General features: G+C 30.9%; 34 protein-coding genes. 4 read left to right on the forward strand and 30 right to left on the reverse strand.

What is annotated here, in order from left to right; genetic code table 11:
- The first annotated feature begins 42 nt into the window (after positions 1-42).
- From ltaE to B3J31_RS09895, 3 genes are all read left to right on the forward strand, one after another.
- Positions 43-1,071 (forward strand): low-specificity L-threonine aldolase, encoded by a 1,029-nt coding sequence (ltaE, locus tag B3J31_RS09885; protein WP_346873963.1) that lies wholly within the window; start codon positions 43-45, stop codon positions 1,069-1,071.
- A 210-nt stretch (positions 1,072-1,281) separates the two neighbouring features.
- On the forward strand, positions 1,282-2,412 hold the full coding sequence (locus B3J31_RS09890; protein WP_346868314.1) for a sodium ion-translocating decarboxylase subunit beta: 1,131 nt from the start codon (positions 1,282-1,284) through the stop codon (positions 2,410-2,412).
- Positions 2,412-2,546, forward strand: coding sequence for an OadG-related small transporter subunit (locus tag B3J31_RS09895; RefSeq protein ID WP_346868315.1), 135 nt, complete (start codon positions 2,412-2,414; stop codon positions 2,544-2,546). The genes B3J31_RS09890 and B3J31_RS09895 overlap by 1 nt, the downstream gene beginning before the upstream one ends.
- A gap of 57 nt (positions 2,547-2,603) precedes the next feature.
- On the opposite strand, the gene B3J31_RS09900 is transcribed toward B3J31_RS09895, so the two are convergent.
- The 29 genes from B3J31_RS09900 to B3J31_RS10040 all read right to left on the reverse strand — a co-directional run bounded on the left by B3J31_RS09900 (position 2,604) and on the right by B3J31_RS10040 (position 37,851).
- Positions 2,604-3,359 (reverse strand): nucleoside phosphorylase, encoded by a 756-nt coding sequence (locus tag B3J31_RS09900; protein WP_346868316.1) that lies wholly within the window; start codon positions 3,357-3,359, stop codon positions 2,604-2,606.
- 27 nt (positions 3,360-3,386) lie between these two features.
- Positions 3,387-3,896 (reverse strand): DNA topology modulation protein, encoded by a 510-nt coding sequence (locus tag B3J31_RS09905; RefSeq protein WP_346868317.1) that lies wholly within the window; start codon positions 3,894-3,896, stop codon positions 3,387-3,389.
- 56 nt (positions 3,897-3,952) lie between these two features.
- On the reverse strand, positions 3,953-4,474 hold the full coding sequence (locus tag B3J31_RS09910) for a GNAT family protein (protein WP_346868318.1): 522 nt from the start codon (positions 4,472-4,474) through the stop codon (positions 3,953-3,955).
- Between the two features lie 60 nt (positions 4,475-4,534).
- On the reverse strand, positions 4,535-5,908 hold the full coding sequence (locus tag B3J31_RS09915) for a GNAT family N-acetyltransferase (RefSeq protein WP_346868319.1): 1,374 nt from the start codon (positions 5,906-5,908) through the stop codon (positions 4,535-4,537).
- A gap of 79 nt (positions 5,909-5,987) precedes the next feature.
- The gene (locus B3J31_RS09920; RefSeq protein ID WP_346868320.1) at positions 5,988-7,565 is read right to left on the reverse strand and encodes a GNAT family N-acetyltransferase; all 1,578 of its coding nucleotides are present in this window, start codon (positions 7,563-7,565) and stop codon (positions 5,988-5,990) included.
- Between the two features lie 16 nt (positions 7,566-7,581).
- Complete coding sequence (locus tag B3J31_RS09925) at positions 7,582-8,079, reverse strand: GNAT family N-acetyltransferase (RefSeq protein ID WP_346868321.1); 498 nt, start codon at positions 8,077-8,079, stop codon at positions 7,582-7,584.
- Complete coding sequence (locus tag B3J31_RS09930) at positions 8,076-9,143, reverse strand: hypothetical protein (RefSeq protein WP_346868322.1); 1,068 nt, start codon at positions 9,141-9,143, stop codon at positions 8,076-8,078. Before B3J31_RS09930 ends, B3J31_RS09925 begins: the two co-directional genes overlap by 4 nt.
- Before the next feature lie 65 nt (positions 9,144-9,208).
- Positions 9,209-9,478 (reverse strand): hypothetical protein, encoded by a 270-nt coding sequence (locus B3J31_RS09935; RefSeq protein WP_346868323.1) that lies wholly within the window; start codon positions 9,476-9,478, stop codon positions 9,209-9,211.
- A 135-nt stretch (positions 9,479-9,613) separates the two neighbouring features.
- Positions 9,614-10,132 (reverse strand): GNAT family N-acetyltransferase, encoded by a 519-nt coding sequence (locus tag B3J31_RS09940; protein WP_346868324.1) that lies wholly within the window; start codon positions 10,130-10,132, stop codon positions 9,614-9,616.
- Positions 10,133-10,165: 33 nt separating this feature from the next.
- Positions 10,166-10,963, reverse strand: a complete 798-nt coding sequence (locus B3J31_RS09945; RefSeq protein WP_346868325.1) for a class I SAM-dependent methyltransferase — start codon at positions 10,961-10,963, stop codon at positions 10,166-10,168.
- A gap of 70 nt (positions 10,964-11,033) precedes the next feature.
- Positions 11,034-11,915, reverse strand: coding sequence for an aminoglycoside 6-adenylyltransferase (locus tag B3J31_RS09950; RefSeq protein ID WP_346868326.1), 882 nt, complete (start codon positions 11,913-11,915; stop codon positions 11,034-11,036).
- Positions 11,916-11,949: 34 nt separating this feature from the next.
- Positions 11,950-12,543 carry a GNAT family protein gene (locus tag B3J31_RS09955; RefSeq protein ID WP_346868327.1) on the reverse strand — a complete coding sequence of 198 codons (594 nt, stop codon included), beginning with the start codon at positions 12,541-12,543 and terminating at the stop codon, positions 11,950-11,952.
- An 82-nt stretch (positions 12,544-12,625) separates the two neighbouring features.
- Positions 12,626-13,099: a GNAT family N-acetyltransferase gene (locus B3J31_RS09960; RefSeq protein WP_346868328.1), complete on the reverse strand. Its 474-nt coding sequence runs from the start codon at positions 13,097-13,099 to the stop codon at positions 12,626-12,628.
- 11 nt (positions 13,100-13,110) lie between these two features.
- On the reverse strand, positions 13,111-13,938 hold the full coding sequence (locus tag B3J31_RS09965; RefSeq protein WP_346868329.1) for a DUF2785 domain-containing protein: 828 nt from the start codon (positions 13,936-13,938) through the stop codon (positions 13,111-13,113).
- A 48-nt stretch (positions 13,939-13,986) separates the two neighbouring features.
- Complete coding sequence (locus B3J31_RS09970; RefSeq protein WP_414632870.1) at positions 13,987-14,556, reverse strand: GNAT family N-acetyltransferase; 570 nt, start codon at positions 14,554-14,556, stop codon at positions 13,987-13,989.
- Between the two features lie 6 nt (positions 14,557-14,562).
- The gene (locus tag B3J31_RS09975) at positions 14,563-15,432 is read right to left on the reverse strand and encodes a hypothetical protein (RefSeq protein ID WP_346868330.1); all 870 of its coding nucleotides are present in this window, start codon (positions 15,430-15,432) and stop codon (positions 14,563-14,565) included.
- Between the two features lie 94 nt (positions 15,433-15,526).
- Complete coding sequence (locus B3J31_RS09980) at positions 15,527-16,369, reverse strand: MBL fold metallo-hydrolase (protein WP_346868331.1); 843 nt, start codon at positions 16,367-16,369, stop codon at positions 15,527-15,529.
- Positions 16,370-16,578: 209 nt separating this feature from the next.
- The gene (locus B3J31_RS09985; protein WP_150845728.1) at positions 16,579-17,166 is read right to left on the reverse strand and encodes a GNAT family N-acetyltransferase; all 588 of its coding nucleotides are present in this window, start codon (positions 17,164-17,166) and stop codon (positions 16,579-16,581) included.
- Positions 17,167-17,201: 35 nt separating this feature from the next.
- On the reverse strand, positions 17,202-17,738 hold the full coding sequence (locus tag B3J31_RS09990; RefSeq protein ID WP_346868332.1) for a GNAT family N-acetyltransferase: 537 nt from the start codon (positions 17,736-17,738) through the stop codon (positions 17,202-17,204).
- A gap of 20 nt (positions 17,739-17,758) precedes the next feature.
- A complete protein-coding gene (locus tag B3J31_RS09995) occupies positions 17,759-18,532 on the reverse strand; it encodes a GNAT family N-acetyltransferase (RefSeq protein ID WP_346868333.1) in 774 nt (257 codons plus the stop codon).
- Positions 18,533-18,578: 46 nt separating this feature from the next.
- Positions 18,579-19,010, reverse strand: a complete 432-nt coding sequence (locus B3J31_RS10000; protein ID WP_346868334.1) for a GNAT family N-acetyltransferase — start codon at positions 19,008-19,010, stop codon at positions 18,579-18,581.
- 377 nt (positions 19,011-19,387) lie between these two features.
- Positions 19,388-21,175 (reverse strand): ABC transporter ATP-binding protein, encoded by a 1,788-nt coding sequence (locus B3J31_RS10005; RefSeq protein WP_346868335.1) that lies wholly within the window; start codon positions 21,173-21,175, stop codon positions 19,388-19,390.
- A gap of 20 nt (positions 21,176-21,195) precedes the next feature.
- Positions 21,196-22,941, reverse strand: coding sequence for an ABC transporter ATP-binding protein (locus B3J31_RS10010; protein WP_346868336.1), 1,746 nt, complete (start codon positions 22,939-22,941; stop codon positions 21,196-21,198).
- A 404-nt stretch (positions 22,942-23,345) separates the two neighbouring features.
- Positions 23,346-23,504 (reverse strand): hypothetical protein, encoded by a 159-nt coding sequence (locus B3J31_RS10015; protein WP_346868337.1) that lies wholly within the window; start codon positions 23,502-23,504, stop codon positions 23,346-23,348.
- 339 nt (positions 23,505-23,843) lie between these two features.
- The gene (locus B3J31_RS10020; protein WP_346867350.1) at positions 23,844-25,439 is read right to left on the reverse strand and encodes an IS1182 family transposase; all 1,596 of its coding nucleotides are present in this window, start codon (positions 25,437-25,439) and stop codon (positions 23,844-23,846) included.
- 167 nt (positions 25,440-25,606) lie between these two features.
- Positions 25,607-26,113: a GNAT family N-acetyltransferase gene (locus B3J31_RS10025; RefSeq protein ID WP_207656786.1), complete on the reverse strand. Its 507-nt coding sequence runs from the start codon at positions 26,111-26,113 to the stop codon at positions 25,607-25,609.
- A gap of 97 nt (positions 26,114-26,210) precedes the next feature.
- The gene (locus tag B3J31_RS10030) at positions 26,211-26,624 is read right to left on the reverse strand and encodes a hypothetical protein (RefSeq protein WP_150845722.1); all 414 of its coding nucleotides are present in this window, start codon (positions 26,622-26,624) and stop codon (positions 26,211-26,213) included.
- A gap of 153 nt (positions 26,625-26,777) precedes the next feature.
- Entirely contained in the window at positions 26,778-32,924 is a 6,147-nt protein-coding gene (locus B3J31_RS10035) for a S8 family serine peptidase (protein ID WP_346867349.1), read from the reverse strand.
- A 274-nt stretch (positions 32,925-33,198) separates the two neighbouring features.
- The gene (locus tag B3J31_RS10040; protein ID WP_346867348.1) at positions 33,199-37,851 is read right to left on the reverse strand and encodes a cell wall-binding repeat-containing protein; all 4,653 of its coding nucleotides are present in this window, start codon (positions 37,849-37,851) and stop codon (positions 33,199-33,201) included.
- Between the two features lie 515 nt (positions 37,852-38,366).
- Between B3J31_RS10040 and arsM the strand changes: the two genes are divergently transcribed.
- A complete protein-coding gene (gene arsM / locus B3J31_RS10045; protein ID WP_346867347.1) occupies positions 38,367-39,158 on the forward strand; it encodes an arsenite methyltransferase in 792 nt (263 codons plus the stop codon).
- A 95-nt stretch (positions 39,159-39,253) separates the two neighbouring features.
- Here arsM and hisS read toward each other — a convergent pair whose 3' ends face one another.
- On the reverse strand, positions 39,254-40,570 hold the full coding sequence (hisS, locus tag B3J31_RS10050) for a histidine--tRNA ligase (protein WP_346867346.1): 1,317 nt from the start codon (positions 40,568-40,570) through the stop codon (positions 39,254-39,256).
- Positions 40,571-40,915: the final 345 nt, after the last annotated feature.

Genomic DNA, 40,915 nt, shown 5'->3' on the forward strand with positions numbered 1-40,915 from the left:
AAAAAATTTTACACTACCTTATGACGTAGGGGGGATATATGTATGAAATTTATCGATTTAAGAAGTGACACTGTAACAGAACCAACGGAAGCTATGAGAAAGGCTATGTACGAAGCTACTGTAGGTGATGACGTATATGGAGATGATGAGACTACTGTAGAACTTGAAAAATATGCTGCAGAACTTGTAGGCAAAGAAGCTGCACTATTTGTTCCTAGTGGAACCTTTGGGAACCAACTTTCATTACTTACTCACTGTAGACAAGGGAATGAGGTTATTCTAGGAAATGACTGTCATATAGTTTGTCATGAAGTTGGAGCAGCATCAATTATTGCTGGAGTTCAACTTAGAACCTTAAATAGCAATAAGGGTGAACTTTCACCTAGTGAAATAGAAGCAACCATAAGAAAAGAAGAAGATATCCATTATCCTGATACAGCCTTAATATGTCTTGAAAATTCTCATTCAAATGGAAGAGTTATTTCTCTAGAAAATATGGCTGAAATAAGAAAAGTTGCTAATAAACATAACTTACCTATTCATCTAGATGGTGCAAGATTATTTAATGCAGCTGCTTATCTTGATGTAGATGTAAAGGAAATCACTAAAAATGTAGATACAGTAATGTTCTGCTTATCAAAAGGACTTTGTTCTCCTGTAGGATCTATTTTAGCAGGTAGCAAAGAATTTATTGATAGAGCTAGAAAATATAGAAAACTAATGGGTGGTGGCTTAAGACAATGTGGTGTAATAACTGCTGCTGGGCTTGTGGCATTAAAAGATATGAGAGAAAACCTAAAAGTAGATCATGAGAAAGCTGTATACTTATCTAAAGAACTAGCAAAACTTCCTGGATTTAAAGTAATGGAAGATAACCTACACATAAATATGGTATTCTTTGAACTACCTACTTCTATAAATTCTCAAGACTTAGTTCAATACCTTTTAGAAAGAGGTATAAAGGTTTGTGATATAGAAGATGGCTTAATGAGATTTGTTACTCACTACTGGATTAGTTATGAAAACATAGATTTTATTATAAAAACATTAAAAGATTACTTAACTACTTAATGATTATATTTTAACCTAAGGTTGTAGGTTAAGTGCTTATTCTATTCACTTTTAACTATAACCTAGGTTATTTTTATGTTATATAAATACAATTATAGAAATTATGTATACGTTGTAGTAAAATTATGTTGTTGTAATAAATATATTGGGGAATACTATTTTATTATAACTACACTGGCAAAATATTTAACTTATATGGGAGGATTAATCATGGAATTTCTACTGAAGGGCATAATGTCCGTCACCTGGCAACAACTAATAATGTGGTGTATAGGTGCAGGGCTAATATGGCTTGCTATTAAAAAAGGTTTTGAACCGGCACTTTTACTACCAATGGGGTTTGGTGCAATTCTTGTAAACTTACCGCTCTCTGGAGCTGTAACTCAACTTATTAATGGTCATGAAGAAATCGGAATAATAGACAATTTATTTAATATGGGTATAGCTAATGAGCTATTTCCACTTATTTTATTCATAGGTATTGGAGCTATGATCGACTTTGGTCCATTGCTTACAAATCCGAAAATGCTTTTATTTGGCGCTGCAGCTCAGTTTGGTATATTCTTTACCATTTCTTTAGCGGCACTAATAGGATTTTCATTAAAAGATGCAGCTTCCATCGGAATTATAGGAGCTGCTGATGGACCTACTTCTATCTTTGTTGCAAACTATTTTAAAAGCAACTACATAGGACCCATAACCGTGGCCGCCTATTCTTATATGTCTTTAGTACCAATTATTCAACCAGCTGCTATCAAGCTAGTAACTACTAAAAAAGAGAGACAGATAAAAATGAAGTACAATCCTAAATCTGTTTCTAAAACTACAAAGATATTATTTCCAATAATAGTTACTGTTATAGCTGGTCTTATTGCACCAACCTCTGTAGCTTTAATAGGTTTCTTAATGTTTGGTAACCTAATTAGAGAATGTGGTGTTTTAGAAAGGTTATCCAGCACTGCACAAAATGAATTAGCTAACTTAGTAACCTTACTTTTAGGAATTACTATAGCTTCTAAGATGAAAGCTGAATTCTTTGTAACCTCTCAAACCTTTATGATTATAGGTCTTGGTCTAATTGCCTTCATATTTGACACTATTGGTGGAGTTTTATTTGCTAAATTTATAAATCTATTTGCAAAGGATAAAATTAATCCAATGGTTGGAGCAGCTGGAATATCAGCATTTCCTATGTCCGCTAGAGTAATCCAAAAAATGGGTCAAAAAGAAGATCCGCAAAACTTCTTATTAATGCATGCAGTTGCAGCTAACGTATCTGGACAAATAGGATCTGTTATAGCTGGTGGATTAGTTCTCTTCTTAATCGGAGGTGGCATGTAATGAATATAAATATAGAGTTATTCATGAAAAGTTTAATTGTAATGGGTAAAGGTATGGGCGGAATATTTGTAGTAATGCTTATAATATATTTATCTATTAAAGGATTAGGCTCCATATTTAAAGGTGAAGAATAAAAGAGAGTTCTAAGTTTTAGGGGGAGTAAAGACTCCCTCTAATGCAAAGAACTCACTTTATATATTACTCGCAATTTCAAAGGCTATCATCATATATCTTTCTCTTTCACTTAAGTCTAAATTACCAAGAATTCTTTTTTCCCACTTTTCACTATCTAAGTTATCTGCTGAGTATAGAAATTGAAAAAACTCTACTCCTCTAAACTTGCACATAGCTGCTAGTGATGCACATTCCATATCCACAGCAATACAACCTTCAGCCTTTCTTTTTTGCATATTTCCTATGGTTTCCCTATAAATTGCATCAGTTGTCCAAATTTTCCCTTTAACATAGGGAATTTGTAAATTATCTAATATACTTGCCAATTTATCAGCCTTTTCAATAGTTACATAATCACTTGGCTTCATATAGTGATAACTTACCCCTTCATCTCTATATGCATCAGTTGGAACAATTAAATGTCCAGCTGTAATATTTTTATCTAATGAACCACAAGAGCCATATACTATAACCTTCTCTGCTCCCATAGCTATAATTTCTTCAAGGGTACCTGTTGCAAAGGAGCCTCCTACTGGAGTCATATAAAATCCTATATCCTTGCCCTTGTAATTCATCTTATAAATAATTATGTCACCATTTACTGACCTTGTAACTCCTACTTGAACTACACCTTCTAACTTTGAAAAAACATCCATTACTTTATGAGAAAAAGTGGCTATTACTACTTTAGGAAAACCTTCAATTTTCTCTATTACTTCTTTTGGATTTATTATGGACTCCATGCACTCATCAAAACTATGAATTATACTCATTCTTTCATCTCCTTTACATCTTTCATACTAACTTTCTTTTAAATTCTTAAGAAGTTCATCTACTTCTCTTAGATTATTAAGTACTATTATCTTTTTGTCTTCATAGTTTTTAAGCTTTTCTAAAATCTTAGGTCTTTCATTTTTATTGAACTTCAATACCCATTTAACAAACTCTAAATCTAGCTTTTCTTCACATCCCTCTGTCATATCTGGCCTTTTCTTTCCTTTGAACATAAATCTTCTCTTTATAATTCTATAGGTGCAAAGTAGAGTTGACATATTAAGAAATATTATTGTATCTGCTGAGTTTAACCTTATATCCATAGTTGATCTATAGTTTCCATCTATAATCCATTGATCATTATCAGCTAATTCTCTTACTACACTCTCCCATTTACCCTTTGGCGTCTCTATCCAACCCGGGTTCCAATACATAGTATCTAGATGATATACAGGAAGATTTAATATGTTTCCTAACTTACGTGAAAATGTAGATTTACCTGAACCACCACTACCTATTACAGCAATCTTATTCATATTTATCGATATTCTCCTTATCCTTAATAATTTATTCCATGATAAGCACTATACTATTAAATGCCCTTATCTAAGGATAAGTAAACCAATTCTTCATCATCTCTAACCTTAGTCATTCCGACCTTATTTAATAAATTAATAGAGGGCATATTATCTCTTAAGCATTCTGCCGTAATTACCTTCACAGATTCCTGAGAAAATGCCCATTCTATCAAAGCATTAACTGCTTCATAGCCATACCCAAGCATTCTTTTGCTTTCAACTATGTTATAACCAATTTCAATTTCTCCAATCTCATTTGGACAGCCTTTAAATCCACCATCACCAATTATGGTATTGTCAGCCTTATCAATAAAAATCCAAGGTCCATATCCATCAGGAAGTTTCTTTTCTAGCTGAGCCTTAAATATTGGTAACGCAGGCATTATATCGGAGCTTGGCCATTCTTCATTAAAATTTACACCTATATGATCATATGCATTTATATCATTTTTTAAGACTTCTGTTATAAGTCTAAGTGACATTGTTCTAATAATTAATCTCTCCGTTTCAATTCCTATAACTTGGTTTAAAATCATAATTATCTCCTTTAATACTTTATAAAATCAAAACCACATTCCTTATATAATTTAATGACACTAGCATTCCTTGGAATTACTTCTTGAATAAAGTTCCGCCCATGCTGGGAAAAACCCTGAATTTATAGCAATATTCTGTGAGTGAAAATGAGATTCCACCGTTCCATAAAAAGGAACCTTTCCTCTTTTTAAAATCTCATTTTTTAAAAGTTTAACTAAGGTTGTTCCTATCCCCTTACCTCGATTACCTGGCAAAACATCAATACCTATTTGCCACATGGTTTTACTATCTGCACTGGCACCAGCCATACCAATTATTTCATCACCATCCCAAGCAGAAACTGCAAGCATATCAGGATGATTTTTATCAAAGGCAAAAGCTTCTCCAAATCTTTCATCACCATCAAACTGCAAAATATCCTCTTGTTCATACCACTTTATATTATAGCTAGGTTTATCTATTTCTTTGACATCTGGATTGGGTAGATAATAATGGTGAACATCTGCTATTTCATGATCAATCTCTTGCAACTTTTTATCCATAACTCTCAATTTGGGATATTCAAAAAGCCATGCTGCATCTTCATTAATAAGTTTTTCCTGAAACCATGACATCAATGTATCAGTTGTACTGATAATTGCTTTGTTTCCAAAACATAGTATTTTAAGAGCACATCCATCATTATCATAAATTCTTCTACCTTCAACAAGTTTATTCTCAACTATTGTATTTACTTCTTTTTCAAAATCAGCTACCTTACAGCTATAATCTAAGGCTAACTGAGTCTTAGCAATTTCTATAATTTCATTTTTTGTATACATATCAATATTCTCCTTTATATTCATAGAACTTTCTCTATTATAACTTCTACTTTCACTATTCCATTCATCTTTTAATATGGCATATATCGCTAAATCATAAAAGCCTCTTTTCTCACTGAAACTAGCTTGTCTTAATGTTCCTTCATACTTCATTCCACTTTTAGCCATTACCTTTCCTGATGCACCATTTTTAGTATCATGAAGTGCTACTATTCTATTAAATCCAACTTCAGAAAATAAATAATCAATCACAGCCTTCAATGCTTCAGTCATTATGCCCATATTCCAATATTTTCTTGACATACAATAGCCTACTTCACAGGAATAGTGCTTTTCATCCATCCTCACTAAAGAAATTTCACCTATAACTTCTCCAACATCTTTTAACACAATAGCCCAATTATAGTTATCATCATTTTCATATTCCAAAGTCCACTGTTTTATAATTTCTTTAGTTTCTTCTACATTATCATGGGGCTTCCAAGATAAAAATTTTGTTACTTCACTATCTGTTGCCCAGTTTTTAAACATATCATTGGCATCTGCAACTTCAAGCTTTCTTAGTAAAAGCCTATCTGTATTTATTGTTTGTGTTCCCCTATGCGTCACCATATAAATTTCCCCTTTTGATTTAAATTCCTTTATTTTCTTCTACTATTGTTTTACTACCATAATATATAAAATATAATTATTATGAATGACTATTATATAATTTATAATAATCAAACTTACACATTTCACCATCATATAGTACTACTCTGTCGTCAACATAATTAAATCCAAGTTTATTAATCACAGTTTTAGATGAAGTGTTCTCTGGCTTTACGATTGCAGTTAAAGACTTTAATTCAGTATTTTCAAAAACCCACTGAATTAGCGCTTTAGCTGCTTCTGTTGCATATCCATTCCCTTGGTAGCTATCAGAAATACCATATAAAATCTCAACTTCATTATCTATTTCAGCTTTTGCATGAACTCCCACAACACCAATACATTTATGCTCCACCTTATATTCAATTGCCAATATTATAAAAGGCTCATTTACATTAAACTTTTCATTTAGCCAATTTATCCAAGAAAGTGCTTCTAACTCATTATGCAAGACCATATCAGACAGCCAGTAAGACACATTGGGTTGTTGACTATAATATACTGCATCCTTTACATCGGATGGTAAAAATGGTCTTATAATTAGATTTTCTGTTTCTATACTAATATTTTCATTTATAAAATTAATCCATTCTTTTTTAGTAAAGTTAGAACATATACCATAAGTTTGAAGTGTAGTAATATAACTTTTAATTTTTATATAGTCTATAGTAATTTTCTTATGCTTCATAATTGTCATGATATCAATTGTTTTTTTAACATCATTAGATTTTATATAACAGTAAAGACAATCCCATATCAAACATTCTTCAATTTTATATGCATCTTCTAAATATTCACCCCATTCATGCCACTCTACTTCAGATAAATCCTTTAAATTTTCAATTGGAGGATATGAAGAAAATGAATAATAATAATTACTGCATGTAAATCCTAAATTTTCAGCTAATGCTATAGAACCTTTATTTGAATCTACACAAAGCCACTCAATTTTTTCGTATCCTTTAGCAAAGCACCCACTAATAGTTGCAGATGCAACTATTTTCCCAAAACCATTTTTTCTATATCTTTTATCTGTATGGATTCCAATTGCAATTTTCTTATCAAAACTACAATCACTCAATGACCAGCTTACAATTGTCTTATCATTACGTACAAAATACCCCACACCACACTCCTCAAAATTTTCATCATTACCCCAATTTTCAATCCATTCTAGCAATTTTTCTGAGTTTTCAAAGGAATTTTGTCTTAATAAAGATATATCTACTTTTTCTATTACATACCCTTTTCTCAAAGTTGTATCACATTCCACAAACTCATCACGAGAAAGAACATAGCGTCTTCTTTTATATTTTCTAATGAACTGATTCCTATGAATTATTGGTATTTTATCCATCCATTCCCCTGAATCTGGAGTTAATTGATCCCAAAAATCCAATTTTGAAGACACCTCAGAATTAAATACTTCATCATTGGAACTACCTGTAATTAAATTACACTCACTAGTTTTTATCAATGCTGCTGATGGATTATCAATGTTGTTTACATATATCTCTCCAGGCATATCTCCATTGATAACAGTAAATACAGACAACTCATTCTGAGATTTAACTAAAGGTATTATTTTCTTAAATTCTTTACTATTCAATTTAATCATATAGTCTCTCCTTTGGTTATTCTTCATTTATTTTTGCATATAGCAAATTATCATAATAGTTATTCTCAAACTTCATAACCTTTTTTAATAATCCCTCTTTTTTAAAGTTATTCTTTATTGCCACTCTTTCACTTGCTCTATTTTGTGGATCCATACGAATTTCCAGTCTTATTAACTCCAAATTATTAAAAGCAATATTTTCTAACCTCTTTACAACTTCAGTTGCAATGCCCCTGTTAAAAAATTTTTTATCTATAAAATAACCTATTTCTCCAACGTGAGGACTATCTTGAAATATTTTTATATTACATCCACCAATCACAGCATCTTCATGAATAATTGAATAATTATACTCAAGATTATTTTCTCTTTTATACTCTCGTCTCTCAATCCATTCTCTCTCTAACTCAATACTTTCAGGTATTGTTGCATAATAAAATTCAAACTTTCCTTCTGTAAGTATTCTAAAGAATTCCTCAGTATCTTCTATTATTGGATACCTCAAATTAATCATAAAATTCCTCCTAAATACATTTTTTCAAATTCATCTAAATTTTTGTAACATTTAGTCTCCATGCCAAGTGTTTCATAGTTCTTTTTATATTCTTCCATTGAATTATCAAATTCTTCTGCTGATAAAGCTAAGTTATCTGGAGTGATATTTTTCATTAGGTCTGTTCTAGCAATATCGTATTTACTGTACATTTCGTCATAGAATTGTTGGCAACTGGCAGCTGTCATCAATGATAAATAGGTATCACCCTTTTCAGCAGCATGATACATTTTATTCTTCCAATTAGAATAAATTTCTTCATATGTGCCAATAATATCAGCTTGGGAGATTACCTTTTTTGAAATAACTTTATCCTTCATTTCCTTTGCAAAATCTTTTAGTGCTTTCATTAACATTGTTGATGATTCTTTAATCTCTTGAATACTTGCCGCTTTGATTAAATTCCAATATAATTCATTAAAACCTATGGGAAGATATTTCATTGTAGAAATTTCTTCTGGGACTCTTTTAACACCTCTTTTTACATATGACTTATTATACATATAAATAGCAAACTCAATATAATATAAAATACTTGCTGCCTCATATCTACATTCGCCGTATTTATTACTCAGCATTATATTTCCATATCCTTTCACTGCTTCATTGACAAAATTTTCAGCCTTCTCAATATCTTCTATTGAATATTCTTCATTTAGTTTATTTATAACAACTGATCTTAATTTCATATATTTCTGCATGTACTTCTCATCATTACAGTAAACAATATCTAACTCTATTAGTTTTGTAATATAGGGATCATTATATTTTGACATTTCCTCGAGTCTATTCCACGGAGTACAATATATATCAAAAGCTACATCCTCAATGATAAAGCACGATGCAACTTTCCAACCACTATCATCATTAATAACGATACATAAGTCTAAGTCGGATTTTTCATAGATATCACCAGAATGGAACGAACCGGCAATTCCTATTAATGCAATGGAGCCTGGACATACATTTTCTGCCTTTTTGATAATAGCTTCAATTATTCTATGGTTTCTTTCCTGCAATTTCATTTTTATATATGCTTCCATAAATTCTCCCTCCAGTAATTAGTAAACATTGTTAAATTCGCAATACCCTATAATCCCCATTCCTCAATAATACTTACTTTCTTGTTTGTAGCATCAAGTTCAATCTCACACCCTATTGGTAGGGTAAACATAGGATGTGTATGGCAACAATCAAAGTCTGCGATAAATGGTAGTCTTTTATCTCCCAACACTTCTAATAATATTTCATATGGTTTTCTACCTGTCTTTAAGTCGTCAAACAACTCATGTTTTCCAAGGATTATTCCCGAAATTCTATCAAATTCATGTAAATTCCTCCTGTCAGATAATAACTTCATTCCTTTAATTCTTGTAGACTGTATCTTTCATATTATTTATATCACTATAGTTCATATATCATATACCAATTAAATAGATATCTTAAATAATATACTTTTCCATAGCTATCTGTGGTAAAAAGAAGTCCTCTCCTCTTAAAGTTCTATCCAATATCTTAATACTTCCTTACCTGATTCCTTTGAAATTACAGTGTTTTCTAACCTTCCACCATTGTACTCAATTATCTTTTTAGAACCAATATTATCAAAGTCACATGTTACTAAAACTGTTCTATGTCCTAGCACCCTTGCTTTTTCCAATATTAAATTTAATATTAACTTTCCATATCCCTTTTTTCTATACCTTGGTGATATATCATAACCAATATGTCCACCTTCTTCATAGTTTGTCTCATTAAGCTCATATCTTAATCTAACAGTTCCTAAAATATCCTTGTTTTCATTTAAAAGCCACCATTCTGATGATGCAACGTGTCCCACTTCTAGATTAACTCCTTTTTCCCTCTTCTTAAGATAATCTAAATAGCTTTTAAAATCATAATTTGCTCTAGAATACCTTCTATCAATCACATCTTCCTCATTTTTATTATAGTCATTAAACATTTCAATAAATTTTTCTTCAAGACAAAGGTCTGGCTGTATCAATTCAATCATCATTTACACCTCAATTCACAATGAATTTAATATTTACTTCTCTGCTACAAATAAAAGGTGATTACTTGTACCTAAAAACTCAGGCTTTTCACAGCAATAATAATGATAGTTAAGCCACTTACTATAACTTTCCTCATCCATATTATTTATTTTATCTTCCAAAAGTTCACTTAATCCATCTGCAGCAATCTCTGACGTAACTTTTAAGTCAGATTCTCTTAATAGCTTTCTACACTGGTCTACTGTATGGAAAACAAAAGGAAAGTCTACAACTTTAAAGGTGTCATGATTATAGTTATTTCCCTTTAAAAAATCTTCTTCATAGAGCATAGTTTCCGTAGTAATAACCATGTCATTTGATATAAATGCAAAGAACATCTTTCCATCCTTCTTACAAACTCTTTTTACTTCTGCTATGCACTTCATCCTATGTTGAATTTTTGACAAATGATATAAGGGACCAAAACATAATACAATATCATAAGTTTTATCTTTAATCATAGATATATCCATTGCATTACCTTGAAATACTTCCATGGACATTTGAGAATCAACTTTTCCCTTTATTTGCATAACATGTTTTTCAACTAGCTCAATGGCAGTTACATCAAATCCCTTTTTTGCAAAGTACAAGCTATATTCTCCTGTTCCAGCTCCTAAATCAAGTATTTTCATACCTGGTATAAGATTTTTTTCAATCTGCCTTACTGTTGTTAAAAACTCCACTTGCCTTGCCTTTGTAGATAATCTTGAACCTTCATCAAAAATATCATAAAGAGCTGAAACTCTATCATCTTCCTGTTCTATCTTTGAAATATCCTCTATCTTCATCTAAATACCACCTTACCTAAAATTGTGAGTCTGCCCCTTTGTGATTTTAAAAATTAAGGCTAACTTATAATTAATATATTTCTGTAGCATCCCTCGGTAATTCTTTGATATGCTTTATAAACTCAAAGCTTCTTTTAGCTTCTTCATAATTATATTCATATCCAAATATTTTACCTACTTCAGGTGCAATCTCTTCAAATAACTGGCATGTTGTAATTAATGCATTCCAAGAGGAATCATAATCACTCATATTAAAGGTACTCATTAACCTTGTCCATACATCTAAATCCAAATATTCTTTTAAATATTTATTTGCTTTCCCTATACTTACTTTAAATTCTGTTTGAATACCAACCTTCCAAGATAACATAGTTAATAATTCTTGTCGTACATAACTATTCATTACTTCTATTATAAATAGAATTTCTTCCCTCCAAAGTCCCTTTGCACAGTATGGTGCTACCCACCAAAAATTATTACATCGACTAAAATATTGTCCATAGGTAGGTCTTTTAACCCAATAATCTTCATCAGTTGTTGATGGTATTTGTGGTAAACAGCTGTCTTTATCAAGTAAAGGAACAGTTAACTTATCTTTTCCATATTCCTTTATTAGCATCTCCATAGGCTGAATATGCAAGTCAATTCTATTTCCATCTGTAAACTGCATTAAATAAGTATAACCATTTTTAAAATCAACATCTATTCCTTGCATTTTATCAAGCTTATCAGGTTCTTGGAAAATAATTGGCTCACCAAAAACACTTGTCCATCCTTCATCTCTCAGAAAAGATTCTGTTTCAGTAACTACATAAACAATGTCATAGTCCTGAAAAATATCTTTTTTCACATTAGGGTTTGCCCGAGAACCATTCATATAAACAGCTCTAATTCGGCTATCTCTATTTGCAACACCTAATATTAAATCAAACATTTCCTTTTCATTTCTCATAAAATTTTCTCCTATATTTATTTAATATAATTGCTTATGATTTATAATCCTTCTTTAATATAGCTAATACAATATCATCCACAAACTCACCTTTCATAATGGTTCTTTCTCTAAAAATACCCTCTTGAACAAAGTTTGCTTTTTTTAGAGCTTTTACAGAAGCTTCATTACCAAGGGTTACAGTAGCTTCTATTCTATTAAAGTTCATTACTTCAAACCCGAATTTCACCAAAACCTTTATAACTTCAGTTGCATATCCTTTATTCCATTCATCACGATTAAAGCCATATCCAATCTCGCTTCTTATTGAATCATCATCAAAGCTCCCTAAATTACAATATCCAATGATTTTATTATCATTCTTTCTTGCTACACCCCATGTAATCTCTTCTTTATTTTTAAATTCATTTTTGTAATGATTTATTATGGATAGTGCATCATCTTTAGTATTAATGGGTGTAAACCAATCATATTTAGCAACTTCAGGATCACTATAAATCTTAAATATCTCTTCTACATCTTCTGGATTTACCTCTCTAAATATTAATCTATCAGATTCTAATTCTGGAAATACCTCAAAGCACGACTTGTCAATTTTCATTTCATTCATAATATTATGACTTGTCACTTAGTATCACTCCTCTTTTTTTTAATTAGGCAAGTTCGAACTATCTTATAATTTTCAAATTACTTCTAGTAAATAATCAATCTTATATTTTACATATCTTTTCATAACTAACAAGTGTCATTCTTTCATTTATCGGTATTAGATCACCAACTTTTTTATATCCTAATTTTTCGTATAGATGACAGTTGCCCTTTTCCTGAAGTATTGTATCTAAAATCCACTTCTGTGCTTTAGGATAATAACTTTCTATTTGTTTCAATGCTTCTTGTGCAATTCCCCTATTTTGGTATTCTGGAAGAACACATAAAGCTGATATCTTATAAGTCATTTTCGCTAATTCTGTTACTCTAACCCAGCCAACATTAACGTCGTTCAGTTTAAAAATATAAGCTGTAGTATTGGCTCTATCCATCTTTTTTTTAACCATATCAATACTTTCCATTGCAGGATTTACATCATAATCATGATATTTGTCAAGCAATTGTTTAAATGACCTTTTTTGTATAGCATGGACAACATCTGCAATATCACTTGAAATCTGCATCACCTTTAGCATTTCTACTCCTCCTATTTAAATCTACTTATTTCATTCAATACTTCTCTAGCTGTATTTGCAATATTCTCATATTTAGGTATATCAATTAGTCTAAAGTACAGGCTTTTCAAAAATATATTTACATTAAAATCAATGACCAAATCTTCTGGATATCTTCCCACTTTTTCTATTTTGTTGAACCCCTTAACCCAAGCTTCTATTTCTTCTATTGGTATTATTTCTCTTTCCAATATAGATTTAACAGCTGTAATTATACGTTCATCCTCAAAATGAATGTAACCATAATAATTTATATTTATCTTTTTATAAAATGCATCTAGTATATTTTTTAATCTCTCATATCCAATTTCTTCACATCTAGCAAATTCATCAAGAGCATCAGCACCATGGGCAGCTCCATGAGCCCATCCTTTAACTTCTATATATCCTCTAACATCCTTATCTTCATTATAAAATTTCAAAAGAGTATCGAAGGCCTTTTCCATATCACTTTTAGATAAGAACTTATCCCTTCTATGTCTATAGATGCATGCTGCAACTATTTCACTTGAAAAGGTTCTACAGAAAACCGAATCATCAATGTTACCTAAACCCTTAAGAATATGATTTTCATCTAAAGCTATCCACAATAGCTCATTAACCTGCTTCCCTGATAGCTGATTTTCATATATCCAAGTAAATAAATTGGAAAGTATAAGATCATCACGCAATTCACTATCAATATCACCTATATTATCCATCATTTTTAGGGATAACTCATATGGATCTACACCTTCTGGAACTTTATATTCACTTTCCTGTATACTCTTTAACAATTGTTTTAATTCTTGTTTTTCCAACTTATATTTCTCCCCTTTGACCTTTTATTAAATCCCCGTAATACCTATTTAATCTATATATAAATCCATAAGAATTTCATCATCATAAATTCCATCTATGTTAAAGAAGTTTCTATGAACTCCCACTTTTTCAAATCCAAGCTTCTCATAAAGATGTTGAGCTTTTATATTGCTAGCTTTAACACCTAAACTTATAGTTTTTATAGTCTCATGCTTCTTAGCAAAGTCTATTAATACTTTCATAACTGTAGTGCCAATTCCCATGCTCCAGTATTCTTTTTTTACTGAAATAGCTAATTCACTATTATGGGCTATTCTTTTTCTATTGGGAGCACTAACTTGAGAAACACTAACTATTTGATTATCTATAATACCTAGGAGCATAAGATCATTATTATTTTCATTTATATTTTTAATATACTCCCTCTCCTGTTCTACAGTAAGTCTAAACTCATTCTTACCAAATAGAAGGTTATCACTTTCTCCACCAACTATATTTAGATACTCAATCATAGCCTCTGCATCCTCTTCTGTTGGTTTTCTTAATATGAGCACCTTGTCATTTTCTAATTTTACTAGCTTTAATATGTCATCCTTCATACTCATCACTTCTTTCATTTACCCTTATGCTTCTAAAAATCTTAAAACTTCTTTTTCTATATTCACAAAATCCATAGCTGCTATATCTTCCACGGTATATCTCTTACTTAACTCACCTATCAGCTTAGCTCCTAAGAAATACCCCACATCACTGATACCTAAAACTTTGAACCAATCACCATAAAAGTCTCTAGTTCCTTTTTCTTTGTCCTTTAAAGCTTCTACATATTTTAATTTAAGTTCTTTTTCTAACTCTTCACAGTCAATGCTCCACTGCTCTCCCCTAGAATCAACGATACTCTCTCCTAATACTTGTTGAAAATATTGGGCAAAGCCTTCCTCATATATATTCCAGATTCCTTCATTATACTTACTCTGATCTACCTGCTTTGGTAATTTTGATTCACCTCTTATTTGAAAGTGAACTACATGACAAAGTTCGTGACAAACTAAAGCATCTATTTTCTCCTCCTGTTGCCATCCAAGCTTTGCAATCTTATCAACACCAAAGAGCATAGCTCTTTTCCCCTCATATTCATCTACCCATCCAGCAGAATTTAATAATCCCCTATATAGCACTATATTTATATCCATTTCAATATGAAATATAGCCTTAACTTTTTCTTCTATACCATTAAAAGTCTTTAAAAGATTCTTATAGCCTTCTATCATATTAGGAAAGTCCTCCTCAGACCTATTAAATACCATAGTTAGCCCCATTTTCTTCCAGTTATACCCTTCTGATTCATAGTCTTCTTTACATTTTCTCCCCATCTCTGGAAAATTACTATTGTAAAACTTCTCCCATAACTCCATCTTTTCCTTAGGCTCTTTATTTAAGTTTTCTTCCATAAATCCCTTATAATCCTTAAAAGTATCTATAATGTTTATCATCATAAGTCACCTAGCTTTCTAAAAATTCTAAAAATTACTCTCTCTCTTTAATCCCTACTGAACAATTCTATAATCAAAATTATCTTCAACAATCTTATAACTCTATTACCATTCCATCGTAAGCAAAGCTAATATCTTCATAATGATTTTCTAGCTCTAAATAATCATCATAGGATTTTCCCCAATCTTCCTCAAGATGTGTCATTATAACCTTTTTTATATTATATTTATTCTTTAACTCCACTATCTCATCCATTACAAATAATTCTTCTCTTAAAGGATTGTCCTCTTCTAACTTAAAGTCACCCTTTAAGACATCACCAATAACTGTATTACCTATAATCATTACATAAGCATCCTTAAAGATTCCATTCACTGGGAAAGGTTTTACATCACAAGGAGCATATATAAGCTTCTTTTCTCCTTCTTCAAAAACAAATACTGTAGCAGATTCAGCCTTAATTAGAGTTATTTTTATTTCTCCTATTTGTATTGAATCATTAACCACATGTCTTTTTATTAAATTTCTTATTTTTTCATAGTAGTCAAAATATGATCCATGCTTTGAGCGTATGGAATTTAAATCTTCCATTACGTGTTTCATAGCTATAACTTCTATGGGACTATCACATTCTATTCCTTGGGAAATATTTAGCCAATTTAGTCGAAGCTGTTCAAAAACTCTCATACCAAGGGTATGATCTGGATCCATATGACTATATAAAACTCTATCTATTTCCTTAATTTCTCCATAATTTAAGCTTTGAGCAATATCCTCTGGAGTGTCTATAAGTAGCTTAGCTTCTTCTAAATATAAGCTACATCCAAATCTTGCATAAGGATTTCCCTTCTTTCTTGCCTCCATACATACTCTACAGCAGCAAAGTGGCTTTGGTAGAGCAACACATCCTCCACTACCTATTATTTTAAAAATCATAGTTATCCCTCCTATCTTCTCTCTAGCTATAATTAGATTTTTTATTATATATGTTTTAATAAAATTTCTACATTAAATTTACTTGCAATCTTAGATTCCATTAGGGAAGATTAATGAGTTTTATTTATTGAAACTTATATATCACGTATTTTTAGACTATTTTCTGTGTATAACTTTGTTAATAATTCATGATATTAGAAGATTCCGAACTAATCTATCAATATTAACTCATATAAATTACACTCGTGTACTCTTTTGAATGCTTTTTTAATAGTATCTTTATCTTTACCTATGTAGTGAGCAAAACTACTGCATATAAATAATTTATTAATTTTAGATTGTGTAATTATATCGCATTCATCACCTTCAGCATAAACATGGAGGTAAGACTCTTTCCAATTAAATCCTCTATTTTTATACCAATCATTTACCCATTTATCATCTCTTGTCCATGCTTCAATTTTCTTTATACTTTTGCTTTTCAGCCTATTTATTGCTTCATTTAACAACAAGGTTGCAACACCTAACTTTCTAAATTCGGGTAAAACTGCTATATGCCATATAACACCACCTAATTCATTAGAATTATAACAAACCGTTCCTTTATCAGTCTCATACTCTATGTCTATTAAGCCTATAATTTTATCATCAACCTCTGCCACTAACTCAACGGAAGGATTTTTATAGTGTTCTTTTTCACGCAGTACATTATCAAAATATGCACTATCTAAAAAGGATAGAACTCTACACCTTACCCATTGAGAATTATCAGTATCTATATATTCTCTTACTTTCATTTATATCCCCCCAAATAGTTTGCTTCGCCCTATTCTTACGATTGCGACTTTCTCATCCATAATACTTTGACTTTCTCTCCTGCAATCTCGCCATCATATTCACTAAATACTTTAAAGCCTGATTTCTCATAAGTTTTTATTGCTCTTTTATTAAATTCAGCTACTCCTAACCTTACATAATCGCCTTTATATTGATGATATTCTACTGCAAAATTAACACAAGCAGAAACAAATTCCTTTCCTAAACCTATTCCTGTTAAATTAGGTTTCAACCCAAAACCAATCCACATTTCATAAATTATATCAAGATTATCTTTCACTGTATCCATATCAACATAACCATCATCATCTGAATCTTCTTCAACTTCTCTAAAAAAATTTATAGCTAATTCCCCTACTAAAATTTCTTTTTCATTTAAAACTGCAAATTTACTGAAACCCCAATCTTTCTTTTCCAGTAAATCTTCTGCCTCATTACAATAATCATATATGGAATATTCATTTTCATATTTCCATTCATTAATCATTGTTTTTGCATAATTATCATTCATAGGTACAAACCTAAACTTCATATTAAAACCCCTTAATAAATCTATCTTATATAATTAACATAATAAGTATCATATGGTTCTTTTAATACATATCCAAGCTTCTGAGCTAACTTAACAGACTCAAGATTAGCAGCATCCCAACTAGGATACTTCCCCTTGCTAATACAGTCTAAAATTAATGCAGCAGCTGCTATAGTTGCTAACCCTTTCCTTCTGTATTCTGGAAGTGTATCAACTTCAATTTCGATTCCTTCATCGTAAACACTATAAGATGACGCTGCCGATACAATCTTTTCATTATGCAAAATACAGAATCCAATGCCTATATTGATATAATCATCTATGGATTTAAACTGACTTGTAAAATCTTCTGATAACTCTTGTAGTGATGGATTTTTTGCTAAAGATTTATCTATTTTTTTTAACTCATATCCTTCAGGTAATGTTGATAGAAATGTATTTAAATGATCAACATCTAAATTCTTAATAGCCCTTTTAAATCTATAACGTTGAAACTTTTCCATACGTCCCTTATGAATAATTTCTATACGTTTTTTCCACTCTTCAGTATCCACGATAACTAAAATATTCTCAGGCAAATTATATAATAGTTCTTCTGCTTCCCTACTGTTAGGATCTCCTGCATAAAATGCAAAAACCCCTACTATAACCTGTACAACTGTTGGTTTTTCAATGTCATCAACCCAGACTTTTCCCATATGTCCTTGAAGGCATGAAAGAATAAGTGTACAATCTATATTTTTAAAAACAGAATATAAATCTTTTCTTAAATTACTATCTACTTCATAGATCATTATATTTTTCTCCTCATTTCAATTCAAAGATTTCTTTTAACCTCATTTATAGCTTCTTAGTTAAAAAATACTCCTTATGTCCTTTAGGGCTATCCTCTAAAATTCCAAAAACCTTATATCCATTCTTCATATAAAAGTCTGGACCTTGAAAATCGAAGGTATCTAGATGTGCTATATGACATCCTTGACTCCTTGCTGCATCCTCTGCCTCTTTCAAAAGTATTGAACCATATCCTCTATTGCGATAATCGTCTTTAATCCACAATGTATCAATATAGAAAATGCGCCAAAACACAGAGTAAGCTAATATTCCTCCTATGACCTCACCCTTTTCACTTTTAATACAACGATTTATCTTAATGTATGGCTCCTCTTGTTCAAAGGGTTTAGACAGTTTGTTATGTTCCGTAAGCATTTCATCAATATAATCTATTTCTTCCTCATTAGGTATTTCTATTTTAATACTTTCTTCATTCATATTTATTTCCCCTTAATATATAAAGTTGGAAATAAGATTAATTAATAATTACTCAATCTTATTTCCTAATTAAAGAATTTAATCCTTCTATTTTAATACCATTTACCATATAGAAAAATGCTGAAACCCGCATGAGCAGAACAACTAGTTAACTAGTTATATATTTAAATAGTTATATATGAAAATATTTAAATATACAAATAGTTTCCTATGAAGCTATATAACTATTTACATAGCTCATAGGTAAAATTTAATTTAAAATCATGCATTGAATCAGCAATAAATTTTATTTTCTTATATTATTTTCAAGGAAACTCCTTTCCACTTTGTTCAAATGAGTAAGTTCCCAGATCTAAATCGCAGATTTAGATGGTCACTTATGCTCCTTCATTTAAGAAGCTGTACTGAGCCATGTATAAGTTATAGTAGAATCCTTTAAGTTTTAATAATTCTTCATGGGTTCCACTCTCTACAATTTCACCATCATCTACTACCATAATTTTGTCACAGTCTCTTATAGTTGAAAGTCTGTGGGCAATTACAAAGGAAGTTCTTCCATGAAGTAATTTATTTATACCTTTTTGAACTAATATTTCTGTTGCCGTATCTATATTAGATGTTGCTTCATCAAGGATAAGAATTCTTGGATTTGCAAGTAATGCTCTTGCAAAGGATATAAGTTGTCTTTGTCCTACTGAAAGCCTTGAACCTCTTTCGTTAACTTCTGTGTCATATCCTTTTTCTAATTTCATAATAAAATCATGGGCATTAACTGCCTTTGCTGCTGCTATGATCTCTTCATCAGTAGCATCTAATTTTCCATATCTAATATTTTCCTTAATAGAAGTTGAGAATAAGAATGTATCTTGAAGCATTATTCCCATTTGGCTTCTTAATGAATAAAGATTGACCTTAGAAACATCCTTACCATCAATTAAAACTTCCCCTTCAGTAGTATCGTAAAATCTACTGATTAAGCTAGTTATAGTAGTCTTTCCTGCCCCTGTTGGTCCAACTAAGGCGATATTTTCACCTGGTCTTATTTTAAAGTTTACATTGTGAAGTACCTGAACATCTTTCTCATATTCAAAGGAAACATTTTTAAACTCTACTGCTCCCTTAATAGTTGGCATATCTTCACTTCCCTCCATCTCATCAATGGTTGGTACTACATCCATAATTTCAAATATTCTCTCTGCTGCTGCAAAGTTAGTAACTAATGTATTGTAGTAAGAAGCTATATTTATGATTGGTCTCCAGAACATACTTGTATATGATATAAAAGCTATTATGGTTCCTATGGAAATTTCTCCACGTCTAGTTAAGGTTGCTCCATACCAAAATACTATGATGGAACTTATTCCAAAGGACATATCTATAAAAGACCAAAGCCAGTCGTTATATTTAACTGCTGATAAAAATCCATCTCTAACCTCACCTACAGCTTTTTCAAATTTCTTAGTAGTTTCTCCTTCAAAGGTGAAGTTTTGAATAATCTTTATTCCTGAAAAAGATTCATGGGTAAAGCCATTTAAATTAGAACGTTTTTGCCTAAATACCTGCCATTTAGCTCTAGCTTTTACCATCATTGTAGATACTACAACTACAAGTACCGGTAAAATTATTATAGAAACTATAGCCAATTTTGCATTCATTACAAAAAGTATTACTCCTATAGCTATAAGATTTAGTGCCTGTGGTATAACTGTAGTAACAGATTTTGAAAACAGCTCTGAAAGAGAGTTTACGTCTCCAACAACTCTCGCTAAAATTTTTCCTACTGGTCTATCGTCAAAAAAGGAAAAGGAGAGTTTTTGTATATGAATATAAAGCTCTTGCCTTATGGTATGCAGTATACTGTGAGTGGTTTTATTCATTTGATAGGTAGATAATTTACTAGCATACATACCTATAACATTTATTCCTACTAACCCTAGACTTATAACTATAAGTCCTACTACATCTTTTACTTCAATATAATTATCTATAGCAATTTTTAAAAGCATAGGGCTTAAAAGCCCTGTACCCATTACTATAAGCATAAGAAAAAGTACTAAAGATACTTTTAACTTATAGGGTTTTACATATTTCACTAATCTTAATAGTATATCCCGACCCTTTAAACTATTAATTTTTTCGTCTTGATTAACTGAATTTTTAGCCATTCTAGCACCTTCTTTCTCTCTTAAAAGTTAGCCACATCTTCATCTGACAACTCTAAGAAATCTTTAAATTGAGTTTGATATATCTCAAAATACTTACCTTTTTTATTTAAGAGTTCTTGATGATTTCCTCTCTCTACTATCTTTCCATCCTCCATATATAAAATCATATCTGCATTTTTTACAGCTGATATTCTATGGGCAATGATAAATGTAGTCTTCTTCGTGTCTCCATGATATAGATTTTTAAGCAATTGATACTCTGTTTCCATATCTAAAGCAGAAGTTGAATCATCTAAAATTAAAATTTTGCTATCTCTTATCAAAGCTCTAGCTATACATAATCTTTGCTTTTGACCTCCTGAGAGTCCAAGACCTCTCTCACCGATTAATGTGTCATATCCATCCTTGAGTCCGTCTACAAATTCCTTTGCACATGCAAGCTCTACAGCCTTTTCTAGTTCTTCCTTAGTAGCATTGTTCTTACCATATTTAAGGTTATTCTCAATTGTATCAGAGAATAGAAAAGAATCCTGTGGAACTATAGAAATACTATCTCTTAAAGTTTTTAAGTTTAAATCCTTAAGATTTATACCATCTAAAGTTATTTCTCCTTCAGTAGCATCATAGTTTCTTCCTAAGAGTGCCATTAATGTTGACTTTCCTGAACCTGTAGTACCCATAATAGCTACTGTAGATCCAGCTTTGATATTTAGATTTATATTATCTAATACATTCTTTTCTCCATAGGTAAAAGATACATTTTTAAGGGATAATTCACCTTCTATATTCTGTGGAACAATTCCATCTTTAGAATTTTCAATAGTAGTGCTTACCTCTAAAATGTTGTTTATCTTTCCTGCTGAAGCCTTAGTTCTAGAGAATAGATTCATAAGCCATCCAAATTCTCTCATTGGCCATATAAGCATCCATAGATAACTAGTGAATGCCACCAATTGACCTACAGTAATCTTATTGTAGATTACTAAAATACCACCTACACAGGTTACAAGAACTACAGAAAGATTCCCTAAGAACTCCTCTAATGGGAAGAACTTAATCCATATCTTTGTATGTTCCATTTGTAAGTCAAAGTTTTTAGAATTGTATTTTAAGAATTTAAGAATTTCATGTTTTTCTCTTCCAAAAGCTTTAACTAGCTTAACTCCAGCAATATTTTCTTGTGCCGTAGTATTTAGCTCTGCAATGTGGTCACTTATTCTGTCATATACATCATCAATCTTCTTTTCAGATTTTATGGTGATATATGCTATTATTGGCATAGTAGAAAGAGCTACTAAGGTAAGTGTTGGACTTATCCTTAATAATAGAACTGAAGCTATACCAAAGTAGGCTATATTTTCTATTAAAAGCCTAAAACCAAAGCCCATAATGTCCATTATATTATCTGCATCTTCTCCAACTCTTGACATTAATTCACCGGTGTTTACTTTGTCAAAGTAAGAGAAGGACAGTCCTTCAATATGCTTGAATAAAGTTTCTTTTACTTCCTTAGAAATAGTTATTCCTAAATAATCAAATAAGTACTCCTTTAAATATCCAAAGAAAAACTTTATTAATGATATACATCCTATAATAAACAATATTTTATTTATAATTTCATAGTTTTTACCGCGAAGTACATCATCTATAAATATTTCAGTTACATAGGGAATTGTTAAATCTGCTGAAATTACCAGAATCATTGAAACTATACCAAATATAGCTACCCCTAAATGATTTTTTACATAACTCAAGATTTTTTTCACTTGAATCCCTCCTTCAATGTGGTTATTATTATTAACCTCTTATGTTTTAATGTGTAAAATTAGTATCTGCAAGCCACCTCTTAGTCATAATACTTCCTCCCTTTTGTCCTATAATCCCCAATCATGTTAAACTCTGCTGTCTATAAATTTGCTATAGATATAATTAAAAATAAAAATAAAAATAAAAAAGTCATAGTCCTATACCTCTTGGTATATAGGACTATGACTTAAATCATCTATAGCGTGAATAATACTAAGGATTTAATCCTTAAATATTAAAATTCATTTTAGGCTTATGTATATCTTACTTATCTTAGTATAAATAATTGTATTAAAAGCCTTATAAATATATAAAAAGTCCCGGGTTACCCTAGGACTTTTCTCACAAAATAGTTTGTTAAAAATCAATCTTTTAAACCTATATTCTGAGGCAGGGTAATATTCCAAATATTAAATTGTAAAATGTGATTATCTGCACCATTAATATTGCCAGCGCCAACATTGACTCTAGCATTAACTCTATTTCTATTCATTTCACTGATTACTAATAAATTGTTTAACATTTTCCTACCTCCTTTTTTAAAATTTATTTTCTAGTTTTATTTAGTTTTACTAATTTTTACTACCCTTTTATTATATACAATTAATATAAATAATGTCAATGACTTTTTCTAAATTTTTTGAATTTATAAAATATAACCTCTATTGAATATAATCTTATAAAAAATAGGGGCTGTATCAGAATGAAGTTTTTTAAATTTCATTCCATGCAGTCACTTTTTTCAATTTATGAACTTATTTTCCTATATTTTGATTATATGTTTTGTATAATAATTTATTTTAAACATGACAAAAAGAGATAAAACCTCTTATCCCATAATATGTATTTACTTGTATTTATATCAACTGATCATTTTGTGCAACAACTGGCTATTCCTATTTTTCAAGGTTTTATTGTGTAATTTATTTATGTTATATCCAAATGCCATTAATAAGAATTCCGTATAAACCTTAGGATTACTTCGCATCAAAAACCTTCTAAATCCATAATCCTGTTTTATAACGCCGAAGGCTCCTTCAACTTGAATAGACCTATTCATTCTTAAAATAACACCTTCCGGTGAAGTTATATTTTTCAATGAAATTTTTCTTAAACGTAGAAACTCCTTAGCTACATATATTTGTTTATTTCCTTTCGCCTTCGTACATTTATCCTTCATGGCGCAGCCTGTGCAATCTTCACATTCATATACTTTTTTAACTGATATGAATCCAGATTTACTTTTTTTATTTGTAGTACCTTTGAAAAGTAATTTCTTGCCTGCTGCGCAGATATATGAATCATCATTATCCATATAAGTCATGTTCTCAACCTTGCTAATATCTTTTTTATATTTTAATGTTTTAGATTTTTCATATGATGCTGGCTTAATATACGCTTGTTGATTATTTTTCTCTAGATGTGTATAATTTTCTTCACTTTCATACCCAGCGTCAGCTATAACGGAATCATATCTAACCCCTAGACCCAATTCCAATTTTTCTAAAAATGGTATAAAAGTAAGCTGATCAGCTCTTTCAGAAGATAAATCAACACCTACTATATATTCACCTTCAACTCCAATTTGAATATTATAAGCAGGTTTAAGCTGACCATTTTTCATATGATCTTCTTTCATTCTCATAAAAGTTGCATCATGATCTGTTTTAGAAAAACTATTACGCCCCTTAAAAGTAGAGTTATACTCGTCATATCTACTTTGCTTATCTATAAATTCCAATAATGCCTCAGTATATTTTTGAAGATTACTTTTCCTTTTACCTTTTCCATATACGAACTCAATATTTTCTTTAGTTCTTAAAGAATTAAGTAGTTCTAATACTTCCTTGGCGTGGTCAATAGATACTTTTTCGATATTAACTGTGTAATTCAATTTAAATTCAGCCACAATCTCACAAATCATGCCCTGTATTTTTTCTTGCAGTTTATATTCAAATTTTTCTACAGATTTCTTCCAAACAAAAGAGTACCTATTTGCATTAGCCTCAATTTTAGTTCCATCAATAAATATATTTTCAAATCTAATTTCGTTCAAATCTGCTAGCTTCGCTATTAGTTGGTTAAATAAATTATCAATGCAAATAGATAAGTTATCACTTCTAAATCTTGCTATTGAACTGTGGCTTGGTGCTCGTTGACCTTGAAGTAGCCATTTAAAATTAATGTCTCGCCGACAGGCTTTCGCTAGTTTGCGACTAGAATACACGCCCTCCATGTAACCATATATTATAATCCTAAACATTGTTTCTGGTAAGATTACTGGATTTCTACCTTTGGTAGAGTAAGCTTTGTAAAGCTCTTTATAATTTAATCCCTCCGTAACATTATAAAGTAATCTTACTGAATCATTATCAGGTATTATATTTTCGAAAGAAATTGGCAATCCTAATTGATGGATAGCCATAATATTATTACTTATATAATTTAAGTTTTTCATAAATAATATTATGCGCAAAAAGAGTGAATTCATTTATTTAGAATTCACTCTTTTTTTATTGTGGGCTATCAATTAGTTTTGATACAGCCCCTAAGAAATCAAAACTTTAAATATAAAAACCATATAATATATTAAAATTTTAAATATTTATTCATATCTTATTCTGATTAAAATTCTGCTGCCAAATCAGTTAATGCTTTATCACATACTCTATATACAGTCCATTCATCCATTGGTATTGCTCCAAGTTGCTTATAGAATTTTATTGATGGTTCATTCCAATCAATACACCACCATTCAAATCTACCACAATCTCTCTCTACAGCTAATTTAGCTAAGAATGAAAGAAGTGCCTTTCCCATTCCTTTTCCTCTCATTTCAGGTCTCACATATAAATCTTCTAAATATAAACCTGGTTTACCTGTAAAGGTTGAGAAATTATGGAAAAATAATGCAAAACTTACTGGTATTCCTTCATACTCACCAATTACTACTTGAGCTGCCTTTCTAACAAATAATGATTCCATTAAAATTTCTTCAGTAGCAACTACTTCATTTAAAAGCTTTTCATAATCAGCTAATTCCTTTATAAATTTTAGAATTAAAGGTATATCCTTCTCTTCAGCAAATCTTAAAGTATAATTTTCTACTTTAGTTTTTATTGTACCTTCCATGTTAAAAATCCCCCTATAATGCATCTTTGTATTTTGAAAGTTAATAAACCTTCTATAATTATATTAACCCTTTACATAGGAGTTTGTAAATATGCTTTTATTTATACTTAGATAAGTCCCATTTGCTTGTAGTAGGTCTTTCCCTTATTTCTTTTGAAATATTCTTTGTTAATAACACAAAGAATACAAAGGATATTCCTGAAATTAAAAAATATTTCTTAACATATTTTTTATCTTCTTCAATAGTTGATTTAACAAAATTTACATCTAATTCTTCATATTCCTCTTTTTCATTATTAACCATGTACTCTAAAGTATCCTCTGCCTCTATTATTTTTATACCAATAAGTGCTCCATTTCCAGCAAACCATACCATTATACAAATAAGTATTGCAATACATCCATTTTTTAATCCACTTTCAGATAATCTGTAGTTAATAAGTATATTTTTCACCATATAAATTACCGCTATGAAAACTAACAATATATTTAATCCTACTATTATATACATGATATCCCCCTTAACATTTTAATACAATTATACCATATATGTAATAATATAAATATTAAATCATATTAAAAGACTGAAATAGTTAATTTATCTATTTCAGTCTTTTTGTTTTATATTATAATTATATCTTCTTTTGTTTATTAGTTAATTTAATTATTTTTTTCTTTTTAAAACTAGTGATCCAATTGCAACGGTAATTATACCTCCTAAGGCCATTACACCACTTCCAACCATACCACCTGTTTGTGGTATTTTACCTGTTGGTTTGCTTGGAGTACTAGGATTACTTGGTTTTCCTGTACTTGGATTACTTGGTTTTTCTGGATTCTCTGGTTTTTCTGGTTTTTCTGGTTTTTCCGGATTTTCTGGCTTTTCTGGTTTCTCTGTCATTTTATATTCTACTACTGCACTTACATTACCAGCTTCATCTATAGCTCTTACATAAATTTTTGCCTTTTCCTCAACCTTTACTGGTTCTTTATAGATATTCCAAGTTTTATTGTCTAAACTATATTCCATTTTTGCTGTGTCTTTATCTGCTGCTGTTAATGTTACTAACCCATCCTTCTCTGTTATAACTGGAGACTTAGGTGCTGTTCTATCTGGAACTGTATACTGTGCTAATTCACTTATATTACCTGATTCATCTATAGCTCTTACATATATTGTTGCTTTTTCATCAACTTTTACTGGTTCTGTGTAAATAGTCCAGTTTTTGTTGTCTAAACTATATTCTATTTTTGATGTATCTTTATCTGCTGATTTTATTGTTACTACACCTGATTTTTCAGTTATAATTGGAGACTTAGGTGCTGTTACATCTGGAGATGTATAGGATACTATGGCACTTATATTACCACTTTCATCAACAGCTCTAACATATATAGTCTCTTGTTCTTTTAATGCTACTGGTTCTGTATAGGTATCCCAGTTTTTATTGTCTAAGCTATATTCCATCTTCACTGTATCCTCATCTGCTGCTGTTAATGTTACTAAGCCATCCTTATCAGTAATAACAGGAGCTTTCGGTGCTGTTATATCAGGTATTGTATAAGTTATTACACCACTAATATTACCAGCTTCATCTATAGCTCTTACATAAATAGTTGACTTTTCCGGTACCTGTACTGGTTCACTATATTCTTTCCATTCCTTACCATCTAGGCTGTATTGTATAACTTTAGTGTCTTCATCTGCTGGTGTTAATGTTACCAAGCCTTTTTCTTCTTTTATTTTTGGAACTCCTGGTGCTGTCCTATCTGGTACTGTATACTGTGCTACTTCACTTATATTTCCAGCTTTATCTATAGCTCTTACATATATTGTTGCTTTTTCATCAACTTTCACTGGTTCTGTATAGACAGTCCAGGTTTTATTATCTAAGCTATATTCCATTTTTGTTGTATCTTCATCTGCTGCTGTTAATGTTACCAATCCATCTTCTTCAGCTATAGTTGGAGTTTTTGGAGGTGTAATATCTATTTCTTCAATACTAATCTTCCCATCTTTTACTGTTACAAGGTACGCTTTATTTACACCACTTTCTACAACTTCTACTTTATATGGCTCTGTTTTATCTACTAGATATAAATAGATATTATCATCTTCTTCATGTCCTTGTGTTATATTCCAATTCACACCATCAACTTTAACACTTGTTACATTAGGTGCTGAAATTGTTGCTATACAAGGAGTTAATTCATTCATTCCTTTTATTATGCACTCTTCTCCACCTTCACCTTTACCTATCGCTTGTCCTTTATCTGTTGCTGTAGCTTTTATTGTACCCTTTAATATGGTTATATCTTGCTTCTTACCATCATAACCACTACCTATAGCTGCACCAGAATTGCTTGAAGTTGCAGTAATAGTTCCACCTTCAATTTTTATTGTTCCAGCTTCACTTTCAGTACCTCCACCTATAGCTGCACCTTTACTAGTAGTTATAGCGTTTACTACTCCACCTGAGATATTTATTGCTATTTTACCTATTGAAGCTACACCTGCACCTATTGCAGAACCTGCATATAAGGTACTATTACTATTTGATTGGGCATTTACTTTGCCACCTGATATCATTATATTATAGTCTGTATTACCATCACTACAATCACCTATGGCTGCACCATCACTACAGTTAATGACACTAACTTCTCCACCTGTAATTTTAATATTACTTGGTAACTTATCAATATTTTCTGCTAATGTACCACTACCTATAGTAGCCGAACTGTTATAAGCCTTAACATCTGAAATAGCCGTTACTTTACCACCACTTATATTTATATTAGTAGCAATACCACTAAAGCCTCCGCCAATTGCAGCTCCAGCTCCACGGGTAGTAACATTAATAATACCATCGCTTATATTTATTGTACCGGAATTCATATTATCCCCTGAATTTCCGCCACCAATACAAGCTCCATAATTACTTTTGCCTGGTATTGCATTTAATGTGCCCTTTCCTAATATTTCAAGTTCTGTACCATAAGCTGCACTTATAATAGCCTTACTAGAATACTCTGATGTACTTGTTAAGGTATTAGTACCTTTTAAGGTTAAAGTATTCTTAGCACCCTTAAATTCTATTACATTTTTAAAGAATGTGGTTACTTCTGAGTTGAAATTATTAATAACAAGATTTGTGTCTCCCTCACAACAAATATCTACATCATAATATGGGTTTTCACTTGTATTTTCATTATCACCAACAATAGATACTGATTTTGCTGTTTCTTCTATAACAACTGTTGCATCATTTAAATCTGCTGGAAGTTTATAATTACCATCACTCTTAATTACATATGGTGCTTCTAATTCTGTAGTAGCTTCATCTTTAGCTACAACTTCTAATGTAGTAGAATCTGTTTTTCCATTCACTGTGGAAACTGTAATTGTAGTTTCACCTATAGCTAATGCCTTCACATAACCTGTTTCACTTATAGTTGCAACCTGTTCATTAGAAGATGACCATGTTAAAGTCTTATCATTTGAATTTGAAGGATTTACTTTAGCCGTCATTTGGTATTCTGAACCCTCTGCTAATTCTAAATCTTTATCATTCAATGTTACACTTTCAGGCGCAATTTCCCCCTCAGATAAAGCAACAGAATCACTTTCTAATAAGTTCATAGCATAATCTACAGCTATAACCTTTACAGCTTTAACATCAGAGTTACCTAATTTAAATACTTCTTCATATTCACTACCCTTTACGTCCTTATCTAATACAATTATATCTGTTAGTGGTTCATCTTTTTCGTTTACTAATTGCATTCCTTGCAAGTAGTGATTATCTTTTAAAGTTACAGTTAAATATTTTGCTCCATCAATTGTTTCAACTTTACTATTTATCAATTCTGGAACTTCTGTATCAATAGTAACTGGTAATTTAACTTGTTGTATATCCTTTTCATCTCCACCTACTGGAATTCCATTTATATTATAGGTATAAACTCCATCTTTAAGAGGTTTCTTTACCTTGCTATCCATACTGTCCCAACCAATACTATCTAATCCATTGGTTATTCTACCAGTGTTACTATCATAAAAAGATTTATCTGCCCTCTTACCTTTATTTTCATAAACCTTATTTCCATTACTATCAGTTACAGTATAACTTAGCTTTTCTGTATTTCTTAACAATCCAACTACTGCATTTACAGTATGAGAGCCATCAATATCAGATCCTATAGCAATCTTATTTTCATCTACTAGCAAAGGTTTATCTTTTCCATTGAAAAGATTAACTCCAAGATAATTTGCTTTCGATGCAACTCTATCAAAATATGCAAGTGCAGTTTCATACATAGCTGCTGTTTCATTATCGTATAAATTGTTATCAAATATTGGTACAGCTTGCCAATCTCCATAGAAACCTACAAAGGGTAAGTTTAAATTAATCTTATCCTCATTTTCAGAAATAAGTGTAACAAATCCATCAATAAAGGTTCCATTATCACAAACTTTTAAATCTTTCTTTGCACTATCAGTAAGTTTTAATGAAACGCTTATAGCTTTTGTTTCACCTCCATTTACCGTTATACTACTTCCTTCCACTCCATCTAATGTTACATTTACCATAGATGTGTCTAATTCTTTAGATGCTTGGGCAAAGAATTTTCCTTCTTCTGTAGACAATATTTTTTCTGTTAATACTGTTGTATCTACAGTATACTTAACTGGTAAATCCGAAGTGTTCTTAACACTAAACTTGAAAGAATATTCACCTGATACACTATCCCCTAATTCAGCTTTTGGTTTTCCTTCGCTTCCAATCAAATATGTTGATGTTTTTACAGCATTATAAACATTAGCAACTCCAGAACCTTGTTTACGTGGTGAATATGCAACTCCATCTGGATCAATTGCAGGAATCGCTGTACTCATTAACAATTGTGTCACTAATATTTCCTTTTCCTTTACTGTTAAAGAAGGATACTTTTCATTTATATATTGTCTTACTAAGCTTGAAGCTCCAGCCATATGAGGAGTAGCCATTGATGTACCACTCATTGAACCATATACTCCTCCTGGTAAAGTAGAGTATATATCTCCCCCTGGAGCAGTTATTTCTGGTTTTAATTTTAAATCCGGACTTACACCCCAAGATGAAAAGTCAGACATTTGACTTTTTACAACTGAATCAAAGGCATCTTTATATTCTTTTGATATAGAAATGTTTTTTACTGACTGCTTAACCATGAATTCTCCATGTTCCTTTGAAATAAAGATCGCTGGTATTTTACCATCAGTCTTCATATTTAATAGGTTTCCTTCAGCATTGTCATAAACAATAATTCCTGCTGCTTCTGCAGTAGCAGCATTAGCCTCCTTCTCTGTAAAATTTATGGTTCCACGTTTCACTAAAGCAATTTTACCCTTTACATCAATTCCTTTAAAATCATCAGCTGTTCCAACTCCTGGAATAGCTACATATTCTATTGAGTCTCCTTCAAGAGAATTAAACTCTTTACTAGTACCATCATTGGCATCTGTATATCTGATTTTTGTTTCTCCTACAAGTATATATGCACCTGTAATTTTACTATTATTAATACTTGCAACTGATGTTGCTGCATTATAAGTTGATGGAGAGCCTACTATAGAATTATCAGGATTAGATACTAACGGTAGATCAGTTCCTAGGTTAGAATTATAAGTTGAACTATAGTCATTTCCTGCTGCACACATTAAATTTATTCCTGATGCCCCTACTCTATCATAGGTTTTATTTATTACATCTTCAGCTTCTGCTGTAAAACCAGCTCCTGAACCAAGACTCATATTAATTGCATCTACACCTAATGTTACAGCATCATCTAATGCTGCTAAAATATCGCTAGCTCTTGCACCACCAGTGCTATCACTAAATACTTTCATCATCATAAGTTGTGCATCCGGAGCAACTCCAGTTAAATTTTCACCATTAGCCCCTACCGTTCCGGATACATGTGTACCATGTTGTTTTGGATCACTTACATCATCATCTTTATCTGCATAATCATATACAAAAGGAATCTTTTCACTTTTATAAACATTCCCATCAGCATTTATATTCTCAGATTTCATTATGTCAGTAATTTCAGCTTCTGAATACTTTACTTCTTCTGGACTGTTTTTAAAAGCTTCATGTTTAACATCTAACCCTGTATCCAAAACTGCAACAACCATGTTTTTGCCTGTATATCCAGCTTTATTAGCTTCTGTAGAACTAATAGTTTCACTACTAAATGCCATAGTTGGCTTATGTTCAATTTCTAGATCCGGCAAACGATAAACTGTTGAAACAAATGCATTTTTTACTCCTTTAACTGCCTTAATAGTATCTAAATCACTATATTTAGCAATAAAAGAAAATCCATTCATTACCACAGTGTACTCTTGTTCCACAACTATAGGAACTTCTTTCTGAATTCTTTGCTTAACTATTTCTTGTTGTTTTAGTAATTGGTTGTTAATTCCTTGAGATTTTGATGATTTCATAAAAGATGATACACTATTTGATGTCTTTCCTGATGAATAGTATTCAATTAGAGGCTTGTCCTCTAATTCAACAATAATAGTTACCTCATCATCAGCCTTATATAGCGAATCCAATTCACTATGTGACTGAGAATCTGCAATAGTACTTAATATTGACTTTTCACCTTTTATAATTGGATGTGCTCTACTGATATCTATCTTCAGTTCATTACTATCTGCATATGCTACAAATCCATTCGTAGTAAATACAGAGGTGGTCATAATACTAATAGTAAAAATTCCTGCCATGATACGCCTTAACCTATCACTTTTCATACATATCCCTCCTTGTATACAATTGCCTAATGTAAAATTTTTACACTCACAAGAATATTTTAACATTAAATGGATTTATTTCAAGAAAATTATTTCTTTGTATTTCTCACTTTTACTACATAAAAAAATATTTATATCCTATGCGATTTATATTTTGGAATTTTCAAACATATAAGTGCACTAAAATATAAATAATTACAATATATTCAAATTGTTTTTTACATAAAAAATATCCTAGGCATTACTACCTAGGATATTTTACTATTCTCTTATTTTATTTATTATTTATTCTATTTACTAAGTCTTGTACAGCTGCTTTATTAACCTGTCCACCAACTTCTACTACTTTCTTAACTAACATCTTATCTGCTAAAGACTTTTGTTTATCAGATAAATTAGAATTAGTTATTATAACTGGTGAACCTGTTTTAGCTGCTAGAGGTGCAACTACTAGAGAATCCACTAACTTCATGCTTTCAGTTACATACATATTTTTTTGCTCTTTTGCAAATAATTTTTCTATAACTAATGCATTAGTTTCGTATCTATCTGCTCCTCCTATTCTATTTTTAGCTATATCCTCAGATGTGATTTTATTTAAATCTTTCATAACTGAGTTCTTAACTACAGTTTCTCCACCTATAACATAAGCTGATTTAAGTTTTTGATTTTTAAGCCATGATAATACTTTCTTAGGAACCTTTTTAGTTTCAACTAATATTATTGGAGTCTTATCTGTAGCTGCTTTAGATGAAATAGTTAATGCATCTGCTGGAGCATACCCACCTGCAACATAGATATTCTCAACATTCTTTTGTCTATCTATCTGTGTAGCCACTGCTAGTGAAGTTTCGTATCTATTTGCTCCACCTAATCTTACTACATCAATTCCCATCTTAGTCATCTCTTTAACTGCAGCTTCAGATACAACACCTGTTCCACCTACTACATAAACTGTTTTAACACCTAATCTCTTTAATTCAGTCTTTGTAGCTTCGGTTAATTTACTAGTTTCAGTTAATAGTATTGGTGCATCGTAGTTTGCTGCAAGAGGTGCTGCTACTAAAGCATCAGCATAAGCTGTTCCATTAGCTATTACAGCCATATCTGATTTCTCCCAACCAGTCTTACTAACTTCTACTGCTGTTGCATATCTATCTTTTCCATATAATCTACCAGTAGACTCAACAATCTTTTTAACCTTTTTAATAGTTATTTCCTTAACAGTTGTATTTCCTGCATCATCTATAGCTTCAACAGAAATCTTGTTTTCACCTTCAGCTAATTTTACTTCATAAGCTAAATCATATTTAGCACTTTCTAAATCATTAAAGTATGACCAATCTGGTGCTATTGTTTTAACAACATTACCATTTACCTTAACTTTTAAGCTTGGTAGGTTATCGTTTATTTTACCAGAAATAATTACTGAATCTTTAGTAGTTTCAGATGGTACAGCTTCAAGGTTAATTACTGGTGCTGTAGTATCTACAAACAATTTATGAGCAAATTCTATTTTATTATTTGCAGCATCTCTAGCAGCAACCATAATGCTATGATATCCATCTTTTAATTCTACTTCAGTTGAGAAATTCCAAAGACCACTATGAGTATCAAAGGTTAATGGTACATTCTTTCCATTTACAGTAAACTCTGCTATAGCTGAAGCATCCTTTACAGTACCTTCAACAACTATCTTACCACTATTTGATACTCCAAAGAATTCTGGTCCTTCAACCATTACTGTAGGAATTGTAGTATCTCCTTGTGCTGCTCCTGTAGGCTCCTTATATTCTCCTGTAGTTGCTTCTGTTACTTTAATAGACGTTTTATTTTGTGCATAATCATAAACTTCTACAGAACACTTTTTATAATCTAATTCACTTAAATCAAATTTTCCTGTTGCATTTTCTTCTTCTACTTTACCATCACTAATAAGCACATACTTGTAAACATGACCCTTATTATTGTCTTCTGCAATTACTTCTAGTTGTTTAGTATCTTTATTATAATTAACTTTATTAACTGCAGGTGCCTTTGTATCAACATTTACTTTAAAGTCAAAGTTTTGCCACTTAGCATTTTCATAATCTACTTTCGCTTTAACTCTATAAGTATATTCACCATCTGCAACTACTTTATTATTAACAGTTCCATCCCAAGTAGCATCTTTGCGGATACTATACTTATCATATTTTCCATCATGGTAATGTTTTCCTACTTTAAAATCTTGAGTTAAATTTCTTATAACTTTTCCATCTTTATCTAATACCTCTATATCTAGTTCCTTCATATTTCTTAAATAAGAAAGAATAGGTAATATTGCATCATTTTCACCATCACCATTTGGTGAGAATGCAACTTTATTACCATCTGTATTTTTACCTGATAAATCTACACCTAGGAAGTCTAAATCATTATTTACGATAGATGTAACTCCATAGAAAGATGATCTTTTTGTTTCATAGATTGATGCATCTATAGCTGGAGCTTTGTCCCATTCACCTTTAAATCCTAAATATGGAATACTTAAAGTTGGGTTTGTATCTGTAGGATCAGTTAACGTTACAAATCCTTCCACATATCCACCATTAACAAAAACTTCTTCAATAGATTTTTTATTCATTCCAGTTATAGTATTGTTTAAATCCACAGTAGCAGTAATTTGAGTTTTACCCTTTGCAGCTACTTTAATTGAATCATTACTAAAGGATATTGGGAATTTTTTAGTATCTTTATTAATTATATTTTGCGCTTCCAAATAAGTGTATTGTTCATCAACTAAATCTGTTTGAACAGTACCTGCCACATTATAAGTTAATTCTTTATCACTAAAGTTTTGAACTTCTATAGTAAATGTAGCTTTATTATCTTTAATTTCTTTTAAATTAACCTTACATTCACCAGTAGTTGTATCTGTAACTATAGCTGGTGTAGTAGTAGACGCTTGAAGGTCCATAACTCCAGCACCCTGTCTTCTAGGTGATGTATAGTTAGGTCCTGCAACTACTCCTGCTGCCTGATTTGCTCCATTGTCTACATGAGCTATAGCTGTGCTCATCATTAACTTTTTAGCCATTTTAGCTCTTGCTTCACCAGTTAATTTAAATTCTTTATCTACTCTTTGAAGTACTAATGCTGATCCACCTGCTACATGTGGTGATGCCATAGATGTACCACTCATATTTCCATATTTATTATTATTTAATGTTGACCATATATTACCACCTGGTGCAGTAATTTCAGGTTTAAACTCTAAATCTGGAGTAGTTCCCCAAGATGTAAAATCTGACATACTTCCTTTAACTGTATTAGGAACTGATATAGTATTACCATTGGCTACAACCTTAACTTCTGAAGTTTTTAGTTGTGTAGCAATTTTAGCACCAAATGAATTTCCTATAAACAACGCTGGAATTGTACCACCCTCTGGATACATCATGCTTATAAGTCCTTCTCCACCACTAGCATTATTATATACTATAACTGCAGTAGCACCTGCTGCTTCAGCATTAGCTATTTTATCTGTAAAGTTATAACCACCACGCTCGATCAAAGCTAAATTACCTTTTACTTCTGCTGGGAAGTGTTCTGGTAATCCACCTAATCCACAATCTACAGCTTTAAGTTCTTTTCCTTTAAATACAGATAAAATATCTGTTCCTGATGAAGTATATGGAGCTATATTCTTTTGTCCATCAATTGAAAATTCTAGTCCATATCCAGTAACCACATTGTTTTCTATAGATGCTACTTGAAGAGAATCTGTTGCTAACCCTGGAGAACCAACAACACCGTAATCAGGATTCTCAGCATATGGATTATCATATCCATTTCCAAACACATTAGAGTTTCCTGCTGATATTGCCATAACCACACCATTATCTACAGCTCTATTAACAGCAACTTGCTCTAAATCTGTATCATCTACAAAGGATGCTGTTGATCCTAAACTCATATTAATAACATCTGCACCAAGAAGTACGGAATCATCTATAGCCTTAACTATAACATCACCAAAGGTAGAAGCCATAGCTGGGTCATTACCAAATACCTTCATAGCAAGGATTTGTGCTTCCGGAGCAACTCCTTTAATTCCATCCTTATTAGTATCTCCATTAGCTCCTACTGTTCCTGCAACGTGCATTCCATGCATTGAAGCATCAGGACCTAAATCTAAGATTTCTTGGTTATTATCCATATAGTTGTATCCATAAGGAACCTTTGTGGTTCTATAGGTACCTGATAATTTCTTTTCCTTAGATATAGCTTGTACTTCTGCTTCTTGAAGTTCAGCTTTATTTTGATCTGTAAGAATCATATCTTTATGTGATGAATCCACACCAGTATCAATAACTGCTACTACTGTACCTTCCCCAGTGTAACCACTAGCCCAGGTTTGCTCTGTTTTTATGATTTCACCACTATTATTCATCATAGGCTCTGGTCTTTCATATTCATTGGCAATAGTAACTGACTTAACTCCAGCCATACTTTCAAGATTTTTAGCTTGTCCTAGAGTAGTTTTCATACTAAATCCATTAGCTACATTAGTAAAGCTATTTATAACTTCAAATTTAATTCCTTTAGAACTGATCTTACTTTGTAATGAACGTTGTTCTTTTAAAACTTGATTTTGAAGTTTACCAACTTCAAATTTACTCATTTCATCAAGTTTTATCCCCTTTTTAGTAGCCTTTTCAAGTACAGCCTCACTGTCTAACTCTACTATAACCCTAACTTCATCAGAGTCTTTAATTGTTTGAAGTGCTGGTTCTTGTTTAATCTGAGCCTGTAATACCATTAGTTTTTCTTTGCTTTCTCCCAATGACTTAACTAGTTCATTAGGCGATGCAAAAGCTGTCATTGTTGAACCTAACACTAAAGATATAGCTAGTCCAACAGATATGCCCTTTTTAAAGTTCATTAAATTACCCCCTTGATATATAATTTTCTTAACCTTATATGATATGTATATAAACTTATTAACTTATGTTAATTATTTTATATACTTTTAATAATATATTAACAGTATAAGAATTTATTTCAATAAAAAAATTACCTGATTTTTCTTCCATAAACACTAATATATTACACAAAAATAGTTTTTATTGTTTTTTTATCCATATATTTTGTATTTCTTTAACATATAAATCCACAATAATCCAAATATCTACATTGTTTTTAAAATAAAGTATAGCAAAAATTTTAATTTCGTATATCTAATCATTTGCAACTTTATTTAAAATTTATATTTTATTAACTATATATTCCTTGATTTTATAATTAAATTATGATTATAAATCATCTTGATTTATTTTATATTCATCCATTTTATCTATTATTTAGTATAAATAAGCCTTTTTTTATAGTATAATAAAATGCATAATCTACTAATTATTGCTTAACCTACTATTAATAAATAATTAAGGAGAGTTTTATATGAATTCAAATAAAAACTTACTAATAAAAAATGCTGTTCGTGAAAGCTATAAAAACATAGCTCTCGGAAAGACAGATAATAATAGTTGCTGTAACACTAATAAAATATCTCTTAGAAAGTCCGCAGTAGAAATTTCAAATAAAATAGGGTACTCTGAAGAAGAAATAAACTCTGTACCTTCAGGAGTAAATATGGGACTTGGCTGTGGTAATCCTCTTTCTATATCTAAATTAAGTCCTAATGAAACTCTTTTGGATTTGGGAAGCGGCGGTGGTTTTGATTGTTTTCTAGCTTCAAAAAAGGTGGCCCCTAAGGGTTTTGTAATTGGAGTTGATATGACTCATGAAATGTTAAGAAAAGCTCGAATGGCAGCCTCTCAAAACGGCTATAAAAATATAGATTTTAGACTTGGCGAGATTGAAAACTTACCTGTAGCAGACAACATTGTGGATGTAGTTATTTCTAACTGTGTTATAAATCTATCTCCAAATAAACAAAGGGTTTATGATGAAATATATAGAGTTCTAAAACCTGGTGGACGTATTGCAATTTCTGATATAGTTTTAATGAGAGAACTTACAGAGGACATGAAGGCGGATGAATCCTTATATTGCGGGTGAGTTACCGGTGCTTCTTCAGTTGAAGAATTAGAAGTATACTTAAAAAACTCAGGTTTTAAAGAAATTAATATAACTACTAAAGACGTTCCTAAGGAATATGAGGAAAAGTGGGGACATAATCTTAAAGTTGGAGAATACATAATGTCTTCATATATAAAAGCATTTAAATAGTACTTAAATAAAAAATGATTAGAGTTAACTGACTCTAATCATTTTTACACTAAAACTGTTATATCATTTATTAGATTTTAATACTACCATTATAATTATCTACTATTTAAAATTGAAATACATTCTTCTGTAGATACTAATTGTTGCTCACCATTTTCCATATTTTTTAAAAGTATTTTATTAGATGTTTTCTCATCTTCACCAATGATAATAACATATGGTATAGCTAATTTATTTGCATATTTCATTTTTTTAGCAAACTTTCCACCTTCAAGGTAAATATCAACTTTAATCTCAGATTGTCTTAATTGATTACAAACTTCAATACCATAATCAAAATCTTCGTCCATGGGTATCACTAAAACATCTATAAGTGAATTACTATCTAAATCTATAATATTGCTTTCCATAAAACTCCAGAATAATCTTGTTAATCCAATAGATATACCAACTCCTGGAAGCTTTTTATCAGTATAGAACTGGGCTAAATCATCATATCTCCCACCTGAACACACTGAACCAAATTCTGGATAATCATCTAAGAATGTTTCATATACTGTTCCAGTATAATAATCTAATCCTCTAGTTATCTTAAAGTCAATTACATAATTTTTATCCGGAATTCCAAAAGCTTTTATATATTTATTTACAGTTTCTAATTCTTCAACACCTTCTAAAAATCTTTCGTTGGTCACTGAACTATTTTTTAAGAACTGAATCTTCTCCTCATTGCTACCTTCTATAGTTATAAATTTAATAACCTGATCTATTCCTTCACTGGTTTTTATATATTCCTCTAATTCTTCTCTGACCTTGGCTTCTCCAATCTTTTCAATTTTATCTACAACTCTTAATACCTCTATATAATTATCTATATCTAAACTTCTTAAAAATCCATCTAGGATTTTTCTATTATTAATTCTTATTTTAAAGTTATCAAAGCCTAACTCTTTAAATATTTTATATATAGTACTAGGAATCTGAGCATCATTTACTATGCTTAATGCTCCATTGCCAATTACATCTACATCACATTGATAGAATTCTCTAAATCTACCCCTCTGATTCCTCTCACCTCTATAAACTTTTCCAATTTGATATCTTTTAAATGGAAAGGCTATTTCTTCCATGTGTTGAGCTACATAACGTGCAAGTGGTACTGTTAAGTCAAATCTTAATGCCATCTCTGTACTACCCTTAGTTAAAGTATATATTTGCTTTTCTGTGTCTCCACCTGTTTTAGCAAGTAATACTTCACTTTTTTCAATTATAGGAGTGTCTATAGGTAGAAATCCAAAAGACTCATAATTTCTTCTAATGACATCATAAACATTATTAAAGGCTACTTGCTCTCTTGGAGTAAGCTCCATAAATCCTGGCAATATACTAGGCTTTGTTATTTTTGTACTCATATCAATCTCTCCTTAATTTATAAAACTTATATAATATTCATCTGAAAATCTGAAGCTTTCATACTATAAAAAAATCTCTAAAGACAACTAGTATCCTTAGAGATATAAAACTCAATAACTCCATAGATACATTTGCCTTCGCACAAATAGGCCCTATCTATGGCTTAATTTTAAAACCATAATTATAAGACCTTGCATCTATGATGATGTTCATATTTTCTATTTGACAAGTATTTCACTACAACCATCTCCTGTGTAAATAAATCCTATTATAAACAATTTATCATTTAATATATTTCATGTCAATAATTTTAAGTGACTTACAGAGCTTTAGCATGAAAATTC

The sequence above is a fragment of the Clostridium sp. UBA5988 genome (assembly GCF_002435615.1).
In the GTDB taxonomy this organism is placed as follows: domain Bacteria; phylum Bacillota; class Clostridia; order Clostridiales; family Clostridiaceae; genus Clostridium_J; species Clostridium_J sulfidigenes.

What these genes read in the sequence shown, in the direction of transcription:
- B3J31_RS09930 (WP_346868322.1), bottom strand. Translation starts at nt 9,143, where the DNA reads ATGAAATTGCAGGAAAGAAACCATAGAATAATTGAAGCTATTATCAAA.
- B3J31_RS09915 (WP_346868319.1), bottom strand. Translation starts at nt 5,908, where the DNA reads ATGGTGACGCATAGGGGAACACAAACAATAAATACAGATAGGCTTTTA.
- B3J31_RS10040 (WP_346867348.1), bottom strand. Translation starts at nt 37,851, where the DNA reads ATGAACTTTAAAAAGGGCATATCTGTTGGACTAGCTATATCTTTAGTG.
- B3J31_RS09910 (WP_346868318.1), bottom strand. Translation starts at nt 4,474, where the DNA reads ATGATTTTAAACCAAGTTATAGGAATTGAAACGGAGAGATTAATTATT.
- B3J31_RS09925 (WP_346868321.1), bottom strand. Translation starts at nt 8,079, where the DNA reads ATGATTAATTTGAGGTATCCAATAATAGAAGATACTGAGGAATTCTTT.
- B3J31_RS10030 (WP_150845722.1), bottom strand. Translation starts at nt 26,624, where the DNA reads ATGTATATAATAGTAGGATTAAATATATTGTTAGTTTTCATAGCGGTA.
- B3J31_RS09945 (WP_346868325.1), bottom strand. Translation starts at nt 10,963, where the DNA reads ATGAAGATAGAGGATATTTCAAAGATAGAACAGGAAGATGATAGAGTT.
- ltaE (WP_346873963.1), top strand. Translation starts at nt 43, where the DNA reads ATGAAATTTATCGATTTAAGAAGTGACACTGTAACAGAACCAACGGAA.
- B3J31_RS10025 (WP_207656786.1), bottom strand. Translation starts at nt 26,113, where the DNA reads ATGGAAGGTACAATAAAAACTAAAGTAGAAAATTATACTTTAAGATTT.
- B3J31_RS10000 (WP_346868334.1), bottom strand. Translation starts at nt 19,010, where the DNA reads ATGAATGAAGAAAGTATTAAAATAGAAATACCTAATGAGGAAGAAATA.
- B3J31_RS09990 (WP_346868332.1), bottom strand. Translation starts at nt 17,738, where the DNA reads ATGAAGTTTAGGTTTGTACCTATGAATGATAATTATGCAAAAACAATG.
- B3J31_RS09890 (WP_346868314.1), top strand. Translation starts at nt 1,282, where the DNA reads ATGGAATTTCTACTGAAGGGCATAATGTCCGTCACCTGGCAACAACTA.
- B3J31_RS09905 (WP_346868317.1), bottom strand. Translation starts at nt 3,896, where the DNA reads ATGAATAAGATTGCTGTAATAGGTAGTGGTGGTTCAGGTAAATCTACA.
- B3J31_RS10005 (WP_346868335.1), bottom strand. Translation starts at nt 21,175, where the DNA reads ATGGCTAAAAATTCAGTTAATCAAGACGAAAAAATTAATAGTTTAAAG.
- B3J31_RS09975 (WP_346868330.1), bottom strand. Translation starts at nt 15,432, where the DNA reads ATGATAAACATTATAGATACTTTTAAGGATTATAAGGGATTTATGGAA.
- B3J31_RS09950 (WP_346868326.1), bottom strand. Translation starts at nt 11,915, where the DNA reads ATGAGAAATGAAAAGGAAATGTTTGATTTAATATTAGGTGTTGCAAAT.
- B3J31_RS09935 (WP_346868323.1), bottom strand. Translation starts at nt 9,478, where the DNA reads ATGAAGTTATTATCTGACAGGAGGAATTTACATGAATTTGATAGAATT.
- B3J31_RS09960 (WP_346868328.1), bottom strand. Translation starts at nt 13,099, where the DNA reads ATGCTAAAGGTGATGCAGATTTCAAGTGATATTGCAGATGTTGTCCAT.
- B3J31_RS09900 (WP_346868316.1), bottom strand. Translation starts at nt 3,359, where the DNA reads ATGAGTATAATTCATAGTTTTGATGAGTGCATGGAGTCCATAATAAAT.
- B3J31_RS10035 (WP_346867349.1), bottom strand. Translation starts at nt 32,924, where the DNA reads ATGAAAAGTGATAGGTTAAGGCGTATCATGGCAGGAATTTTTACTATT.
- B3J31_RS09895 (WP_346868315.1), top strand. Translation starts at nt 2,412, where the DNA reads ATGAATATAAATATAGAGTTATTCATGAAAAGTTTAATTGTAATGGGT.
- B3J31_RS09995 (WP_346868333.1), bottom strand. Translation starts at nt 18,532, where the DNA reads ATGATCTATGAAGTAGATAGTAATTTAAGAAAAGATTTATATTCTGTT.
- hisS (WP_346867346.1), bottom strand. Translation starts at nt 40,570, where the DNA reads ATGAGTACAAAAATAACAAAGCCTAGTATATTGCCAGGATTTATGGAG.
- B3J31_RS09980 (WP_346868331.1), bottom strand. Translation starts at nt 16,369, where the DNA reads ATGATTTTTAAAATAATAGGTAGTGGAGGATGTGTTGCTCTACCAAAG.
- B3J31_RS09985 (WP_150845728.1), bottom strand. Translation starts at nt 17,166, where the DNA reads ATGAAAGTAAGAGAATATATAGATACTGATAATTCTCAATGGGTAAGG.
- B3J31_RS10015 (WP_346868337.1), bottom strand. Translation starts at nt 23,504, where the DNA reads ATGTTAAACAATTTATTAGTAATCAGTGAAATGAATAGAAATAGAGTT.
- B3J31_RS09940 (WP_346868324.1), bottom strand. Translation starts at nt 10,132, where the DNA reads ATGATTGAATTGATACAGCCAGACCTTTGTCTTGAAGAAAAATTTATT.
- B3J31_RS09970 (WP_414632870.1), bottom strand. Translation starts at nt 14,556, where the DNA reads ATGAAAGAAGTGATGAGTATGAAGGATGACATATTAAAGCTAGTAAAA.
- B3J31_RS10020 (WP_346867350.1), bottom strand. Translation starts at nt 25,439, where the DNA reads ATGAAAAACTTAAATTATATAAGTAATAATATTATGGCTATCCATCAA.
- B3J31_RS09920 (WP_346868320.1), bottom strand. Translation starts at nt 7,565, where the DNA reads ATGATTAAATTGAATAGTAAAGAATTTAAGAAAATAATACCTTTAGTT.